Here is a 57,671-nt window from a genome sequence, read left to right as displayed (position 1 = left end):
CCTAGACCCCAACAACCCAAGAATCATATATGCCTCAACTTGGGAAATGAAGCGAAACGGTTATCGCATGGATAGCGGTGGACCCGGTAGCAAAATGTACAAAAGTACGGATGGCGGGGGCACATGGGTCGATATTTCAAAATATCAAGGTTTGCCCAAAGGACCATGGGGCATAGTTGGAATTGCTGTTTCCCCTATGGACTCCAATAGAATCTGGGCACTTATAGAAGCTAAAGATGGAGGGCTTTTCAGGTCAGATGATGCTGGTAAAACCTGGAAAAAAATAAACGAGAATAGAGCCTTGCGACAAAGAGCATGGTACTATACCCGAATTTATGCCGATACCCAGAATGTGGATAAACTTTATGTCATGAACGTGAGCTACGGCGTATCGACCGATGGGGGCAAAACATTTACCTTAAAAAATGCACCACATGGTGACCACCACGACCTTTGGATAGATCCTAACAATAATATGCGAATGGTCATCGCTGATGATGGTGGGGCACAGATATCAAATGATGGCGGGAATAATTGGTCAACCTATTATAATCAACCAACTGCACAATTCTATAGGGTTACCACAGATAACAACTTTCCTTATCGTATATATGGAGCCCAGCAGGATAATAGTACCATTCGTATCTTCAACAGGACTTCTGGAGCCTCAATAAGCGAAAGTGACTGGGAACCAACTGCAGGAGGAGAGAGCGCACACCTGGCGCCTGATCCCAAAAACAACGACATTGTTTATGGGGGAACGTACAAAGGGTATATGATGCGTGAAGATCATTCGGTCAATCAAACGCGCTCCATAAATATTTGGCCCGACAACCCAGCTGGCTCTGGTGCAGAAGTCATGAAATATCGTTTTAATTGGAACTTTCCGGTAAAATTCAGTATTCATGATCAACATAAACTTTATGCGGGATCTAATTTTCTACATGCTACTACCAATGAAGGACAAACTTGGAAGACAATTTCACCTGATCTGACACGTGGACTTCCTGAAACTATCAAATCCTCAGGAGGGCCTATCACACAAGATAATACCGGAGCGGAATTCTATTCGAACCTTTTCGCAATCAATGAGTCTCCATTGGAAGAAGGGGTTATTTGGGTTGGGAGCGATGATGGTCTAATTCATATTACTCAGGACAATGGCACTACTTGGGAAAATATAACTCCCCCTGCCAATATTAGTCCAAAACTAAATATGATCAATTGCATAGAGCCCAGTCCATTCAAAAAAGGAACAGCTTACGTAGCCGCCACATCCTATAAATTTGGGGACTACACTCCATACTTATATAAAACATTGGATTATGGAAAAACATGGAAAGTCATTACCAGGGGCATTAAAAATAAACATTACACCAGGGCAATAAGATCCGATAAGACAAAAGAAGGCCTATTGTACGCTGGCACAGAATGGGGTATGTACGTCTCCTTTGACGATGGGGCTAATTGGTCTCCTTTTCAATTGAACTTACCAATAACATCGATTCGGGACCTACATGTGAGGGATAATGACTTGATTGCCGCAACCCATGGACGCAGTTTTTGGATGATTGATGATTTAACCCCCCTTCATCAACTTTCACCGGAAATGGCAAACAATGAATTTTATCTTTTCAAACCAGATAAGGCCTATAGGATGCAACAATCAGGAGGTTGGAACAAACCCAATACCAAACTAGTCGGAGAAAACCACCCCGATGGAGCCATTATCAATTATTATTTAAAGACTTATAAAGAAACGGATTCCGTAAAGATTGAGATTCTTGAAACGGATGGCACATTGATTCAAAGATTTTCAAACAAGGCCAAAAAGAATAAATTGGATCCAACGGCAAGCAAGTCCCTTAAAATAAAATCTGGAGGAAATAGATTGATCTGGAATATGAGATATCCCGGATATAGCTCCTTTAAGGGCATGGTTTTTTATTCTTCACCGAATGTAGGGCCTAAAGCGGTACCCGGAAATTACAAGGTGAAATTGACCTTTAACGGTAAATCATCAGAACAGGAATTCACAATCGTTAAAGACCCTCGATTGTCCAATTCAAATGACGATTATAACCAACAATTCGGCTTTTTAATAAAGGTGCGAGACCAAGTCAGCAGGGCCAACATGGCAATAAGCGATCTTCGTAAGGTTAAAACGGATTTGGACTATTTGGAGAAAAAAACAAAAGAGAACGAGAAAATACAGAAATTGATCACTGAATTTAGAACAAAGTTGGATGTTATTGAAAACAATATTCATATGACCAAAAATCAAAGTAGACAAGACCCACTGAATTATGGTATTCGCATAAACAATCGCTTGGCATTTTTGATGGCCGATTCCCAACGCGGGGATTACCCCCCAACTGACCAATCGAAGGAATTTTTTACTCAAATTACCCAAGAATTGAATACGGAAATAAATGCATTGAATCAGTTAATGAAATCCTATGTTTCCAAAATAAATGACAGGGTCGCTGAAAACAAAATTGAAATTATCACATGGGAGTGATGGGGCAATTATGCCTTAAAGGAAAAATCCCCATAAAAATACTTGTTTAAATGAGTGTTTTTATGGGGATTACCCTTTACTGACCTCTATCAAACCCTTTAAGGTTTTTCACAAGCCCTACAATCTTCAAGAGTCTCAAAAGGAACAACGCCACCACAACCTCCCCAAATAAATTCTTTGCACTCTTGTTCACTCGCATCATAATAATATCTGGGTATTGCTGCAAGACAATTTCCAGGATCCGGTTCAAGTAAACAGCTAGCTGCAACCTCATCATCATTATCTGTACATGATATTCCCAAGATTATCGATATAAGTAATGAGGCATATTTTTTTCTTGTCATAACCAATTGACTAATCCAATTCCAAAGTACTCATCAGCTCTATCTCATCTTCTAAATATTCGTATTGATAGAGCACATCTTCCCCAACCATTAGTAAGGAATTCTCCAAAGGAATAACGTCGAAAGTGTTTATGTTCTCAAAATGATTCAAAGCCACCAAATCCTCTACATCCGATTTATCGTATACCTTTAAACCTGAATCACCATCACATACAAAGAGTTTTTCATCCTTGACCCCAAGACCATAAGGCCCATCCATCGGATAACTTATTGTCAACTCTGGATTTGAGATATCGGAAATATCAACTATGAACAACCCGCTTTCTGTAGCCCCACATGAATTTCCTCCACGAAGGGTTACATATGCATAGTCCCCATCTACAACTACCGGGTCACAAGCAGTACCATGCTGAAATTCTGAAATAAAAGTTGGGGTTGCAGGGGAGGAAATATCATAAATATACATACCACGCATGCTCCCTAAAAACAAATGTTGTCCTCTATTGAAAATTGTCTCTATATCAAATCCAGCATAAACATCTTCCAAATCCTGTGGATTTTCCATGTCCTGAATATTAAAGATATTTATATTGTGACTATCAACTGCATAAAGAAAGTCTCCTACAATTTTAAAACGGGCCAATGAACCTCCTTGACCAACTGAAGCATCATTCGCAGCTTCTGCCAAAGCGAAAAATTCTCCGTTGCGCATAAATGTTTCTTCAAATTCAGAAATGAGCCTACGTTCGGTCACAGTTTCCCAACCCAATAAGATTTCATTTTCATAATCTATACCGTCGTACTCATAAAAATCTGCATTAGCGGGCCAAACAATATTATCGCGCAAAACATTTTCCATTCGATTTACGATTTCAATATTATTTATATCCGATATATCGAGCACAATCAAATCCATTAAACTATCGGCATATAGGTAATCATCTTTTATAGATATATCTACATTACCCGCAATTTTAATGAATGAAACTTTTATAGGCGCATTAGGGTTACTATTATCAATTACATGAACCCCTCTATATTTATCATTAACAAAAATATAGTCTTGATAAGCGTATATTTTACCTGATTCCTTAACAGGCAACGGAGCAATCACATCAACGCTGTTCTTGAACTCAGCTTTGCTGATGGTCAAGGGCCGGGCAACTAAATAGTCAGCATACTTACTATCGTCAGTTTTTTCACAAGAAACAAAACCCAACGAAGCAACAAACAGAAGTAATAATAAATTCTTTTTCATAATCTTTTTTTAAGTGGGGTTATAGGGTTAAGATGCAATCCCCTCTTTAGCGTTGCGTCAAAAAAATAAACCTGCAAAAAAAATTATACTTCAGAAGAAAACCCAATACTATCTTCATACATATAAAATGATGGGATTTTAACCATCATAGCTGTAAACAGCACTCTAATAAAACAAAGTAAAAAACCATTCAGATTGAAGAAGAGGAAGCAATTTTATGAGATTGATAAAAAGAGCCAAAGAATTTTTATGTGGCTTTTTATATCTGAAAACCGATGCCTTGAAACGTATGATTATAAACAGCTTGAAAAAAACTATAGATATACCAAAACTTAGATTATACTTTTTATTACCTTATACATTGAATTGAATCCCCTTTTTTTAAGTATTTCAAAACGAAATTCTTTAAAGCATAGTTTTTTCTAAGATATAGTTATGATTTTTCCCATTGTCTTTGGTTTAAGCATTCTGTCAATATTCTTGTTCTTCATTATTACCAAAAAAAACAAGGTTCTAAGTGATTATTACCTCATTGCGATTATTCTTTTTTTCTCAGGGATACTTGGTTCACATATCCTAATGGAAAATTCGCCTTCCCTAGAAATCTACCTTATCGTTTTATTTTTCAACACATATTACTTTCCCGTCTTGGTAAGTTACGGATTGATTTTATTAGATGGGAACAAGTTCAATACACGATGGCTGTGGATTTACCTTTATCCTATTGTTTACAATGTTCTAATACTAGTGGATATTTTTGCAAACAGTGATTACAGTTCCTTTTCTGAAATAGAAAATCTTTTTAAAAATCCTTCTAAATTTCAATTTTTCCTCTATTTAACACAATATATTTATGTAATAGTGCTTTTGATATGGCTTTGGAAAAAGCTTAACAGATATACGGTTCAAATCAAAAATTATCATTCTACCATTGAACATATCAATCTAAATTGGTTCCGCTATTTTATTCTTTCCTTTCTTGGGCTAAGTTCTTTTGGGTTTATTGTATTCACGTGCTTTGGAGTTGGAATAATTGAGGATATTAAAATTCCTTTTGGTATTGAATATGTAATCTTTGTTCTACTATTGTTTTATCTAAGCTATAATGGAATAAAGCAGTATTCTATCGCCGAGATCAATAGTCGTACAGGGCAAAATTTTAAGACAAGTTTACATCCTTCGGAAAAGTACCAGTCATCCAATCTTGATAAGGAAAGTATCGATTCTTATTTCAATGAAATCATCCAACTTTTTATCGAAGAAAAGATGTTCCTTGAATCCCAGCTGAAAATCGAGGATGTAGCAAAAAGAATGAATATTACCGTACATAAAGTATCGCAAATCATTAATTCAAAATCCAACAAAAGCTTTTTTGATTTTGTAAATGGTTATCGAGTAATGTATTTCAAAAAAATACTTTCTGATCCTGATAAACGTAAATTCACAATATTGTCATTAGGGATTGAAAGTGGATTCAATTCAAAAGCGTCCATGAACAGGGTCTTCAAAAATTTCGTAGGACAATCTCCAAAAGAGTACCAAAAAAGTAAACTTGGTATCACTTTATAATCTGCTACCTTCTTCAAGGTTATTAATAGGTCTCACTTTCCCGCATAAGGCATTTTAGCGATTAAAACACTTCACATTTGCAGCTGTAACATATGTTCGATATGATATCGGATCAAAGACAAATACCATGCAAATTCAAAAAACAAGCACTACAATCAAATTTGGTTTTCTATTTATGCTCGCACTTTGCAGTATGTCATGCAGTAGTGATGACGATGCGGTTGTAGTACCAGAAGAAAAAAATCTTACCACAACTCTCTCGAAGCATTTGGACGAAAACCAATCGAAGACGAATCCAGGGTTGAGCATTTTAATCAAACACAATGGGGAAGTTATATATCAAGGACAAAAGGGCCTAGCCAGATTGGAGGGCAACCATGAGATTGATCAGCATACTGGATTTAGAATCGGTTCAATAACCAAGTCGGTTACCGCCATTGCCATTATGCAGCTAGTGGAACAAGACCAGATGTCATTAGAGGACAAACTTCTTGATATATTGCCCTTTTTACCAAGCTCATTTGAAAATATTACGATAGCACATCTCTTGTCACATCGTTCAGGCCTATTGGATTATATAGACGACAACAATGATTGGTCAACACTTGACGGAGTAACCACATCTCAAATTCCGTCTATTGTTCCGGGTTCTGGATTGGACAATCTTTTGTTTGAGCCTGGTTCAGAAGGCGAATACTCAAATACAGGGTACGTATTTCTTGCATTGATTATTGAACAAATAAGTGGTATGCGCTATCCTGAATATCTAAAGCAAAACATTTTTGAACCGCTGGGAATGGAAAACTCTTTTGTAATCTATGAGGAGGAGCATTTAGGCGATTTAAACGAAAATTATGCCCTGTCTTTAGGCAATTCCATAAAGGTATTGGGATTCAATTCATTGATATATGGGGGAAATGGAATTGTAAGCTCCACCTATGACCTTAACCTATTTGTAGAAGCACTTTTGAGCAATAGACTGATTACCAAACAAAGTCTAGATCAAATGGTGGAAACACAAGGCGCTATCAAAGGGATAGCTGATTATGGTTATGGTTGGATGACCGGAACTGGAGATTATTGGCATACTGAAGAGCTAACAGACCGTAACGATTTTTGGCATGCCGGTGGTTTTGATGGGTATCGTACAGTTTTATCCATTAATCCCGATTTAGATCTGCAAATCATCATTCTGACTAACAATGGAGATAAGAGTCAGAAGATCCTGTGGGAACTTATACGATTGACGAAAGAATTTATTAAAAACAACCAATAGACTTAATCATGCAACAAAAAACAGCTAAAACCAAAGTCCCTTTTTCAAAACAATTTTACCTGCTTCTTTTCCTTTTTTCTTGTACGCTTTCTCTTGCCCAGGAATCAGTATTGAACGAATCATATTTCGATGGTCCATACGTAGGGTTGACATTAGGCGCGCAGAATATTTTTGGCGGGGCCTTAATTGATGATCTTGACGTACTTGGACAAAAGTCTGCACTTGTAATCGAGCTTTCGGCCGGATATAGAATACAATTTTTAAATGATAGGTTTATAGCGGGAGCAGCTCTTCAATTTGGAATTACAGATGGTGACCTCACTCAAACGGATACCAGAAATCAAATGATGGTAGATTATAAAAACAATAGTCAATTTGGATATGGGATACAAATTGGAGTGGCATTGGGCAAAAAAAAGGCATTTCTTCTCTATGCTTTTGGTAATGTTACCAAACGTAATTTTGATATTACTATAATGGAAACAAGCGGTTTTGATTTTACCCAAAAAGACGGGCAACGGTTTGGACGTTATGGTTTAGGAGTTGAAATTCCAATGCTGAAAAAATTTAATATCACCGCAAATGTGGGAAGGGTAAGCGTTGATTACGGCGATTTGGAAACCAATAAAGATGTTGATGATAAAACCGATTTTAATCTAGGCGTAGTCTATCAATTTTAACAATAGATGAGGGTTCTTCTTATAGCAGTCGGTACTCGAGGGGATATTGAACCCTTTCTGGCGATTGCGGTCAAATTAAAACAAAAAGGGCATGATATTCTATGCTGCTTTCCTGAACAATTTAAAAAAATGACCTGCGCCCTGGAGATTCCTTTTCAAGGCCTCGGGAAGGAATTTTTAGAATTATTGGACACTGAAGATGGGAAAAGTGTAATGGGCAGCAAGCTAACCTTTTTTAGAAAACTCAAAGTGTATTATCATTTATATAGAAAATCGTCTGAGATAAACAAGCGCATGGCCCAAAGACAAAAAGAGATCATTGCAGTTTTCAATCCAGACCGCGTGCTGTTCCATATAAAATCAATCTATCCTTTATTGTGGGCTATAGAGCACCCAAATAAAGTAGTCCTGGTCAGTCCCATTCCTTATTTGGTTCATGTTACAAAGAAGCATGGGCATATTGGATTCAATAAAAATTACGGTCTGTTTATGAATAAGCTCACGTATCGCTTATCGAACTTTGCCCTTATAAAAAATGTTCTATCCATCGCAAAACATATGGACCCTTCCAATAAGGTCTCCCACAGCCTACTTAAAGGAACCTTACTTAACATTAAAATGTTATATACCGTCTCCCCAACCCTGTTTTCCAAACCCTTGAATTGGCCCGATCATGTTCGTGTTTTTGGACATCAAGGGAGTACTACTTCAAAAATTTGGAACATGGATGAATCTTTGGAAAAGTTTCTTGAAAAACATGATAAAGTGTTGTTTGTCACTTTCGGCAGTATGAAAAACGATAACCCCGAAGAAAAAACCAAGGCCATTCTAGATGTTGTTCAAAATTATGGCTTACCAACTATTGTCAATACTTCTTCCGGAGGATTGGTCATTCCAGACAATTATAATGCTGAGTTGGTGTATTTTGTATCCAACATCCCTTATGAGCATATTTTTCCCAATGTGCATGCGGTTATACACCATGGTGGAGCCGGAACAACACATTTAGCCTTAAAACATGGATGCCCTTCATTGATCATTCCACACATTATTGATCAGTATATGTGGGCGAATTTAATCCATAGTCATGGCGCAGGCCCAAGAAGTATTTCCATTGCAAAAATGAATTCGAAGAACTTGAAGCCAAAGATTTTAGATCTTTTTCAGAATAATGTATACAAAATGATGACGAAGCAGTTAAGTCTTGGGTTAAAGGAAGAAAACTATACTAAAGAGCTTCTTCAATTTCTTATCAACAAATAAAATTCGAAAAATGATATTGGTATTAACAAGTATAACGCTAAAATCTCCTTTGAAGTTTTTTTCACTCTCTTACAAAGCGATGCGCATTATCCAACAAATGCAAGATTCGTCCTGCATCGCATTCCAAAAGAGAGGCTTCTGGACCACACATTATACCATGACTCTATGGCGTAACATAGAAGACATGAAAAGGTTCTCAGGTAACGGTGCCCATTTAGCGGCTATAAAAAGCGCAAGTTTGATTGCTACCGAAGTCCGGACACTAACGCTAGAAGCCGATGAGTTGCCAAAATGGAGAGAGGCCGGACTACTATTAAAGGAAAAAGGAAAGACCCTACGGTATGAATAAAAAATATTTCAACGTTGATTGAAACTGTGCGCAAGGTTTTGGTTAAGAGATATTTAAAACGTCCATTCTATGGGGTTAGTTTTTCAACAGATATAATCTATTGTAAAGTGCCCAAACAGGATTACTATTAGCACTCTCGATAATTCCACCTTTATTAAGTTAAAAAATCACCTCAAAATCCTAATGGTTAATTTTAGCTATTCTAGATGTCATTCCCATAAAATCCATACTGCTCTATGCCAGATTCAGGTTTAATTTAAACTCCAAACCCTAAAATAGTACTAAAAAATACTGTCATATTGTCATTAAAGTGTATTAAGCATTATCTTTGCTGACCCCTTTCCCAAGAAAGGATCATTCTATGGAGAAAATCATTGACGAATCAATACAAGGTGAAACCCTTTCCCTTGAAAAAAATGTAAAGAACACCCGAAACCTTTTTATTGAGAGTTATGGGTGCGCTATGAATTTTTCCGACAGTGAAATCGTTGCTTCGATTTTAGCCAATGAAGGGTTCAATACAACCCAAAAACTGGAAGATGCCGATTTGGTTTTAGTGAATACCTGTTCTATTCGTGAAAAGGCAGAATTGACAGTTCGCAAACGTCTTGAAAAATATAATGCCATAAAAAAGAAAAGACCCCATATGAAGGTGGGCGTACTTGGTTGTATGGCAGAACGCCTAAAAAGTAAACTACTTGAAGAGGAAAAGATTGTAGATATGGTTGTGGGGCCAGATGCTTACAAAGACCTGCCCAACCTAATTCAAGAAATTGATGAAGGTCGAGAAGCCGTTAATGTCATACTTTCAAAAGATGAAACGTATGGGGATATCGCTCCAGTGCGCTTGAACACGAATGGAGTCAGTGCGTTGGTTTCAATTACCCGTGGTTGCGATAATATGTGCACTTTTTGTGTTGTACCTTTTACTAGAGGTAGAGAGCGTAGTCGTGATTCACAATCCATTATTGCAGAAGTCAATGATCTTTGGAACAAAGGCTTCAAGGAAATCACACTTCTAGGGCAAAACGTTGACAGTTACCTTTGGTACGGCGGTGGGTTAAAGAAAGATTTTGATAAAGCTTCGGAAATGCAGATAGCCACTGCCGTGGATTTTGCCAATTTATTGGATATGGTAGCGGAAGCCCAGCCCAAAATGTGGATTCGATTTTCAACATCGAATCCTCAAGATATGAGCTTGGATGTAATTAAGACCATGGCCAAACATGACAACATTTGTAATCATATTCATTTACCTGTGCAAAGTGGGAGCAATAGAATTCTTAAGGCAATGAATCGATTACACACAATCGAGGAGTATTTTGAGTTGATTGATAATATCAGGAAAATAATTCCGGAAATTGCATTGTCACATGATATGATTTCAGGTTTCCCCACTGAGACTGAAGAGGACCATCAAGACACTTTGGCGGTATTGGACCGTGTGAAATACGATTACGGCTATATGTATTCTTACTCAGAACGCCCAGGAACCATGGCTGCGAGAAAAATGGATGATGATATTCCTGAAAAAACCAAACAACGAAGGTTATCAGAAATAATAGCCCTACAACGCGAACACTGCCAGTTTAGAACCGAAAAGCATTTAGGATCGGTTCAAGAAATATTGATCGAGGGGACTTCAAAAAAAGATGAGACTATGTGGAAAGGTCGAAATTCCCAAAATGTTGTGGCAGTCTTCCCTAAAGAGAATTACAAATTAGGGGATTTTGTAGATGTAAAAATGAACGACTGTACCTCAGCAACCCTAATCGGTGAAGCAGTTGGTTTAAGCAACAACAATTAAATTATACTTGAAGTTACAAGAATAAAATGGAAGGTGTACAATCTATAAAACAACGTTTCGAAATCATAGGAAACGATACGAAACTCAACCGTGCTTTGGAGAAGGCGGTGCAAGTGGCGCCAACTGATATTTCAGTTTTGGTAACTGGAGAAAGTGGTGTTGGTAAGGAGTCTATTCCTAAAATCATACATTCCCTTTCGCATCGTAAACATGCAAAGTACATTGCCGTGAACTGTGGGGCGATTCCCGAAGGAACTATAGACAGTGAACTTTTTGGTCATGAAAAAGGAGCCTTCACTGGCGCCACTTCAACCCGTAGTGGTTATTTTGAAGTTGCCGATGGTGGTACAATTTTTCTCGATGAAGTTGGCGAATTACCATTAACTACACAGGTGCGTCTTTTACGTGTTCTTGAAAATGGTGAGTTCTTAAAAGTCGGCTCCTCACAAGTTCAAAAGACGGATGTTCGCATTGTTGCCGCGACCAATATGAACATGATAGAGGCCATAAAAAAAGAAAAGTTCAGAGAAGACCTTTATTATAGATTAAGCACAGTAGAAATAAATATTCCTCCACTACGTGAGCGAAAAGAAGACATTCATTTATTGTTTCGAAAGTTTGCATCGGATTTTGGCCAGAAATACAAAATGCCAACAATACGTTTACAAGATGATGCTATACAATTATTGCTCAAATATCGCTGGCCTGGCAATATTCGGCAATTAAGAAATATTGCAGAACAGATTTCGGTTTTGGAGAAAGGTCGAAATATTTCAATGACCACTCTGAACAGTTACCTGCCCAATGCAGGGAATACTAATTTACCGGCCGTGATTGGGCAAACCAAGAACGAAAGTGATTTTAGCAATGAACGTGAAATCCTGTATAAGGTTCTGTTCGATATGAAGGGCGATCTTACTGATCTTAAGAAACTGACTTTGGAGTTATTGAAGAATAATGACACCCAGAAAGTTCAGGAAGAAAACGAAGGTCTTATCCAAAAAATATATGGTGATAATGGAGAAGAATTTGAGGCCGAAACAAATGAGAGCATGGAGGTTTTACAACTTCCCGAGCCACAAATAGAACAACCCATCTATCAATCACAGCAGGAAGACAAGTACCATTTTGCAGAAGAAATAGAAGAGGAAGAAACCCTATCTTTACAAGAAAAGGAAGTAGAATTAATTAAAAAATCTTTGGAAAGAAACCGTGGTAAAAGAAAAGCCGCAGCAGCTGAATTAGGTATTTCCGAACGAACACTTTACCGTAAAATAAAACAGTACGATCTTTAAAAAATATGCTAAGATTCAAAAACGTCGTTTTAGTTATTTCAATATGCATTACTGCTTTCAGTTGTGGCATTTACAACTTTACAGGTGGTGATGTTGGTACGGCTCAAACTTTTCAGGTTAATTATTTTCAAAACTATGCCACCCAAAGTCCAGGCTCAACATTTGAACCCGGAATGGATCGGGATTTTACCCTGGCCCTTCAGGACAGAATTTTGAACCAAACCAGTTTGGATCTGATAAATACCAATAATGCAGATTTACTATATGAAGGCGAAATTGTTGAGTACAGAATATCTCCAATGAGTGCAACTGCACAACAAACAGCTGCGCAAAACAGGTTGTCAATTGGTGTAAAGGTTCGTTTCTATAATAAGACAAAAGAAGATGCTGATTTTGAGCGGCGCTTTTCTTTTTTCTATGATTACCCAGCAAATGCCCAATTATCTTCAGTCAAAGATGAAGCGCACGAAATAATTTTTGAACGAATTACCCAAGACATTTTTAATGCTTCACTGGCCGATTGGTAAATTATTATGAATGTACAGGATTTCACATATCTATTACAAAACCCTGAAAAGGTGGTAACACCTATACAGACCAAACATTTAGAAGATGTATTGGAAGAATACCCCTATTTCCAGGCCGCAAGGGCACTTCAGTTAAAAGGCCTTAGAAATCTCAATAGTTTCAAATACAACAACGCACTCAAAAAGACAGCTGCCTATACGACCGATCGGGATATTCTTTTTGATTTTATCACCTCCAAAGATTTTCTTCAGAACTCCATTGCCAATTCAATTTCCGGTAAAATGGATATAGTCAATGAACCTGAAGCAGAGCAATTGGATGAGACCCCATTGGCAATACCTCTTATTGAAAAATCAAAGGACAAGCCATTGCCACAGGATATTGATGATGCAGACAATATTTTGGACCCTAAGCTTTTCAAGTCAAAAGACCCAGAAGTTGACAAGGTGATTAAGGCCGAAAAAGAAAAAGCTGAAAAAGAGCTTGAAATTGGCAAACCTTTACCTTTCACCAAACAGGAAAAGCATTCATTCAGTGAGTGGTTGCAATTGGCATCTTTGAAAAAAATACAAAGAGATTCAAAGGTGTTACATAGCGATGATACCCCTGAAGAAGATGTAGATTTTCCATTGGAAAAAGAGGTTCTCAAAAAGAAAAAGTTCGACCTTATTGACAGGTTTATTGAAAACAATCCTAAAATTGCGCCTTCACAAAAAAAATCTGCCAAGATTGATATTTCGGATTCAGTAAAATTGGACAAAAAGGAGTTAATGACCGAAACTTTGGCAAAGGTTTATTTAGAGCAAAAAAAGTATAAAAAGGCCATTCAAGCTTACAAAATTTTAAGTTTGAAATATCCGGAAAAAAGTGGTTTCTTTGCAGACCGTATTAAAGCGGCAGAAAAAATACAACAAGAAAATTCATAGTAATAATGAGCACATTTACAATATTCTTGATTCTTATCATCGTAGTTTGCTTTCTATTGGTGTTGGTGATTATGGTTCAAAACCCTAAAGGTGGTGGATTGTCTTCTTCTTTCGGTGGTGGTGGCAGTCAAGTAGTTGGTGGCGTTAAAAAGACCGGAGACTTTTTGGACAAAAGCACCTGGACCTTATCTATCTTATTGGTAGTTTTGATTTTAGCATCGAATATTGCTTTGAAAGGCAATTTTGGTGATGCAGATTCAAAATTACTGCAAGGAGATGATATTGAGGAAACAGTTCCTGAAGCTGTACCGGAAGAAATTCCTGCTCCTGCAACTGATAACAATACAACCGATGGTCAATAGACCATTGGTTTAAATACTATAAAAATGCCGGCTTGGATGACAAGCTGGCATTTTTTGTTTTACAATATGTCAGTTTTTATGTCTTGGCATAATTTCTGTCCTAACAATCGAGTAAAATAAAAATCAATTTAAAACAATAAATATGGCTAAAGTTAACATTAAACCATTGGCAGATAGAGTTCTTATTGAACCTATGGCTGCAGAAACCAAAACTGCCTCTGGTATTTATATTCCAGATACCGCTAAAGAAAAACCACAAAAAGGAAAAGTTGTTGCCGTAGGACCAGGTACCAAAGATGAACAGGTTACTGTCAAAGTAGGCGACACCGTTTTATATGGAAAATACGCTGGAACGGAGTTAAAATTAGAAGGTACAGATTACCTTATGATGAGAGAGAGTGACATACTAGCAATAATCTAAACATCCTGTCATTCCTGCAAAACAGGAATCCAAAAAGAACATTATAAAAACTATTAATCAGACTTCCACTTTGTGGGGAGGACAAATAAAAAATTATGGCAAAAGACATAAAATTTGATATAGAAGCACGTGATGGCTTAAGAAGAGGTGTTGACGCACTGGCCAATGCGGTAAAAGTAACGTTGGGCCCAAAAGGGAGAAACGTAATCATAAGCAAATCATTCGGAGCGCCAGCAGTAACCAAAGATGGGGTTTCTGTTGCAAAAGAGATTGAATTGGAAGATGCACTTGAAAATATGGGTGCCCAAATGGTAAAGGAAGTTGCTTCAAAAACCAATGACCTTGCAGGTGATGGTACAACGACTGCTACAGTTCTTGCTCAATCTATCGTAAAAGAAGGATTAAAGAATGTTGCAGCGGGTGCAAACCCAATGGATTTAAAAAGAGGTATCGATAAGGCTGTGGAGGCCATCGTTGGTGATTTGACAAACCAATCCAAAAAAGTTGGTGACTCTTCTGAAAAAATAAAGCAAGTTGCTTCTATCTCTTCAAATAATGACGAAACAATTGGTGAGTTGATTGCCCAGGCTTTTGGCAAAGTTGGTAAAGAAGGTGTAATTACTGTTGAAGAAGCAAAGGGTACTGATACGTATGTTGATGTTGTTGAAGGAATGCAATTCGATAGAGGATATTTATCTCCTTACTTCGTGACCGATTCAGAAAAGATGACTGCCGATTTAGAGAATCCTTATATTCTTTTGTTCGACAAGAAAATCTCTTCAATGAAAGACTTACTTCCTGTATTAGAGCCAGTGGCACAATCAGGTAAACCTCTTTTGATTATTGCCGAAGATGTTGATGGTGAAGCATTAGCCACTCTAGTGGTAAACAAGCTAAGAGGATCATTGAAAATCGCTGCTGTTAAAGCCCCAGGTTTTGGTGACAGAAGAAAAGCAATGTTGGAAGATATCGCCATCTTGACAAAAGGAACTGTTATTGCTGAGGAAAGAGGTTTCTCTTTGGACAATACAACCATTGACATGTTAGGTACGTGTGAAAAAGTATCAATTGACAAAGACAATACTACGATAGTAAACGGTGGTGGTGTTGCTAAAAACATTAAAACACGGGTCAATCAGATTAAATCTCAAATAGAGACGACAACATCTGACTATGATAAAGAAAAATTGCAAGAGCGTTTGGCTAAATTGGCTGGTGGTGTTGCAGTTCTTTATGTTGGCGCTGCCTCTGAGGTTGAAATGAAAGAAAAGAAAGATAGAGTTGATGATGCTTTACATGCAACAAGAGCTGCAGTAGAAGAAGGTATTGTTGCCGGTGGTGGCGTTGCCTTAGTTCGTGCAAAAAATGCTCTTTCTAAAGTAAAAGCAGATAATGCTGATGAGGAAACTGGTCTACAAATAGTAGCAAGAGCAATTGAATCTCCTTTGAGAACTATTGTTGAAAACGCTGGCGGAGAAGGTTCAGTAGTTGTTGCTAAAGTTCAAGACGGTAAAGGTGACTTTGGTTTCGATGCAAAATCAGAGAAATATGTTCAGATGTTCAAGGCCGGAATCATTGATCCTACTAAAGTAACAAGAGTAGCATTGGAAAATGCAGCTTCTGTTTCGGGAATGATCTTGACCACTGAATGTGCATTGACCGACATTAAAGAAGATACCCCTCCGATGCCTCCAATGGGTGGCGGTGGCGGAATGCCTGGAATGATGTAGGTTTTGAACTATAAACATTTAGTTGAATAAAAAGCCGCTTTAGGATTCCTAATGCGGCTTTTATATTATTGGAATTTTTTTAATTATTTCGAAAGCTATTATTTGTGTTCATCACTATCATCTGAATCATCATCCCGATACTTACAACAAGGATGAACCGAGTCATATGCTTCATCTGTGGCTTTAAGCTCCTTAGTATCATGACCAACGGCAACCATTGCCGCTTTTATTTTCATTGCATCGGTTTTACGCTCATCAATAATCAATGACAATTGGTGCGATGGTATGTCCCATAATGCATATTTCACACCCTTTTCACCAAGCGCTGTCTTTTCAATACGGGCTTTACACATCTCACATTTTCCATCTACTTCAAATGTCATCTTTTTATTCTTCTCTTGAGCAAAAGACAAAGTTGCAACCAAGATAAATGCTATTCCTAATACTATCTTTTTCATCATATATTATTTTATTGTTATAATTTATATCTAAATCCGCCGTAAAACATTCTTCCCATAATTGGTGCATATACGATACTAGTATCAAAGTTTGCGCCAAAAGGGTCATTTGCACTTAATACCGGGTTCTTTTGTGTAAAATTACTCAAATTCTCACCGCCTATGTAAACTTCAAAACTTTCGTTGAAAACCTTTGTAATCTGGGCATTCATTAAACTATACGGATCGGAATATTCTGCCAAACGATATTCTTCCGGGTTAGCCAAAGTGTTTGGGAGACGTTGTTCGCCTAAGGCATGCAATGTATAGTCAAAACGCCATTGCGCACCATTCTCTTTAGGTGTTGTCTCGTAGCCAATATTTGCAAAATATCTATGTTTGGCCTGTAAAGGTTTTTGCAACAGCCCTGTTTGATAGTCGGTCTTTACATCATAATACTTGTATGCTGTTCGCAAATCAAGATTTTTAAAAACTTCGTAGTTTACCTCAAATTGAAAACTGTTTGCCACACTTTTTCCATCTAAATAATAAAATGAGATTTCATTGGGATTCTCCCAATCTACTACAACCTGGTTTTTAAAATCCGTTCTGTAATAGTCCAATGTTACATTTCCTTTTCTCTCGGATAAAAGAAATCCTTGGAGAAAACTGACTCCGTAATTCCAAGCATCCTCGGGATCCAATCCGTAAACTTCTCCTCCATCATCAACCAAGCGTATCTGCCGTGATGAACCAAAGAGTTGTTGGTTCTCAGCAAAAACATTCGCAGCCCTTTTACCCCGTCCAAACGAACCTCGCAAACTCGCTTTATCCCAGGGGGTATATCGCAAATGAAATCTTGGGGTAATGAAAGCACCTAGCCTATTATGCTTATCTACCCTAATGCCTGCAGTTAAACTGAGCTTCTCTAAATTATCATAACTATACTCAAAAAAAGCACCGGCAGAGTTATCAATTCTATCGTAATTATCTGAATTTACGAGTTCACTATATCCATCATATGCAAAAGTAACCCCGGCTTTGAATTTATTCTGCGTGTCACCTATGATTGAATTAAAAATCAAATTGGAATAAATACTTTCATGAGTGATATCATACTGATTAAACCCGAAATAAGAATCCTGCTTATGATTACTGTAGGAAGTCTGAAACCCAAAACTCTGAAAAGGAAGCTCAGGGAAGACATAACCCAATTTTAAAGAAGAATCAAACCTTCGCGTGTTTATCTCACTGCCCCAAGCGTTAGTAGTGAATTTGTCTATGGCCGGATTAAAATCTGTTTGCCCAACTTGTTTTTCATCATTCAGGAAACGCACATTTAAAAAACTAACCCAACCTGTCTGAGGATTTTGATATTGCCATCGATTCATGACATTAATCTGATTTGCCAAAGGAGCATCTAAAAACCCATCATCATTATTGTCTTCTTTTTGGCTTCTTTTATTTGCATGGATATATAACCCTGAACTCAACCTATCAGATAGTTTGTGATTCAAATGCGTATTCAATTCCAACCGTCCGTTTTTATTGGCATAACCGTTAACAAATAATGATTTATCTGTCAAAGGTTTTACTAACTCGGTGTTTATCTGACCAGATATACTCTCATACCCATTTACCACACTACCTGCTCCTTTGGTTATCTGAATACTCTCAACCCAAGTTCCTGGAGTGAAAGTAAGCCCAAATGCTTGCGAGGCACCACGAACCATCGGAATATTCTCCTGCGTAATCAATAGGTAAGGGCTAGTTAGGCCCAACATTTGAATTTGTTTGGTCCCGGTCAAAGCATCTGAAAAATTTACATCTATAGCTGGGTTCGTTTCAAAACTCTCCGATAGATTGCAACATGCTGCCTTTAGCAGTTCCGCACTATTTACAGTGACTACGTTTTGCGCACTGAAATAAGCTTTCTGGGTTGCCTCACGTTTTTGCTCCACCACAACTTCGTCCAATGCATTGGACGGTTTTAACCAATGATGCACTTTTTTGACTTCCTTAATAATCAAAGTGTCAGACTCAAATCCAACATAGCTGATTATCAACTTATCATATTCTTTTGAATAAGGAATAGAAAATGTCCCGTCCTCTTTGGTGATTGTCCCTGTTTGGGAATTCATCCAATAAACACTAGCTCCAGGCAAACCAATATGTTTGTTCTGCTCATTGACTTCCATAACCATGCCTTCAATTTTTTCCTGGGAAAGTACAAGGACTGGAAACATAATTACACTTAATACTATTATTATATTCTTCATTTCTTTTGCTTATACAACATTCATGAACAACATTGACAGGGCCATAATCAGCATTATAGCATTTTCTATAAAGGTAGCTTCGGTCATTGGTAGTTTTAATGCTGTACCCAAGCAGGCACACTGAATACTTTTCTTATCAAGTAACACCTTAGTAACCCCAATTGTTGTCAATCCCAATATTACAATCGTGACGATAAGGGCTATTGTCACTTGAAAACGCATTAAGAACATGAGGCCCAGTACCAGTTCAATAAATGGATAAACCCACCCATATGCAGGAATTAACTTTGCCAAGGGGTCGTACATTTTAAAACTGTCAGGAAAACCTTTGAAATCCAACAACTTGAAAAAACTGAAGACTATGAAGAATAAGCCCATAAAATCCATCATCGCATTCACAGTATTCCAATTCTTGAAATTTAAGAGAATTACGGCCGAAAATAAATAAATAAAGATAAGAAACAACGGCCTTAATTGTCGCCATTTTGACTTTTCACCATTATCAATTAATGACTGTTCAGAAGATTCTCTTTTTGGATATATTTTATACTTTTCAGATATAGCAGATTGTAAAATCCCTAACAGAATATGCCGATCAGACTCAATGTAAACCTCACCATTTTCTAAGCTCACATCTACTTTAAGAACCCCTTCTATCCTGATAAGATCGCTACTGACACTTGCAACACATCCATTGCACGTCATCCCTGTAATGTTGTATGTATGTTTCATTATTATTTGTTTTAAATTCTTTTCCATCACAAGATGGAATACATTTAGATTCCCCAATACCTAATTGAGAAGCCAGTAATTTCGAATTTAAATCAAATTAAAAAAACTTGGTCAAGCAATTGCAGATCTTTGACCAAAATGGGAGGAGGATAATGCTCATGGGGAGTGATCCGAATAGTTGTCCCCGCGAACATTCCAATATAAGATTGAACATATACAACCAAGAATGATTGCTGTTCTAAATCTAGACTATCAAATGTAAGTGTAAGGTCATCCTGACCGCCAACAAATATGACATCTTCGCTACAACAAGAACTTTCTATTTGTGCTGCTGAATCATCTGTCTTCATTAAATCGGTCGACATACCACAATCCTCAACATCTAAAAAGAAAGCCACATCAATTAAATGACCCATACAAAAATGCTTCTCTACTTTCCAAGAAGTAGTAGATGCCAATAACAATAATGCCATTGAAAATGCAACGAATTTTTGTAAAAAAGCTTTCACGGTTACAAAAATACAAATTATTCATTTTTCAGACACTTACATTAAAATGATTAACTAAACTTTAGGCATAAAATCAACCACTAAAAAGTTTTTATAGGTTTTTTCGAATTTAATATCTTAGCCAAAATTTTTGAGAAATGTTGAAGGATCTTTACCCAAAAATCAAATCTATATTGAGCGATAAAAATGCAGATATCGACGGACGATTAGAACAAATTTGCAATTTCCTAAAGGAAAGTGTTCCTTATTACGATTGGGTGGGGTTTTATTTTAAAAATGGAAAAAAAGAAGAACTTAAGCTTGGGCCTTATGCCGGTGCACCAACTGATCATAAGATTATTCCGTTTGGCAAAGGAATCTGCGGACAAGTTGCCCAAAGCAACAAGAATTTTGTTGTTCCAGATGTTGAAGCCCAAGACAATTATATTGCTTGCAGTATTAACGTAAAATCTGAAATTGTAATTCCACTATTTCTTAATGGCGAAAACATAGGTCAGATAGACATCGATTCCAATACACCTGATCCTTTTACAACTGATGATGAAAAGTTTTTGGAATTCGTAAACCAGGAAGTGGCAAAAATTCTTTAAAACTTTAGGCGTTTTGTTGATAACATGACCAATTTCCTACTATCAAAAAAATTACTTTTGTGTGCTTAGAACGTTAAACTCACTTCATAAAAAAATGAGCACCAAAAAAGCCACCTCTGCCTTAATATCTGTCTTTCACAAAGATGGTCTTGAACCCATAGTGAAGAAATTCAATGAACTCGGAATAACCATCTATTCTACCGGTGGTACCGAAAAGTTCATCAAAGACCTTGGAATAGATGTTGTTCCGGTTGAAGATGTGACAAGCTACCCCTCGATCCTAGGAGGAAGGGTTAAAACTCTACACCCGAAAGTTTTTGGAGGAATTTTAAATAGACAGGATCATGATGGTGATGTTGCACAACTAGAAGAATTTGAAATTCCGCAATTAGACATTGTCATTGTAGACCTTTATCCTTTTGAAAAAACGATGGCCAGTGGCGCATCTGAACAAGATATAATCGAAAAAATAGATATTGGTGGGATTTCATTGATACGTGCTGCAGCAAAAAATTTCAAAGATGTTCTATGCGTTTCTTCTATGGAGGATTATGCTGAGGTTTTGGAATTGATTACCAATGGAAATGGCTCAACCACAATTGAAGACCGAAAACGATTCGCGACAAAATCCTTCAACGTTTCTTCACATTACGATTCTGCTATTTTCAATTATTTCAATGCCAATCATGAAGAGGCTGCACTTAAAATAAGTGAAACAAAAGGAAAAGTTCTTCGCTATGGCGAAAACCCACACCAAAAAGGATTTTTCTTTGGAGATTTTGACGCAATGTTCAATAAACTTCATGGTAAGGAGCTTTCTTATAACAACCTATTGGATGTTGATGCAGCAGTGAACCTCATGAACGAGTTTAAAAATGACGACCCTACCTTCGCCATTCTAAAACATAACAACGCCTGTGGTCTAGCTATGCGAGATACCTTACATCAAGCCTATGTTGATGCTTTGGCCGGAGACCCAGTTTCTGCCTTTGGCGGAGTGCTTATCAGTAACAAAGAAATTGATAAGGCCACAGCTGAAGAAATACATAAACTTTTCTGTGAAGTTGTCATTGCTCCAAGCTATGCTGATGATGCTCTTGAAATATTGAAAGGCAAAAAGAACCGAATCATTTTGATTCAAAATGATGTTGAGCTACCTCACAATCAAGTTCGCACTTGTTTAAACGGAGTCTTACTACAAGACAAAGACCACAAGACAGACTCTCTTGAGGATTTAAATACCGCTACGAATAACAGCCCGTCACAAAGAGAGGTTGAGGATCTTATTTTTGCCTCTAAATTGTGTAAGCACACAAAAAGCAACACTATAGTACTGGCAAAAAACAAGCAACTTTGTGCTAGCGGAACAGGTCAAACATCACGTGTTGACGCACTGAACCAAGCTATTCATAAAGCTAAATCGTTCAATTTTGATTTGCAAGATGCGGTCATGGCCAGCGACGCATTTTTTCCCTTCCCAGATTGTGTTGAAATTGCGCATAAAAGCGGTATAACTTCCGTTATACAGCCAGGTGGTTCTATCAAGGATCAGTTAAGCATTGATTATTGTAATGAAAATAATATTGCGATGGTAATGACAGGCACACGTCATTTTAAGCATTAATTTTACTACTTTTGTCGATGAAATGCACCTTTTAACCGAAACCAAATACTTATAAATGGGATTTTTTGATTTCTTGACCGAGGAAATTGCTATTGACTTAGGTACGGCAAACACCCTCATCATTCACGCTGACAAAGTAGTCGTTGACAGTCCATCTATTGTTGCCAGAGACCGCATCACAGGTAAAATTATCGCTGTTGGTAAAGAAGCCAACATGATGCAAGGTAAAACACATGAAAACATAAAGACCATTAGGCCATTGAAAGATGGGGTTATTGCCGATTTTGATGCTTCTGAAAAGATGATCAATATGTTCATTAAGAACATTCCGGCCTTAAAGAAAAAATGGTTTCCACCTGCATTGCGAATGGTCATTTGTATTCCTTCAGGAATTACTGAGGTTGAAATGCGTGCAGTAAAAGAGTCTGCAGAACGTGTTAATGGAAAAGAGGTATACCTTATTCACGAACCAATGGCCGCAGCAATCGGTATTGGTCTTGATATCATGCAACCCAAAGGAAACATGATTGTTGATATAGGTGGTGGTACAACAGAAATTGCTGTTATCGCATTAGGTGGTATCGTTTGTGATAAATCAGTTAAAATTGCAGGTGATGTTTTCACCAATGATATTATATACTATATGCGAACTCAGCATAACCTTTATGTGGGAGAAACTACGGCAGAGGCAATTAAAATTGAAATAGGTTCTGCTACCGAAGACTTACAGACCCCACCTGATGAAAAATCGGTACAGGGTCGTGATCTTCTAACAGGTAAACCAAAACAAGTACAGATCTCTTATAGAGAAATTGCCAAAGCATTAGATAAATCTATTTTAAGGGTTGAAGATGCGGTTATGGAAACATTGTCGCAGACTCCTCCAGAATTAGCAGCTGATATTTATAATACTGGTATTTATCTTGCCGGTGGTGGCTCAATGTTAAGAGGATTGGATAGAAGGCTTTCTCAAAAAACCGATTTACCCGTCTATATTGCTGAAGACCCTTTGAGGGCAGTTGTAAGAGGTACAGGGATTGCTTTGAAAAACTTGGAACGGTATAAGAGCATTTTGATTAAATAAATGGCTCGATAAGAGATGTTTCAAATAGGTTCGGTTATTCAATAGCCGGCTTCACAAAACGAACAGTGAATGCAGCAGATAATCAACTTTATAATTCGATATAAAAACTTTTTGCTTTATATCTTTCTGTTGATTATTTCATTAGGATTTACAATTCAATCACATTCGTATCATCAATCCAAATTTTTTAATTCTTCAAATTGGATAGCTGGTAATATCTATGGCTTTTCCCATGGCATAACTACTTATTTTTCTTTGGACGAAGAAAATGAAAAATTACTTCAAGAAAATAAAAGGCTGAGAGATCAGTTGTTCAACAAAGAGTTAGTTTCCCCTGTAAGAATAGACTCCTCGAATATAAAATACACTATTGTTTCGGGCCAGGTAATAAAGAACAGTTATGCAGATCATCGAAACTATATTACAATTAACAGAGGTGAAAAAGACAGTATTAAACAAGATATGGGGGTTATTACCGCCTTAGGAGTTCTAGGCATTGTGGAGAATACTTCGAATAAGTTTGCAACGGTTCAGAGTATTCTCAATGAAAATTCGAATATCAATGCCAAGATTAAAAACACGACCCATTTTGGGTCATTGATTTGGGATGCTCAAACCTATAATGTGGTACAGTTGGTAGACATTCCTAGATTAGTCCCCTTAACCATAGGTGACACTATTGTCACGGGAGCCATGAGCAGTATTTTTCCAGAGAACATTCCTATAGGAACAATAAAGAAGTTTGATCTAGACGTTTCAAAGAGCTTTTATCAAATAGATGTTACTCTTTTCAACGATATGACCAATATTAAAAACATTTACATTATCAACAACGTAAACCGAAAGGAAATTTTAGAATTGGAAGGGGAAACCAGCAATGAATAGTAGTTATTTTATAAATATAATTCGTTTTGTTCTACTTGTTTTGGTGCAGGTACTGGTTTTCAATAGACTTAATTTTTTCGGATTTATAAATCCCATGGTCTATATTTTGTTTTTATACTGGTATCCAATTAAAGAAAATAGGGCAGCTTTTATTGGATTAAGTTTTTTATTGGGTATCTCTATCGACTTTTTTTCAGATACCATGGCACTAAATGCCGCTTCAACGATTACCATTGCGTATTTAAGACCGGCTATAATGAGGTTTGTGTTCGGAATAAACTATGAGATCCAAAGTTTTAAGTTAAGCAATACCACCAGGGCACAACAATTTACATTTTTAGCGTTATTAATATTAGTACACCATTTGGTTTACTTTTCATTAGAAATTTTCAGTATTGCCAATATATTATTAATTGTTAAAAAAGTATTGTCAATTGGCCTTGCCTCACTTATTTTATGCCTATTGTTTGGCTCATTATTTAGTGTGAACAAAGAATAACAGATGTTTATTCAACCGTTTGTTTAATTTTGAAGATTTGGAAAGAATAAGCGAAAACCGTTCTTTAACTAATTGTTCAACATAAGGGATGTAGTTCCTAAAATTTAATATCATCTTCGATGAAGAAGATTCTTTTATCATCTATTATTCTGATTATAGGAATAACGTTTATTGGTAGGTTGTCTTATCTACAAATATTCAGTTTTTCTACCGATCAGCTTTTAGAGGATCCTGCCATAAAACGAATTCATAATTACCCTGAAAGAGGATATATTTATGATCGCAATGGGAAACTATTGGTAGGTAATGATCCTGCCTATGATGTAATGGTTATTCCTAGAGAAGTTAAACCATTAGATACTTTGGAGTTTTGCAGCCTTATTGGCTTGGATAAGAAGAGTTTTATTCAAAAACTGAAAAGAGCCAGAGTTTATTCCCCGCGGTTACCATCGGTATTGGTGCCACAATTATCAAAAGAGGATTATGCCAAACTTCAAGAAAAAATGAGGCATTTTGCGGGCTTCTATATTCAAAAGCGCTCTCTTAGATATTATGATACCAAAAGCGCGGCAAATGTATTAGGCTATATTAGCGAGGTAAATGAACGCGATTTAGCTCAAAACCCATATTACGTTCAGGGAGAACTAAAAGGTAGAACCGGTGTTGAGCAAACGTATGAAGATACTTTAAGAGGAAGAAAAGGAGTTCAATTTATTCAAAAAGATAGATTCAATAGAGATATTGGACCTTACAAAGATGGTGTAATGGATACCCTTCCGGAGCAAGGAAAGGAAATTAGTATCACAATAGACAAAGTACTTCAAGAATATGGTGAGCGATTAATGCATGGAAAGCGAGGTGGAATAGTTGCAATTGAACCATCATCAGGTGAGATACTATCCATGATTTCAGGTCCAACTTACGATCCATCATTACTAGTTGGGAGAAAGCGTTCAAAAAATTATACCAAGCTCTATTATGATTCTATAGCCAAGCCCACCTGGGACCGCTCTCTTTTAGCAGAACCCTCCCCCGGATCTCCTTTTAAAACACTGAATGCCCTTATCGCTCTTCAAGAAGGCGTTATGACCACAGATACCAAAGTAAGGTGTTACAATGGTTTTTATGTGGGCAAAGTAAAAAAAGGATGTCATTGTGGAGGAGGTATTAGAGACATGAATAGTGGCATCTACAAATCATGTAATGCCTATTTTGCGCATACATTCAGAAGCATCTACGATAAATTTGAAACTACAGATGAAGGTATGGATGTTTGGGAAAAACACATGCGTAGTTTTGGACTTGGTGATTATCTAGGCTCTGATCTACATACAGGAAGACGTGGAAGAATTCCGTCGAAAGAATATTACGACCGATGGTATGGTGATAATAGGTGGACATCTTCATTTATAATTTCAAACTCTATTGGACAAGGAGAGGTTGCCGCAACGCCAATTCAATTAGCGAACATGACAGCTGCCATTGCCAATCGAGGTCACTATTTTACACCCCATATTATTAAAAAAGTTAACGGAAAAGAAATTACTTTTCCTGAATTCACTGAATTAAAACAAACAACAATAGACCGTAAACATTTTGAACCTATAATTCGTGGAATGGCCAATGTTTATGAAAAAGGAACGGCGAAATGGATCAAAATCCCTGGTATAGAGATTGCCGGAAAAACAGGTACGGTTGAAAACTTTACAATCATAGACAGCGTGAAAACACAACTTACCGATCATTCTGTTTTTGTTGCATTCGCTCCAGTAAATAACCCAAAAATCGCAATTGCCGTTTATATTGAAAACGGCTATTATGGTGGTAGATATGCGGGGCATATTGCTTCCTTGATGATCGAAAAATATATTAAAGGAGAAATTACTCGAAAGGACTTGGAGAAACGTATGCTAGAGAAAACTTTGGAACATGAATATGCCAAACCCTATAGTGGGGAGGAATTCAAGATAAACGAATATGTCTGGTAAGAGTCTCGTAAAACGTATTGATTGGCTTACCATTTTAATCTACCTCGGTTTAGTGGCAATAGGATGGGTAAATATATATTCAAGTACATTCACTGATGCTGACCCATCTATCTTTAATTTTGGAACGCTGCATGGCAAACAACTCTTCTTTTTTGGAGTAAGTGTTATTGCAATAATTGTAATTATGGCTCTTGAGGCCAGTTTCTATGAGCGATTTTCCAGTTTAATGTACGTGACGTCAATTGTTCTTCTGTTGGGTTTATTTGTATTCGGGAAAACTATTGCAGGAGCAACTTCATGGTATAATCTTGGCTTTTTTAATTTACAACCTTCAGAGTTTGCGAAAGTGGCCACAGCATTGGCCCTGGCAAAATATTTAAATGATATTCAAACTGATATTAAAAGGCGAAAAGACCAGCTTTATGCTATTGGCATAATCTTATTACCCGCAATTTTAATAATACCCCAACCCGACCCTGGAAGTGCTTTGGTATTCTTTGCACTTGTATTCGTTATATTTAGGGAAGGTTTACCTCTGTATTATTTAGTTATAGGTTTACTCACAATATTGGTTTTTGTGGCTACGTTAATGTTTGGCACAATCTGGATAGGAATAGTATTGGGTTTGATAATCGTATTGTTTTTCCTCCTCAAAAAAAAGAAATTCAAAGTGCCCTTTGTACCCCTTGTTTCCGTCGTTGTTTTGACAATTCTTTTTTCTCTTTCAGTAAACTTTGTATTCAACAATGTTTTTGAACAAAGGCATCGTGATCGTTTTAGCCTTTGGTTACGTTTGGAAAAAGACCCAAATAAGTTGGAAGAAATACGAAAATCGATTGGTTACAATACCTATCAATCGGAAAAAGCTATAGAATCTGGTGGATTTTGGGGAAAAGGCTTTTTAGAAGGAACAAGGACAAAAGGCGATTTTGTTCCTGAGCAGCATACAGATTATATTTTCAGTACGGTTGGTGAGGAGTGGGGTTTTCTCGGCACTGCTTCTGTAATATTACTCTTTAGTTTACTGTTCTTAAGACTTGTATACTTGGCTGAGAGGCAAAAAACTGCCTTTCCGAGAATGTATGGTTATGGCGTTATTTCTATTCTATTAATCCACTATTTCATCAATATTGGAATGGTAATTGGTATTTTGCCTACCATTGGCATTCCGCTACCATTTTTCAGCTATGGCGGGTCAGGATTATTGTTTTTCACCATACTACTTTTCATTTTTTTAAAGCTAGATTCAAACCGGCTGAAAGAGGGAATTTAAAATTTCCATCCAGAAATACTGGATCCGCTCTCTATTTCAGATTCTTTGTCATCAGAAAGATTTTGGAAAAAATCCAAACCGGTAACCTTTTCAATCTTGTTTATGGGAACAATAAAGTTTTGCAATGATTCAGAACTTTCGCGATTAGGCATTAAAAAACCAAGAACTTTTAAATTGTCTTTATCCCCTTTGGCAATAATTTTATAGTAGTACTTCGGAACATCAACATCTTCCTCTCCTATCTCTTCTAGACCATCTTCAAGAACACCTCCAGTTACAATAAACAAATCGCCATACTTTTTTGCCCATCGTCGCACTTGCATTTCCAATCTATTCCATACTCCAGCATTAAAATCACGATCTTGCGGACTAATATTACTTGTATAGAAAGTTTCATTATAAGCATATTCAGAGAAGCGACGATCACCAGCGGGGCATAAATGGCCTCGATCATATCCTGATCCCTTATAATTTCGCCAATCAGCGGATTTAGATTTCACCTTTGGGTCTTCAATAAAATAAGGACGTTTACGGTCATCGTAAGTCAAATGACTTTTCTTTAACATATAGGCAACCCATTCAGCCTGCTCGTATGGCTCATTGTAAGACAGCGAAAAATGGTCATGGATTACGATATTTCCTGTCGAAGAACCAGGAAGAAAATAGGAAGGAATATTTGTCTCAAGTCCATTATCTTCTTGAGTGGAATAAGTAGCTGGAGTATAAAAATTCTCAAACAACCAAAAACCTACAATACATGCCAAGAATAAAACGGTATATATAGTTCTGTTTTTCTTAGTTTGGCTCATAGGCCAAATTTAGTTTAAATTAGTCGTAGTATTGCTAATTGGTTTTGTAAGGTTTGTGATGTTTTTCAGACTAAAGGAAGGACTTCACAAATTACTGAACGAAAAGAGTAGTTTGATTAAAAAGCAATTCAATAAATTTTTTAAAAAAGAAAGGAAACACACCATGCTTACATGGAAAGAGGTTATCAATTTTGCTGTAAAAGGCAATCCAAAACCCGATAGAAGGGTTGAGAAAACAAATGAGGAATGGCAAGAAATTCTCAGCCCTGAACAATTTAGGGTTACCCGTAACAAAGGTACTGAAGCTCCTCATTCAGGTACACTTTGCAGCATTCATGAATCTGGTAAATACAATTGTGTTTGCTGCGACAATCCTCTTTTTGATTCAACGATTAAATTTGAATCTGGAACTGGATGGCCAAGCTTTACGCAACCCGTAAAACAAAATGCAATTAAATATGAAAAAGATACGGCTTTTGGCATGGTTCGGGTAGAGGTCATGTGCAACACCTGCGATGCACATTTGGGTCATGTTTTTCCCGATGGCCCCGAACCAAGTGGTTTACGCTATTGTATTAATTCAGAGTCAATGAAATTAGAACCTGCTGCGGCAGACAAGAAAGAAAGGATTTAAAATGAGTAATAAGAATTTAAAAACGGCAACCTTAGGTGGTGGATGTTTTTGGTGTATTGAGGCTATTTTCAACGAAATAAGAGGTGTAGAAAAGATTGTCTCTGGATACACGGGAGGCACAGCTCCCGGAAAGCCGACTTATAAAGAGGTATGCTCCGGACTAACCGGTCATGCAGAAGTGGTTCAAATAACATTTGACCAAAGCTTTGTTTCATACGAAGATTTGTTGATTATTTTTATGACAAGTCACGATCCAACAACTTTGAACCGCCAAGGAGGTGATTCAGGAACCCAATACCGTTCCGTAATCTATTATCATAATGATAATCAGAAAGAGATTGCAAATGCAGTTTCAAAGGAAATAGCCCCTTATTATGAAAATGTTATTGTTACTGAAATAAGTCCGTTAGGTGTTTTTTACGAAGCAGAAGATTATCATCAAGATTATTATAAAAACAACTCCTCTCAAGGATATTGTAGTGCGGTAATAACACCAAAATTGGCAAAACTTCGCAAAATGCACGCGGATAAGCTGAAGGAAATTTCAGCATAAACATCAAATACATAAATAATTTATATTCAGGGAGTTGATTTCTCCCTGAGTATTGTTATTCACTAATTTTAACTAAGAAATAATTATGAAAAACGACATAAAATATGGAATAGACGGATTTAAAGCACATGAATTCGGGGTGAACCAATGGATAGATGAAGAAGGTAAAATCACTTCCCCAATAAAACTATCTGATTTCGAAGGAAAATTCAAAGTCATTTATTGCTTTCAAAGTTGGTGCCCAGGTTGTCACAGTAGAGGGTTCCCTGCATTACAGGAAATGTCGAAGGCATTAAAGAGCAACAAAAATGTAACGTTTCTTGCTGTGCAAACTGTTTTTGAAGGTCATGACGAGAATACATATGATAAAATAACCGAAATTCAACGAAAATATGAGATTGAAATACCATTTGGCCATGACCCAGGGGATGAAGGCTCGGGAAACATTTCTAAAATAATGAGGCATTATAGAACCGGAGGAACACCTTGGTTCATTTTTATTGATCAAAGGAACAATGTTGTATTCAATGATTTTCATCTGAATGTTGAAAAGGCGATTGCATTTTTAAAAACGATTCACTAAATGAAGAACGTTCCCGAAATAAAATTATATGGTGCTTCCGGCTGTCATAAAACGAAATATTATCAAATGTTCTTGAATGGGACTAAGTTATCCTACAAATTCTTGGATGTTGAGATAAACGAGAATTATGCCAAGGAATTACGTAGTTTATATCAGAATGGCAAACTTAATTTTCCAACAATTACAATTGGAAAAAAGAAATTGCGAAACCCTAATGTTAATGATCTTGAAAAATGGCTGAACAAATTAATTCCTAATAGATCATAATTAATTCACGATATTAAGAACCTAGATCATACTCGCTTATGAAACTGAATATTAAAGACACTTTCAATACTGAGTTACCAGCGGATCCAATTTTGGAAAATAGCCGTAGGCAGGTCAGAGGCGCTTGTTTTTCTTTAGTTACTCCACGAAGAACATCAAATCCAAAATTGCTTCATGTTTCAAATGATATGTTGCAAAAGATTGGGCTCACCGAAAAAGACGTGAAAAACAATTCATTCTTGAAGGTTTTTACCGGAAATGAGGTTTTACCAAATACCAAACCATATGCAATGTGCTATGGTGGCCACCAGTTTGGAAATTGGGCTGGACAGTTAGGCGATGGTCGGGCCATAAATTTATGTGAGGTTGAACACAACAGCGAACATTGGGCATTACAATTAAAAGGTGCAGGTGAGACACCCTATTCCCGTACGGCGGATGGATTGGCCGTTTTGCGATCATCAATTCGTGAATATTTGTGTAGTGAGGCCATGTTTCATTTGGGTGTCCCCACAACAAGGGCACTCTCACTGGCCCTTACAGGAGACCAAGTGCTACGTGACGTCATGTATGATGGTAATCCTGCCTATGAAAAAGGGGCGGTTGTTTGTAGAACTTCACCATCCTTTATACGGTTTGGTAATTTTGAGATTTTAGCAGCAAGAAACGAGATTTCCACACTTAAAAAATTAACTGACTATACGATTGAACATTTCTTTACTCATTTAGGCAAACCATCAAAAGAAGTTTATTTACAGTTTTTCAAAGAGGTAGCAGACAGCAGTTTAAAAATGGTTATTGAATGGCAACGTGTTGGTTTTGTTCATGGCGTCATGAATACCGATAATATGTCTATTCTGGGATTGACAATTGATTATGGACCATATGGCTGGTTAGAAGGTTATGACCCAGATTGGACCCCTAACACCACCGATCGTCAATTTAAACGTTACAGGTTTGACAATCAACCAGATATTGTTCTTTGGAATTTATATCAACTAGCCAATGCGCTTTATCCCTTAATTGAAGAAACAGAAACCTTAGACCTTATACTTACAGATTATAGGTCATCATTCACTAAGGATTACCAGAATATGATGCGTTCTAAATTAGGCCTTTTTAAATCAAAGAATGATGATTCAATTCTAATAAAGGAATTAGAGGACATCTTACAGCTATCCGAAACCGATATGACCATATTCTTTAGGAATCTTGGCAATTACGAAGTTGGAAAACCCGATGAAGGGATAAAAGTTATTTCAGATGCATTTTATAAACTTTCTGATGTTAATGAATCAATTAGAAAAAAATGGGATGATTGGTTCTTAAGATATGATAATCGCCTCAAGTTAGGGGTAGAAGTCACACAAATTGAACGCAAAGAAAAAATGGATAGCATAAACCCCAAATATGTACTGCGCAATTACATGGCTCAAATGGCCATTGATAACGCTGATAAGGGAAATTATTCATTAATAGAGGAAATATATACTTTGCTCAAAAAACCCTATTCTGAGCAGCCTAAATATAAAAAGTGGTTTGCAAAACGCCCTGAATGGGCCAGACACAAAGTTGGTTGTTCAATGCTCTCTTGTAGTTCTTAATAAGTTTGCCAAACCAATGAACTAAAAAATAAAAGCAAGTTATGCAACATATTATCCTCAATTATTTTCCAAAGTTCATTTAGTCATCAAATTCTTCATATTTTATGAGAATCAACGCAGATAAATACCGAACAAAAAGCTATATTTGAGATGGTTTAAATTTAAACTGAACGACATTTGTTCAAAATAAAAATTGAGGATTTTAAAACGACCTTGTTTAAAACAGGTCGATTTTTTTTTGCTTTATCTAAATTTCAACCAAAATTTGAATACCAACCTTAAACCAAAACAATTATGGGTAAAATGAAGACAACGAAAATCAACATCTATTTTATAACTATTGTTATTACTCTAGGTGGATTATTGTTCGGATATGATACTGGAGTAATCAATGGAACCCAGTTTTATTTCTCAAAGTATTTTGAATTGACTGGAGCAATAAAAGGCTTTATCGTCAGTAGTGCACTTTTGGGTGCATTGGTGGGTGCTGCATCGGCAGGGGTTATCAGCAAGTCCATTGGGAGAAAAAATTCATTGATTATCTCGGCCATACTTTTCTTTATTTCCGCTTGGGGATCAGGTTTACCAAGTATGCTGCCAGAATCGACCACATTGTTGGTGATTTTTAGGCTTATAGGTGGTATCGCTATAGGAATGGCTTCTATGAACGCACCAATGTATATAGCAGAGATTGCCCCTGCCAAGAATAGAGGTGTTTTGGTTACTTTCTATCAGCTGGCAGTTGTTATTGGCTTTTTTGTTGTTTTTCTAGTCACGTATTTTATTGGTGCCGAATTAAGTGAGAGTGAAAATATCGCGTTTGGATGGAGAAATATGTTTTGGTCCGAATTGGTACCAGCTGGATTATTTTTAATCTTGTTGTTCTTTGTTCCAAAAAGTCCGCGATGGCTAATGATAAAAGGTAAAGAGGAAGAAGCTGAAAATATATTGACACGAATTCACGGTGAGGAAGTAGCTAGTAAGGAAATCAAGGAGATTAGAGAAAATATCAAAGCTGAAAGCACCAAAGTAAAAGCCTCAATTCTCAGTAAAACAATGTTACCTATTGTAATTATTGGAACAGTTCTCTCAGTATTACAACAATTTACAGGAATCAACGCGGTTCTATATTATGGTGCCGACATCTTTGAACAGGCCCTAGGGTTTGGACAGGACGATGTACTATTGCAACAAATTCTATTGGCTACTGTCAACCTACTATTTACATTTATTGCAATGTTCACCGTTGATAAATTAGGTAGAAAACCTTTATTGATTATCGGTGGTTTCGGAATGTTGATAGGGTTTTTGATGATGGGCTTCACGCTATATTTCAGTGATTACTCACAAATCAATTCTGCAGGAATGCCAACTATTTCTTCAGCAGAGGGCATAATTAGTTTAATAGGCGTTTTGATTTTCATTGGCTCATTCGCCATGTCAATGGGCCCAATTGTTTGGGTTTTATTGGCTGAGATATTTCCTAATAAAATTAGAAGTGCCGCTATGGCAGTTGCGGTTGCCGGACAATGGTTGGCCAACTATTTTGTTTCCCAATCATTCCCAATGATCGTTGAAAGTGATGCAAATAGATTGATTATGGATGGAGGAACATGGAACAATGCCCTACCCTATTTTATATTTTCAGCCTTCATTGTGGTTATTATCGTTTTCGTCTACAAATATATCCCTGAAACGAAAGGTAAAACTCTAGAAGAAATGGAAGCCCTATTCGAAAAAAAATAGGCGTTCACTGAAAATGATAATACTGGTTATTTTTCTAATAACCGTATAATGCCCGGCTTTAATAAAGTCGGGCATTTATTTAATCCGTTTGGGAAATGAATTGGGCAAGCTCAAAACAAAACCCTAGGATATTAAAAACAAAGAACCCTGACCTTAAGGTCAGGGTTCTTAATAAATTCTTTCTTTATAAGCTTTTAACCTTTTACACTGGCCAATTTAGCATGTTTAATATTGTTAATTTTAAGGTCTTGCAAAACATTCACCGCCTCTTCAATATAAACATCTTTGGCAAGGTCCTGGTGCCAACGATTTCTTTTCTCTCTTAAATCTGCATCTTTGGTAAATAACTCTTCCTCATATTTTAAAGATTCAAAAGTTAATTTTGAATCATATTCCGAAAGCGATTTAAAATAATCAGACTTGGCCTTATCCTTCTTTTCTTCTTCCTTATAGATATCATAGTTCAAAGAAATTAGGTTATCGTCCTGCTCAGATTTTATCCATTTGGCATTTTCTTCAATTAATTTTATCTGGTCGTTAGCCTCCATTCTTTTATTACTATTGGCTATGGTTTGTTCATAATCTATATACCCATCCCATAAATCGTACTCCGCTGGAGTGATTTTATCCCACTTTAGAGGGTTGGACTGGTCTCTTTCCCCTAAATCAATATAGCTGTATTTGTCTGGCACCACGACATCACTCTTAACACCTTCTAACTGTGTTGAACCTCCATTTATTCTATAAAACTTTTGAGTAGTCAATTTAATAGCACCTAAATCACCATGCTCATTACTGCGTACAATATTATCTAACGGAATTACATTCTGCACAGTTCCTTTACCGAAGGTTTGTTTACTTCCGATTACTATTGCCCTTTTATAGTCCTGCATTGCAGCAGCCAAAATTTCAGAAGCCGAAGCTGACAACTCATTCACCAAAATAACCAAGGGTCCATCCCATTGAATTCGTTCATCTTTATCGTCATAAACATCTTTGTTCTTACCACCAGAACGCACTTGTACAATAGGCCCGTCTTTAATAAACAAACCGGCCATTTCAACAACAGTTTTTAAAGATCCACCACCGTTATCTCGAAGGTCAAGAATCAATCCTTCAGCACCTTCTTGTTTTAATCGTTCTACTTCTTTGGCAACATCGGTCGCGGCATTCCTCTCAGAGTAATCATTAAAGTCAACATAAAACTTTGGAAGATTTATAAGTCCAAAATGTTGATTATCCTTGATGATATTAGCTGATTTCGCATACGATTCTTCCAACTCAACAATGTCTCTAGTCAACGAAATAACTTCGACAGAACCATCTACTTTTCTAACGGTAAGATCTACAACGGTACCTTCCGGGCCCTTAATCAATTTAATTGCATCATCCAATCGCATTCCAACAATATCAATCGGGTCTTTGCCATCTTGACCAACCCTAATGATTTCATCACCTACTTCTAATCTTTTATCTCTCCAAACTGGACCTCCTGATATTACCTCTACGATTTTAGCGCCTTCTGGCTTTTTTTGCAAGCGAGCTCCAATTCCTTCAAATTTACCAGACATGCTCACATCGAACTTTTCTTTATCCTCTGGTGCAAAATAGAAAGTATGTGGATCAAACTCATCAACTATGGTATTGATATACTGAACAAACCAATCTTTTCGTTCAAGATCATCAACAAAGTCAAAAAACTCATCCAAGGTTTTTTGTGTAGACTTCCTTGATTCTATTTCAGCCTCTTCTGGAGTCCTTGATTCTTCCAATTTGGTGTTGGCAAACTTTTCTTCCGTAGAAAGTTCATTGATTACATTACCATCTACAACAACCGTTTTGGTGTCACTAGTCTTTTTTACCTTTCTCAACTTCGAATCATATGTACCCAAAGTAGCATACTTCAATTGTTTTCTCCATCTTTCCTTCAAATCAGATCTAGAGGCAGAAAAAAGTTCTTTTTCATAATCTATACTTATACTTTCTTCAACACCGTAATCAAACGGATCAGCCAAAACTTCTTTATAAATAACCTTGGCATCCTGCATTCTTGTCATCAACCGATCATAGACCAAATTGAAGAAAGTAATATCGGTATTCTTGATTTGATCATCAATCTGAAACTTGTATTGTTCAAAATCCATTATATCAGCTTCTAAGAAATACCTTTTTGTTGGATCAAGAACATCAATAAAGTCTTCAAACACATTAACAGAAAAATCGTCATTGATGTCTTTGGGTTCATAATGCCCTCTTTCCAAGACATAAGTGATTAAATCCAACAACAACTTATCCTTGTCATCGTTCTCAAAAGATTTATTAGTAAAACCACATGAAGCTACAGCAACAAGCATGGCAATTAGAGCGTAGGCTAGATTCCTTTTCATAAAATGTTCGTTGTTATTGATTAATAACTTTTACTTTTTTCAAGTCTTAAACTCGCTTGTTACATTTCTAGAACATAACTAATTCCCTAATATACTGAAAAAACCATGCCATTGCTTGGGTGGCAGGCATTAAATTTTTGTTAAACAGCCTTTGGGAACATATCTTTTTTTAAACGTATTTTTACCTAATAAAGTATATTAAATGGATAAACCGCTTATTCTGGTAACAAATGATGATGGGATTACCGCTCCTGGACTAAGGTCTTTGGTGCGTTTTATGGCGGAAATAGGGGATGTTGTCGTTGTAGCTCCTGATAGTCCACAATCAGGTATGGGTCATGCTATTACCTTGGATAGTACTTTATATTCCTCCAAAATTGAAATAGACTCTAATGATGGCGTCATTGCCGAATATAGTTGCAGTGGAACTCCCGCAGATTGTGTCAAATTGGGTTTACAGGAGTTATTGGACCGCAAACCCGATATTTGTATCAGCGGTATCAATCATGGGTCAAATTCATCCATAAATGTGATTTATTCTGGAACTATGAGTGCGGCCATTGAAGCTGGTATAGAAGGTGTGCCCGCCATAGGCTTCTCCTTATGTGATTACAGTTGGAACGCCGATTTCGAAGCTACCGGCGAGGCGGTAAAGAGTATTGTTCTGGAAGCATTGAAAAATGGTATGCCCAAGGGTGTTGTTCTTAATGTAAACATTCCCAAATTGCCAAAAGAAGAATTGAAGGGAATAAAAATCTGTAGACAGGCTAGAGCCAATTGGAAAGAAAAATTTGATAAAAGAAAAAATCCAATGGGGAAAGATTACTACTGGTTAACAGGTGAATTTGAATTGTTGGACAAAGGTGAAGATACCGATGAATGGGCTCTGGCAAATGGATATGTTTCCGTAGTACCCACGCAATTTGACCTTACCGCCCACCATGCCATTCAACATATAAATAATTGGAATTTAAATGAATACTAAAAAAGAGCTTATTATAGGGTTTATAGTTGGCATCATTGCGAATACGATTGGTACTTTAATCTATATCCTTCTATTTTCTGATTTTGGAATAATTGAAACTTTCCAAGCTGCTGTGCAACAGGGCCATATAGGAAGTTTACTTGCCCTTGGGGCAATACTTAATCTCGTTGCCTTTTTCGGGTTTTTGAAATTGCGAAGAGACCAGAGGGCCAAAGGAGTTTTAATTGCCACCATTCTTACTGCGTTGGCAATTCTTTATTATAAAGTATTTTAAAATGAAATACTACATTATCGCAGGCGAAGCATCGGGCGATCTTCACGGATCTAACTTAATCAAGGCCTTGAAAAAGAAGGATTCAAGTGCCGATATCAGGTGTTGGGGTGGTGATTTGATGCAAAACTCGGGCGGTAAACTAGTAAAGCATTATAAGGAAATGGCATTTATGGGGTTTTTGGAAGTTATTCTGAACCTCAATAAAATCTTTAAAAACATTAAGTTTTGCAAATCGGATATTGGGGAGTTTAATCCTGATGTGATTGTTTTTATTGATTATTCCGGATTCAATCTTAGAATAGCCGAATGGGCCAAACAAAACAATTTTAAAACAAATTATTATATATCTCCACAGATTTGGGCATCGCGGGAAGGACGTATTGCCAAAATAAAAAGAGATATCGATGCTATCTATGTCATCCTTCCGTTTGAAAAAGAGTTTTACGAGAAAAAACATGGTTTTCCTGTTCATTTTGTAGGCCATCCGCTAATCGATGCTATTTCAGAACGAAAGACCATCGATGAAAAACAATTTAGAGAAGAGAATAGTCTTGACACCAACAAACCAATTATTGCCTTACTCCCTGGGAGCAGAAAACAAGAAGTGCAAAAAATGCTTCTTACAATGCTTTCGGTAATCAATGATTATCCTCAACATCAATTTGTAATTGCTGGCGCTCCCAGTCTAGAACGGGATTTTTATAACACTTTCTTAGAGGATTTCAACGTTGGCTTTGTAAATGACAAAACATATGACCTTTTGAATATATCCCATGCGGCTTTGGTAACCAGTGGCACAGCAACCTTGGAAACTGCACTTTTTAAAGTTCCACAAGTAGTCTGTTACAAGGCAAATTGGATTTCTTATCAAATCGCCAAACGCATAATCACATTGGATTTTATTTCCTTAGTGAATTTAATCATGAAAAAAGAGGTGGTGAAGGAGCTGATTCAAGGTGAACTGAGTTCAAAAAACCTTAAAAAAGAATTGGATTTAATCCTTGCCGGACCAACACGTGATAAACAATTGGAGTCCTACGATTCATTGACCAAGAAACTTGGTGGAAAGGGCGCAAGTGAAAAGGCTGCCAAGCTAATTGTAGAAAATGCTTAATTTTGATATCCAAGGACATGTAACTCGCTTTGGATGAATCGAATACTTCCATTATTCTTACTCTTTATTTTTTTAGGTGGCTGTATTGCCAAAAAAAGGACGACCTATAGCAAAGAACGAAAGGTTACCGTTGAGGCCTCAGATACGCCCTCGACTATTGCTGAAGATTCAACATTAGTTAATATTCAACCAAAAGAAAACATTAAAACAAATTCGAAAGCCAATGACATTATCAATACGGCATTGACCTTTTCTGGAGTACGATATAAATACGGTGGCACCACAAAAAAGGGAATGGATTGTTCTGGTTTATTGTATGTGTCATTTAAAGAACACGATGTTTCTATTCCTAGAGTTTCACACGAAATGGCCAACAAAGGCAAACGTATTCGCGTTAACCAAGTTGAAAAAGGAGACCTTCTTTTTTTCAAAACCACAAGAAGAGGAAAAAAAATAAATCATGTAGGCATGGTAGTAACCGTCGAAAACAACGAAATAAAATTTATTCATGCCTCTTCATCTAGAGGTGTAATTGTGTCTTCTTTAAGAGAAGGTTATTGGAATTATGCCTTCGTGAAAGCTACAAGAATCCTATAAGATGAATTTGTTGAAATTCGTTCCCATTAAACTAACCATATTATTGGTTTTTGGTATTCTAATAGGTTACAATTTCAACTTAAATTTCAAATTTGCTTTTCTGGCATTACTAATCAGCACCCTTTCTTTAGGTTTAGTATTCTTGAAAACAAAAGACAATAGCCGCTACCTATTTGGAAGCTTAGCTGTCCTTACGACCATACTTTTGGGGATTACTATTTCAGCACAAGCCAAACCAGGAAGTTATTCCCATCATTACTCAAACTATGCTATAGATAACCAAGTAAGTTTAGTTCTTAAAATCCAAGAGAAACTGAAACCTACAGACTTTTCTTTACGATATATTGCAAAAGTCCAACACTATGAGGGCAAAAAAGCCGTAGGAAAATTGCTGTTGAACTGCACAGTTGATCCTAAATACAGTTCACTTGAAGTAGATGATGAATTGATGGTTTTGTCCGAAATTGTTGAGATTAATTCCCCGCTGAATCCACACCAATTCAACTACAAAAAATATCTCGAACAAAAGGGTATAGCACATCAATTGAACCTAAGCCAAAACAATCATTTTTTCCTTAAATCCAATACAAGAACAATAAAAGGATTGGCATCGGAGATACGAAATAAAATAATTTTAAAACTTAATTCTGCAGGGTTTGATCAAGATGAATTAAGTATTATCCAAGCCTTGTTCCTTGGCCATCGGGATGATATTTCACAAACCACCTATTCTAATTACAAAGATGCGGGCGCTGTTCACATATTGGCTGTATCTGGACTTCACATTGGTATTTTACTATTGTTTCTTCAATTTCTATTACAGCCATTGGAAAGATTACCAAAAGGAAAGTCTATTAAACTAATGCTGATTGTGATATTTCTTTGGGGATTTGCCTTTTTGGCAGGCTTGTCGGCCTCTGTTGTGCGAGCTGTTACCATGTTCTCCTTTGTCGCATATGCTATGTATTTAAACCGTCCTCAAAACACTTTTAACATTTTGGCCCTATCAATGTTTTTCATTCTATTGGTATTTAATCCCCTCTTGGTCTTCGATGTTGGGTTTCAAATGAGTTATGCTGCTGTATTTGCCATAGTTTGGATTTATCCCTTATTGCAAAGGTTCTGGTATCCCAAAAACTGGTTGTTGAACAAAGGTTGGCAATTACTCTCAGTAAGTATTGCCGCACAAATTGGTGTTGTACCTATAAGTCTCTATTATTTTCACCAATTTCCTGGGCTGTTTTTTATTTCCAACTTAGTAATTGTTCCATTTCTTGGACTAATCCTAGGATTAGGTATTATGGTCATTGCCCTAATACTACTGGATTTTGCTCCAAATTCTCTAATCGAGCTTTATAATTTATTGATTGGAGTGATGAATTCGGTTATAGCATGGGTATCGCAACAAGAAACCTTTATTTTAAAAAATATTTCCTTCGATTTTGTTCAACTGCTACTTACCTATGCCCTAATTTTTTCTTTAATAATTGCTTTGACAAAACCAACTTTTAGAAAAATGGCAGCTTTTCTTACTTGTATTGTCCTTTTACAAGGATGGTCAATTTATACATTAAATAAAACATCTAATAAAGAAGCTTTGATTATTGGACATCAAACTAAAAACTCTATTCTTAGTCATCAAAAAGGTAATGAATTGGATGTGTTTTCGTCGGACAGTATTGCGGCAATGAGGATTGTAAACAATTATCAAATCACTGAGAGAATTGACCAAATCAAACATCAAGGTATTGAGAATTCCTTTTCTTATAAAAACAAAAAAATTTTAGTGATAGATTCTACCGGAGTATTTGCAAATGGCATCAAAACTGTTGATTATTTGCTTCTTACCAAATCACCAAAAATAAACCTTGACCGAATTTTAGATTCGCTCCAACCTAAAATGCTTATAGCAGACGGAAGCAACTACAAAACCTATATTGAACGGTGGAAAAGGACTTGTATAAATAAAAAACTCCCTTTTCACTATACTGGCGAAAAGGGAGCATATTTTCTTGATTAACATATTCTAATTATGCCAAATCCTCACTTGTCATTTTTCGTTCATTATCCTCAGCACCATGCGTTAAAGCCTTTAATTTTTTGATAAATAGCCATATTAGCAAACCAAATAAAATACAGAAAACAGCAATACCCGTGAAAACAGTGTATTCTCCAAATTCTGACGCTGATTCTCCCAATAGACCAGCAACTTTGTTTCCAAGACCTGTTGTTGCAAAATAAAGACCCATCATTAAAGATGCATATTTAGCTGGAGCTAATTTAGTTACGAACGATAGAGATACTGGCGAAAGACTCAACTCCCCTACAGTATGGAACAAGTATGCTAAAACCAACCAATACATAGCCGATGAACCTGAACCTTGGTATTCAGCTGTTGCAGCTGTCATAAACAAGAAGCCCATACCCATTATTATAAGACCCATTATCATCTTGAAGAGTGAAGAAGCTTCCTTTCCTTTCAGTTTGCGATTTGCCCAATAGGCCGCCACCGCAGTACCCAAGGTTATGATAAAAAATGCATTTAATGATTGAAACCAAGAAGCAGGAACTTCCCATCCCATTAACATTCTATTTGTATAATCCTTAGCGTAGATATTCATTAGACCGCCTGCCTGCTCAAAAGCTCCAAAAAACACAATCACCATAAGGAAGGAAAGAATCAATACAATTACCCTATCTTTCTCTATTTTGGTGAGCGGTCTTTTAAGCGCTTCTCTATCTTCCTCATTTTCTGATTTGCCTAGGTAGCCACCTACTCCCTTGAGATACTTTTGACCATAAACGAATTGTATAAGACCAAAAAGCATACAAATACCAGCAAGACCAAATCCATAATGCCATCCATAAACTTCACCAACATAGCCAACAATTAAACTGGACAAGAAAGCACCAACGTTAATACCTATATAGAAAATGGTAAACCCTTTATCCCTCCTAATATCTCCTTTCTTATAAAGTCCGCCAACCATTGTAGAAATGTTTGGCTTAAGCATTCCAACCCCGGCAATAATAAAACCGAGACCAGTATAAAATGCCCACATTTGCTCTATGGCCAATACACTGTGCCCAATAACCAAGAGTATTGCCCCAACTATTACGGCCTTTTTTTGACCAAGTATCCTATCTGCAATAATACCTCCTGGAATTGAGGCCACATAAACCAACATAGTATACCAACCGTAAAGAACGAGTGCTTCTTTGTTGGTCCAACCTAATCCCGGATTAGAGTCTGTGGTTTTCGTTACCAAATATAGAACGAGGATAGCTCTCATTCCGTAATAAGAGAAACGCTCCCACATCTCAGTAAAGAATAGTACATAAAGCCCTACTGGATGCCCAAAAAGCTCTTTCTGTTCTGCTGGTTTATCAATTGCTGTCATAAGTTATTTTGTTTGGTTATAGATTATCTTTTACAAATTTGGTCATTTTGTTGTACAACTGTATTCTGGTGTTACCGCCGTAAATACCATGATTACGGTCTGGGTAAATTGCCCAGTCGAATTGTTTATTCGCCTGAATCAATGCCTCAATCATTCGCATGCTGTTTTGTACATGTACATTGTCATCTCCAGATCCATGAATCAACAAATATTTACCTTTTAGCAATTCAGGGTAATTGAAAGGTGAATTATCATCATACCCAGAGGCATTTTCTTGAGGGGTCTGCATATAACGCTCTGTGTAAATGGTATCATAAAAACGCCATGAGGTCACTGGAGCTACTGCAATGGCCATTTCAAATACATCATTCCCCTTTAAAAGACAGTTCGTAGACATAAAGCCTCCATAACTCCAACCCCAAATTCCTGTTCTCTCTTCATCTATATAGGATAACTCACTTAATTTCTTGGCAGCAGATATTTGATCTTCGACCTCGAATTTTCCTAATTCTTTTTGAGTTACTTTTTTAAAATCCCTTCCTTTTAAGCCAGTACCACGTCCATCAACACAAACAACTATGTACCCTTCTGAAACCAGCATTTGATGCCAATAATCATTGGCTCCCATCCAACGGTTGGTCACATTCTGTGAACCGGGACCACTATACTGGTACATGAACAATGGATATTTTTTTGCTGCGTCAAAATCAGTAGGCTTGAGCATATACATGTTCAAGTCATTCCCGTTGATTGAAATAGTAGAAAATTCCCTTGAAGCAACATCATACCCTTTTAGCCTATTAAGCAAGTCATTGTTGTTTTTAATTTCCTTTATCTTTTTACCAGTTTGGGTGTTGTTCAAAGTATATCTATAAGGAGTACTATTGCTAGAGAAAGTGTTTATAAAATAGGTGAAATCTGAACTAAAATCAGCAGAATTTGTCCCTGCCGCAACGGCAAGTTCTTTTTTCTTTTTACCTGAGCTTGATATGCTGTAGACTCCTCGGTTAATTGAGCCATTTTCGGTGGACTGATAATATATTTTGTCCTTTTTTGGGTCATAGCCATAATAATTGGTCACCTCCCATGCTCCCTTAGTTACCTGATTCATCAACGGCCCTTCTTTGCTATACCTGTATATGTGGTTCCAACCGTCTTGTTCACTGGTCCAGATAAAGCTGTCATCAGGTAAAAATGTTAAATTATCAGTGATATCAACATAGCTTTTATCCCTTTCTTCCATTAATAAACGGACTGAATTTTCCTTCGCATTTACTTCAATCAACTTTAAATGATTTTGATGCCGATTAAGAGTTGTTACGCTTAGAGAATTGGCATTATTCATCCATTTAATACGAGGTATATAATAAGGATTTCCCAAATCTATTTTAGCGGAACTAGCAGTAGCCGTATCGTACATATGAAGAGTAATCAATGCATTTTCTTCTCCTGCTTTTGGGTATTTGAATACGTTTTGTTTTTGATATAATTCTGCTCCATAAACATCCATTGAGAACTCGGGAACATTGGTTTCGTCAAAACGCAAAAAGGCAATTTTTGTACCATTTGAATTCCATTCAAAAGCCCTAACAAAAGCAAACTCCTCTTCATAAACCCAATCGGTCACACCATTTATGATTTTATTTTTTACACCATCGGTCGTAATCTGTTTGGTTTGCTTAGAATCAATATCAAAAACATAAAGATTATTGTTCTTGACAAAAGCCACTTGCTTTCCATTAGGTGAAAGTAATGGCTCTTGAATTTTATCCTCTGAGATTCTGGTTACCGAACCGTCAACTATGTTATAAACATAAAAGACACCCAAGGTTGAGTGTCTAAAAATCGGTTCAATATCTGTAGCAAGAAGTATATTGTTCTCATCCTTACTGAAAGAATACGAACTAAAGGCCGGTATTTCGTCGTTATTCGCAGAACTTAAAATCGTCTCTACCTTTTCCAAGGTTTTGTAATCATATTTGTCAATACTTGTAGATTTATCTGCTTGGTTGCGACTTAAAACCGTATATTGTTTACCATTCTTCATAGATCGCAATACTTCCAACCCGCTAGTTCTAAACGTTCCCTGATAAATTTCCTCTACAGTAATTTTTTTTTGTTGTGCAATAACGGTGGTAACCAAACCAACAAAAAAAAGCAAAAGAATGTGTCGTTTAATCATATTATTCCCAAAAATGTTATAATCTTTCAAGTTTAGTGAATATTTTACAATTAATTAAACTTTACCGTTAAAAAGCCTCCTATTTGTAAGGCTTTTGACGAATGCCTATTTACCAGTTGATTGACTATCTTTGAAACACCAAACTAACAAGGTATGAAAACTCCCATTTCGGGTTTCTCCAGACTATCCAAAGAAGAAAAAATTGAATGGATCGCCGAGAATTACACTCACAATTCTATTGAGACCAAAAACATTTTAAAACGTTATTGGAACCGTGAAAAAGAGGTGCAAAAATTACACGATGAATTCATAGAAAATACCATTTCAAATTATTATTTACCATTGGGCATCGCTCCTAATTTTTTAATCGATGGACAACTAATGGCCATACCAATGGCAATAGAAGAAAGCTCTGTTGTTGCAGGCGCGAGCAAAGCCGCAAAATTTTGGTTAGACCATGGAGGTTTTAGTACGAAGGTCCTTGGTACTGAAAAAATAGGACAGGTCCACTTTATTTTTAAAGGAAATCCCAAAAAACTGGAGCTATTCTTCAACCATATACTTCCTATATTACTTGAAGAAGCTAAACCTTTGACCAAAAACATGGAAAAAAGAGGGGGAGGAATCACTAAAATTGAGTTGCGAGATAAAACTGCCGAGTTAGAGAATTATTATCAACTTCATTGCACTTTTGAGACACTTGATGCCATGGGTGCAAACTTCATCAATTCGTGTCTTGAGCAATTTGCTTTGACCTTCAAAACAAAAGCATTGGTTTTTGATCAGTTTGAAGAACATGAAAAGAAGATTGAGATTGTCATGAGTATTCTTTCAAACTATGTTCCCAATTGCTTAGTGAGGGCAAGTGTAAGCTGTCCTGTAGATGAATTAAAAGTAAACTCAACGATTGAGTCTCAAGATTTTGCGGAGAAATTTGTAAGGGCCATTCAAATTGCAAATGTAGAACCCCATAGGGCGGTTACACACAACAAAGGCATCATGAACGGTATTGATGCAGTAGTACTTGCCACTGGTAACGACTTTAGAGCAGTTGAGGCAGGTGTTCATGCTTATGCTGCTAAAAATAGCTCTTATAAGAGCCTCACTCATGCCTCTATTATAGATGGAATATTTAGCTTCTGGATTGAAATACCCCTTGCACTAGGTACCGTTGGCGGGTTGACAAATTTGCATCCCTTGGTAAAATTAGCACTTGAAATTCTTCAGAGACCTTCTGCAAAGGAATTGATGCGTATAGTAGCTGTCGCAGGTCTGGCACAAAACTTCGCTGCGGTCAGTTCTCTGGTTACAACAGGTATTCAAGAAGGTCATATGAAAATGCATTTGATGAATATCTTGAACCAATTACATGCGACAGATAAAGAAAAAGAAACGATAATCGATTATTTTAAAAATCACCCGGTGACCCATAGTGCAGTTGTCGAAATCTTTGAAAAGTTAAGGAGCTAATTGATGAAACAAAATTTCTACAGTAATGGGAAGCTTTTAATCACTGGGGAATATGCTGTTCTTGATGGGGCGAAGGCTTTCGCAATGCCAACTAAATACGGACAATCCTTGTCTGTATTGGAAAATAAATCCAAACAAATCAGATGGATTAGTCTTGACGAAAAAAACGAAGTCTGGTTTGAATCTATTTATGATTTGGAATCTATGGTCCAGATTTCATCAAACAACTCTGAAATTTCGAAAACATTACTAGGAATATTTGTTGAAGCACAAAAATTGAACCCTAACTTCCTGAAGAATGGATCAGGATTTGAGGTTGAAACTAAATTGACATTCCCAAAAGAATGGGGACTTGGAACTTCCTCTACACTAATCTATAATATTGCCCAATGGGCAAATGTTAGCCCCTATAAACTATTGGATAGTACTTTTGGTGGCAGCGGTTATGACATTGCCTGTGCCATGAATAATTTTCCCATTTTATATGAAATTGAAAATGGAAAGCCGATTGTTGAACAAATACATTTTGAAGCTACCTTTAAAGACCAATTATATTTTATATATCTAAATAAGAAACAGAACAGTAGGGAAGCCATTAAAAAATACTACGGTGAAGAATTTGATAGAAAGGAGTTATCAAAAACGATAAGTCAAATCACAAATAGTATGATCACTTCTACTTCAATAAATGATTTCGAGCTCTTAATGTCTAGGCATGAAAATGAGATTTCGAAGGCATTGAAAATACCACCTATCAAAACTAGACTCTTTTCGAATTACCCTAGAGCTATTAAAAGCCTAGGAGCATGGGGTGGCGACTTTATTTTAGCAGCCGGAGATGAGTCTTCAATTGAATTTTTTTATGAAAAAGGCTATAAAACCATTATTTCATTCTCTGATATGATTTTATAAAAAAAGCCCTAACAAATCGTTAGGGCCTCCTAATACTTTTAGACTTTACCTACTAGTAAAACGTTGCTCTATTATCCTCAATTTCTGAAGCTTCTTTCAACGCATTATAAACGGCTGTGTTTACTCTAGCCGCATTTGAAGTTTTAAGTGTATTTGCGAAAGTGCTGTAATTATCCAGTTTTGGCGCTTCCTCTTTCTTCGTAACAGAAATCATGAAAACCCCACTCTCACCTTCGATAAGTTCAGAAGTGTCATTTACGTTCATTGCAAATGCCGTTCCCACAACTGCTGGCTCACGACCGGCGCCTGGAACAGTTGGTGCTTTCACAGTTAAAGCTGAAGCGTTAGAAACGGATACACTATTATCCTTTGCGATATCCTCAATAGACTTGCCTTTATTCGCGGCTATCAATTCTGCCGCCTTTCTTTCCTTTCTTAATATAGGAAGTACCGTGGTTGAAGCATCTTCAACTGTTTTTAAGCCTTCCTGATAAGCGGCCGTCATTTGAACAATAGCATAACCATTGTTTAAATTAAATCTTTTTATGTCACCAACCTTAGTGTCACCTTTGAACGCCCATTGAACTATGTTACGCTGGGTGGTAAGTCCAGGTAGGTTTTCATCCATTGCTTTGATTTTATTCACAGGACGCACAACATACTCGCTTTCCTTTGCCAAATCTGTAAAAGCCTTTTCGCCCGAAATAGATTCCATTTCAAATTTTGTTGCATTGGTAAATAAGGTATTGATTGTGTTTTCAGAAGGCTCAATTTCTCTAGCCAATGTAGCTATTTGATAAATATCTTCTTTGTCATCAATCTTAACAATGTGGTACCCTAATGCAGTTTCAACCAAATCAATTGTTCCAACCTTGTTATTGAACACAAAATCATTGAATTCGGCAACCATTCTACCTTCTTGAAAATAACCCAAATCACCTCCATTGGGAGCCGATGGCCCTTCAGAGTTATCACGTGCCAATTCCACGAAAACAGCGTCTTTTTTCTTTGTCTCCGCCAAAATACCCTTCGCCATTTCTTCAGCTTCTTCTTTGCTTCGTGTTACTGTTGCTTCAGCTCTTTCAGCACCTTTCCATTTAATCAAAATATGGCTCGCCTTTGCAGAACCATTTGTTTTCTTGTTCACCATTTTGGAAACCTTGAAGAAATCTCCATCTCTATATGGCCCATAAGTTTCTCCCATTTTAAGCGTAACCAAGGTATCGGCAAAAACAGTAGATAAATCTCTTTTTGCCTTGTAAATGGTATCAAACTTAATATCGGATTTTCTGTCTAGAAAATCAGCAATGTCAGAAGTGGTTCTAAACCCGGTTATAGTATCCATTTTATCAGTCTGTTCTCTGTACTCAACTGTATCCTCCAGTAATTTAATGGTTTCATCCTTCACTGCGTTTTCGTCTTCAGCGGATGCTTTTTCCTCAAAATACACATATTGAATATCCCTTGCCTCCTCTTGTTTGAAATCTTCTTTATGACTATTGATGTAAGATTGAATTTCGCTCTTGGTTATGTTAAGAGTACTATCAGGAACAGATATGTAAGGTATTCTCACGTATTTAATATCAACTTTATCGTTGGCCAATTTATAATCCAATTCTCCTTCTTTCAAAGTTGCGCCAACACCAGCTTTTACTAAATTGAAATACGCCTGCTGCTTTGCATTTTGAATGATTGATTGTTCATCCTGCAACCACAGGTTATACTGTGAAGGACTATTGACTTTAAGGTCAGCGATAAAATTCCTGAATTTATTTTCGTCAAAAATCCCGTTCTCATCCTGGAATTGAGGGCTTTGACTATAGGAAGGCATATTTTTGATGAAATTCATTATTTGATCACGTTCAATATCAATTCCCAAATCTTCAAATTGTTGGCTTAATATCGAATTTCTAACCTCTTGGTCCCAAACTTGATTAACAACTTGCATCGTTGAGGCAGCTGGCCCAAATCTATTAGAAGCAGTTTCCACTTTTCTCTTAAAATCATCTATAGAGATTTCATTTCCATTGATCTCTGCCACCGAAGAACCTATTTTACCCCCTCCAAAATCATTATTGGTAAATACACCAGATATTACAAATGCAAAAAGTGCCATACCTATTATCAATATCAGTACGGTGGTTCTCTTTCTTATATTCTCTAAAATCGCCATTATGTGGAATGTTTAAAATCAGTTTGCGAAATTACCATTTTCTTTTGAAATAATAAAAAGTAAAATGGGCTTAAAACGAGGTTCTTAAAGGCCTAGTCATTATTGGTTACCTGAAGCTGTACCAAATCTATTTTTGTGTTGGACACCTCTAAAACGGTAAATACAAAGTTGTCGATTTTTATTTCGGAACCCTGCTCAGGTATCTCACTAGTATCGTTTACTATAAGACCCCCCAATGTTTCATATTCATCGTTCTCAGGTAGTTCCAATTTGTAGTTTTCATTCACGTAATCTACCTCAAGCCGGGCAGAAAATTTATATGTACCAGCGTCCAATTGCTCTTCATATAAATCGGTGGAATCATGTTCATCTTCAATTTCCCCAAAAAGTTCCTCGACGATATCCTCTACGGTCATAATACCCGAAGTACCTCCATATTCATCCAATACCACGGCAATACTTTTGCGCTTCTTCGTCAGAACGTTCATGATATCGTGAATTAGCATCGTTTCTGGCACAAATTCAACAGGTCTTAGAATACTTTTTATGGTTTTAGGTTTTTTAAAAAGCTCATAAGAATGTACGTACCCAATAATGTTGTCTATGGTATCCTTATAAATAAGTATTTTAGAATACCCTGTTTCGGTGAACAACTTGGCTAGATTTTTTGGGTTTTCATGCAATTCAACAGCCGTGATTTCAGTTCTGGGAACCATTACCTCCCTAGCCTTAACAGCAGAAAATTCAAGGGCGTTTTGAAAAATTTGAATTTCCGCGTCAACCTCGTCTTCTTCTTCAACTGTTTCCATTTGTTCGGTTATATAATCGCCTAGCTCAATTTTGCTAAACACCAGTTGAGTCTCATCCCCATCGGTTTTAAAAAAGGTCTTCAGGATAAAATCTGATACTTTTATTACAAATTCCGATATAACCGAAAACAATATATAGAAGAAATATGCAGGTACAGCAAGCACTTTCAAAAGGCTATTTGCATAAATCTGAAACAAGACCTTGGGTAAAAACTCGGCAGTAATCAATATAATAAAGGTTGAGATTATTGTTTGGGTAAGTAAACTAAAATCAGTCAACATCAAAGAAACAAAACCATTTTCTGCCGGAAGCATTCCAATAAACCAAATCATTAATAATTCCCCCATAAAAAGCCCATAAATCACTAATGCAATATTGTTTCCAATGAGCATTGTAGCAATGAATTTTGATGGTCTTTTTGTTAAACGAGAAAGGACTTTAGCCAAAAAGTCGTCCTGCTTTTTTTCAATCTCTATATGAATTTTATTCGCGGACACAAAGGCTATTTCCATTCCTGAAAAGAAAGCAGAAAAGAGTAAGGAAAGAATTATAATTATGAGGGGTGTATCCACTTCTATTGCTCGTTATCCTTTTTTCTTTGTTCGAATTTTTTTCTATAATTTCTTCGAAAGGCAAACATACCTACGGAAACAACAGCAAAAAACATGAACAAATAAGTGCTTTGTCTATCTATATTCCAATCTGTATATATTCTATAGAGTGAGAAAAATGCCACTGCCAAATACAAATATTCTGTATATCTTAAAATCTTAATCATTTATTTCTTCTTTTATGGTCATAAGACCATAGGTTTTATGTGCATTTAAAAAACTAAAATCTTTATTAAAGTCCATTCCTTCTCCATCCATTATCGTTCCTTCTTCGGGATTGGTGTATTTAAACTTGTTTTGTGTGAATACCCATTCGTTGGATTGGTCATAGAATAATTGCGGTGCCTCCAATTTTTTGCCATCATGTGTTTCAATTACAACATTCCCCCTTAAATCTATTAGGCTAGTGCTAGAGTACCTAATACCATAATCTGCCTTGATTACATTCTTATTGTTTTGTTCATCGTAAATATCAACTGTCAATCCTTCGGGGAAGGTACGATACGGAAATTCAAGATTTTCAAAATTCTTAGTGACCGGCCCGGACAAAACGGAAATCACCCTTGTTGTATCAACTGCCTCATTTTCCAAAGACTTTGCACTTTCAGTATATGTCATTGAAAAATATTGGGCAACACCTTGTGGAAAAACTACTGGCAATGCTTCATCACCCACTCTTTTATAATTATCAGCACATGAAAAAAAAAGCATTGCCCCAGTTAAAACCAGGGCAATGCTTTTTAAATCATATCTAAAAGTTTGTGTCATCCTATAAGTTCGGAACTTTTACGCTACCACCAACCCAGCATTTAAATGATACTGTTTTACCTGCCATACCAGAATTAAAAATATCTGTCTTAGAAGGCGCTTTTGCCGAATAACTAGCCGCAGATTGATTTGCTCTTCCACTTAATGATGGATCCACTCTTCCTGCTTTTCTTGCCATTTCAGCTGCTCTCCAGTAAATAGCCCTTTTTTCAAAAGGAGTTGTACCACATTGGTTTGCACTTGAAGCATATAAACTAGCAATTAACAAATATGCTTTTCCGTTAGACGGGTTTGCATTAATGGCCTTCTGCGCATAGCTTCTTGCCGTTGATTTACTACCTCTTCTATAAATCGTTGCTACTTTATAAGCAATGTTAGATCTTTTTCTAGCATCGGTTTCCAATTCCAAAGCTTTGTTGAAATCAGCAACCGCACCTTTGGTATCACCTTTCTTATTTTTAAGAGTCCCTAAATAAACATATACATCAGCTGAAGGATCAAGTTCTGCCTGAACCTCTACCATTTTACTAAATAAAGGGTCATCGGTACATTCTTTGGCAAACATTCTTCCTACCGCTCTTTTAACCCAAGTAAGGTCTCCTTTTTTAGCATCAAAACTTTTTTGGTATAATGGAATTAAGTTTCCACAATCAGCCAAATCACCTAGTTTAGTATCTATACTACCCGCAATTTTACCAAAAGATTTAGAATTAGTAGTGGCAGCCTTAAGCCGTTTCTTTTCCTTAGAGGTTAATGTGCCAGCCTCTTCCTTTGGAAGTAGCTGAGAAATCCTGTCTGTAAGTTTAATATTCTCATCTTCGATTTTTTCTGTTACATCATCGTATACATCAAAAACTTCCTGTAATTCTTTGCTTCCCGCTTTGTGTAAATCAACTAAACTTGAAAAATAAAGGTATAAAGCTCTTGGGTTTTTAAAGTTCTCAAGGTCTTCTTTGAATGCTCTACTTAACAAATCATAGATTTCAGGATTTTCAATCATCTTTTCATTATACTTCAACAATACCTGATCAATCAGCACATCTGCCAAGGGAGCCTTCTTAGGGAAATATTTTCCACTATTCTCATATAATGACAGAAGGTCCTGAATGTTGGCATCTTTATCGGCTCCTGAAGAGTTCTTTACCCTATCCTTTAAAATACGTTCCCCATAAGCGAAGTTTGCCCAGTTGATGTCAGGACAGTTATCATATACCATTTTCCAAGGCGTATATGCCGCTTCATAATTTTTAACTTTTGCATGCTCTACGTAGATAGAAAGATTGGTCATGCACTCCTGATTTTGAGCCTGTGCATTACTTACTCCAATGAACCCTAAAAGCATTATAGCTGTGAAGTAAAGTTTCGTTTTCATATTATTAAGTTTAAAGTGGTTAATGTACTAATTTTTCTTAATTAATTCTACGCTTTCTGAACCAAATGTCGTTCAAGGATAGACCTACGTTGACTTTAATGTAGTTTTCCTCGATTAAATTAGCCTTAGTTGTTCCTCTTTTCCCAAGTTCAAAACCAAGGTTGAGATTTGAAAAACTTCCGCGCATTGGTAACCCAAATCCAAAAGTTATGCCAAAGTTATTGATCTCCTCATTATTTATTATCATACCCGTCTTATCCAAGCGAAATCCCGCCCTGTAGGTTATCTGCTTAAAATAGCCTGAAAAGGCTGAATTATCTGGTATAAAGAAACCACCGACAGCGATAGAACTGGCGTCCACGTACTCCAAATTATCAACGCCTATAAAATCGTTCGAAAATGAGCTTAAACCCTGAAAACTATACTCGGCACCAAGAAACCACTTTCTTTCTTCCCCGTAACCTAACCCAATTGTAGTGATCGTAGGTATTTTGAGTTCAGTATTCCTAAGGTTCAAGGCATCTAAATCCACATCAACAACTTCGATATTTTGAAGTGTCGTTGTTGAGAAAGAGCCAATTTTCTTATTATTCTTGGAGGTAAGGTTAGCCTGTGTATTAACCCTCACAGATGCAAACAGGTTATATTTATCATTAAAAGTAGGTGTATAATTAAGGGCGTAGTTAAAATCCATTCCGTTTACTTTGGAGCTTCTTTTATCTATAGTGCCAAACTGAACATTTTCCACACTTTGCACTCTTTCATTTTTCAAAGTTCCAAAATTAAAATTGGCGGTAACACCAAGACTTAAATCCTTTATTAATTCATACCCCGCGGAAAAATACACTTTATTCAACCCTCCTTCACCTGCTAATTGATTAGTTACCGTAGCATCATTGTCATTAACACTTTGCGATACCAAATTATACCCGACAGATGTGTAAGGCAATAAGCCAAAACCAATACCAAAGCCTTTTTTAACTGACATGGCCACAGATAGGTATTCAAGGTTAGTAGTAGAATTACTCTGACTCTCAGTACTATTTTCAAGACTTAAGCTCTTATATGATAGACCAGCAGAATAAGCTGTGATACCAAAATCCTCCCCATACTTTACTCCCAATTTACTTAAAGCTGCTGGGTTTTTCAGGTTAATATGAATGCTGTCGGCGAACATTCCAATACCACCCATCATTTGGTTCTCCATGGTCCCTTTAGACTGTATTTCACCTATACCAAAATAAGAATATGGTGACACCGAACCATTTTGTGCATTCATGCCAAAGAAGGCCATGAACACTAATGTGATAACAATTTTCTTGATCATTTAACGCTTATTGTAGTCTAGCAAATAATTTAATCCTTCTAGTAGAAATTTGGAATGGGCAAATATGGTATTTTTTAACCGTTTAGACAAAAATTGGGCGTCACCTCCTGTTAAAATAACTGTTAAATCTTCGAATCTAGATGAATATTGCTCAATTATTCCATCAATTTCTGCGCAAACGCCATTAATAATACCGCTGTGGATACTTGTTTCGGTAGTAGTGCCAATCAAATCAATTGGAGGTTCCTTTCCCAATAAAGGGAGTTTTGAAGTTTGATTGTTTAAAGCTTTATACCTCATCATTATTCCTGGAGAAATAGCTCCTCCCAAATAATCTCCTTGGCCAGTTACCATATCATAAGTTATACATGTGCCAGCATCAATGACCAGGGTGTTTTTATCTTGATTATGAAAATATCCCGCTGCAGCCAAGGCAATGCGATCCACCCCTAAGGTTGTTGGAGAGGCATATTGGCTTTTGAAAGGTGTTTTAGATGAATGGTCAAGTACATGAAGGTTACAAAAAGTGGTCAATGCCTTAATATCATCAATGTCCAAACTAACAACTGAAGAAATTATGGCCCAGTCTATTTTAGTGTACTTCTTAAAAATCTTTTTTACTTCTTCCGCCAGATTTTTCGTGTCACCAACTTCATCGAATAAAAGATTGTCTTTTTCAAAAACAGCTAGCTTTACATAGGTATTTCCGACATCTATAATTAGATTCATGTTACAAAGATCTACAAATGAAAAAAAACAATCACCTTTTTTTTCGTTTTTGTTTGTATATCCTAAATTTGAAATTATATTTGCACCCGCCTAAAAGGCATGGTGCCTTAGCTCAGTTGGTAGAGCAATGGACTGAAAATCCATGTGTCCCTGGTTCGATTCCTGGAGGCACCACAAAAAAATCCTTATCGTATGATAAGGATTTTTTGTTTTCCAGTAACTGCGGTTACAAATCTTCATTTTCTAAAATAGTATCTTTACACCCAATCTTAATTTTACATGAGAATACTCTTCACATTAAATATTGTGCTCTTTTTGTGCTTTTCAACTGTCGCCCAAAAAAAACTGGACAGGACTTTACGAACATTGAACAATGAGACAGTACCTTACCTCGAGAATTCCAAAGCTGTGAATGAAAATGGTATTACATTTCTTGATACAAGGGAAATAAATGAGTTTGAAACAAGCCATATCAAAAATGCTATTTGGGTGGGTTATGATTCTTTTGACTCTCAAATTATCAATGATTCGGTACCAGATAAAACCACGCCTATTGTAGTTTACTGCTCAATCGGAGTACGCTCTGAAGATATTGGCGAGAAGCTTCAAGAAATGGGATATTCAAACGTGAGGAATCTTTACGGCGGCATCTTTAAATGGAAGAATGATGGTTATCCTGTTTTCGACCAAGAAAACAAAGAGACCGAAAAAGTACATGCCTATGATAAGCTTTGGGGGAAATTGTTGACAAAAGGTGAAAAGGTCTACGAATAAGTTTTTCCAAATCAATGAGCATTACACAAAGTAATTCCCCAAAAAAGGACGAGAATGTCATTCATTACCAAAGGGTCAATTCAAAAGATCTTTTATTAATATTTACCAGAAATCCTATACTAGGCGCTTGTAAGACCAGATTAGCAGCAAAAGTTGGTGATCAAGTGGCCCTCAACATTTACAAGTTTCTTTTAAAACATACTTCTCAAATTACGAACAACCTAAACGTGCACAAACGGGTGTATTACTCAGAAGAGGTTTGGGATGACGACGTTTGGTCAAACGAGACTTTCGAAAAATGTCTTCAAAATGGCGAAGATTTAGGACAACGAATGTCAATTGCCTTTCGAAAAGGATTTGAATCCGGATTTGAAAACATCATTGTCATTGGAAGCGATATGTATGACCTCAGTAAAAAAGACTTGACCGAGGCCTTTACTCAACTCAAGACATCTAACTTTGTAGTTGGCCCTGCAGAAGATGGGGGATATTATTTGTTGGGAATGAACATTTATAATGAAACGGTGTTCAAAAACAAAAAATGGGGAACCAATAGTGTTTTCAATGAAACAATGACTGATCTTAAAATCGAAAAAACACATCTTTTAAAAACAAAGAACGACATTGATGTTTTTGATGACATTAAGGATATAAAGGCTTTTCAGCCATTTTTACAAAAACTATGAGATTATCAGAAAAACAATTAAAAGAATCTACGGATTACCTTAAAACCAAGGGGTTCGAACAGCCTGAAATAGGAATTGTACTGGGAACTGGTCTCGGGCAACTAGTTGAAGCTATAGAAAATCCTATTACCGCGCATTACAATAACATTCCATTTTTCCCATTGGCAACAGTGGAATTTCATTCTGGAAAGTTGATTTATGGGAACATTGAAGGCAAAAAAGTTGTGGTCATGCAAGGTCGTTTTCACTTATACGAAGGCTACGATTTTACAGACGTGACCTACCCAATTCGAGTAATGCATAGATTGGGAATTAAAAAATTATTCGTCTCAAACGCCGCAGGTGCCATTAACCTTGATTTTAAAAAAGGGGACATAATGCTTATTGAAGATCATATAAATTTACAAGGAAGTTCTCCTCTGGCATTTGGAAATGTTGCCAATTTTGGAGATCGTTTTGTTGATATGAGCGAACCTTATGATCTTCAAATGAGACAGAAGATTGAAGCAATTGCTTCCAAGGAGGAGATTAAACTTAAAAAAGGTGTTTATGCCTCAGTAGTAGGGCCACAGTTGGAAACCAAAGCAGAATACCGAATGTTAAAGATTATTGGTGCAGATGCCGTGGGAATGAGCACTGTACCAGAAGTAATTGTCGCCAATCATTTACGACTA

52 protein-coding genes and 1 tRNA gene (2 of these 53 cut by a window edge) are annotated in these 57,671 nt (G+C 36.7%); 36 read left to right on the top strand and 17 right to left on the bottom strand.

Going from position 1 to position 57,671, the window contains the following annotated elements:
* Positions 1-2,521 carry the 3' portion of a WD40/YVTN/BNR-like repeat-containing protein gene (locus FB2170_RS09760; RefSeq protein WP_013306389.1) on the top strand. The gene continues 626 nt to the left of window position 1, outside the view, so 2,521 of the gene's 3,147 nt are visible here — the last part of the coding sequence; its start codon lies beyond the left edge, outside the window; it ends in the stop codon at positions 2,519-2,521.
* Positions 2,522-2,619: 98 nt separating this feature from the next.
* Here the strand turns inward: FB2170_RS09760 and FB2170_RS09755 are convergent, their stop codons facing one another.
* Positions 2,620-2,865 carry a BPTI/Kunitz domain-containing protein gene (locus tag FB2170_RS09755; protein WP_013306388.1) on the bottom strand — a complete coding sequence of 82 codons (246 nt, stop codon included), beginning with the start codon at positions 2,863-2,865 and terminating at the stop codon, positions 2,620-2,622.
* A gap of 10 nt (positions 2,866-2,875) precedes the next feature.
* A complete protein-coding gene (locus tag FB2170_RS09750; protein WP_013306387.1) occupies positions 2,876-4,123 on the bottom strand; it encodes an LVIVD repeat-containing protein in 1,248 nt (415 codons plus the stop codon).
* Positions 4,124-4,558: 435 nt separating this feature from the next.
* Here FB2170_RS09750 and FB2170_RS09745 point away from each other — a divergent pair, with 435 nt between their 5' ends.
* The 12 genes from FB2170_RS09745 (at position 4,559) to groL (ending at position 16,329) form a co-directional block, all read left to right on the top strand.
* Positions 4,559-5,692: a helix-turn-helix domain-containing protein gene (locus tag FB2170_RS09745; protein ID WP_013306385.1), complete on the top strand. Its 1,134-nt coding sequence runs from the start codon at positions 4,559-4,561 to the stop codon at positions 5,690-5,692.
* Between the two features lie 127 nt (positions 5,693-5,819).
* Positions 5,820-6,968: a serine hydrolase domain-containing protein gene (locus tag FB2170_RS09740; RefSeq protein WP_013306384.1), complete on the top strand. Its 1,149-nt coding sequence runs from the start codon at positions 5,820-5,822 to the stop codon at positions 6,966-6,968.
* Positions 6,969-6,976: 8 nt separating this feature from the next.
* A complete protein-coding gene (locus FB2170_RS09735) occupies positions 6,977-7,648 on the top strand; it encodes a porin family protein (protein WP_013306383.1) in 672 nt (223 codons plus the stop codon).
* A 6-nt stretch (positions 7,649-7,654) separates the two neighbouring features.
* Complete coding sequence (locus FB2170_RS09730) at positions 7,655-8,911, top strand: glycosyltransferase (RefSeq protein WP_013306382.1); 1,257 nt, start codon at positions 7,655-7,657, stop codon at positions 8,909-8,911.
* Positions 8,912-8,921: 10 nt separating this feature from the next.
* Positions 8,922-9,260, top strand: a complete 339-nt coding sequence (locus FB2170_RS09725) for a hypothetical protein (RefSeq protein WP_013306381.1) — start codon at positions 8,922-8,924, stop codon at positions 9,258-9,260.
* Between the two features lie 361 nt (positions 9,261-9,621).
* Positions 9,622-11,067, top strand: coding sequence for a tRNA (N6-isopentenyl adenosine(37)-C2)-methylthiotransferase MiaB (gene miaB / locus FB2170_RS09720; protein ID WP_013306380.1), 1,446 nt, complete (start codon positions 9,622-9,624; stop codon positions 11,065-11,067).
* A gap of 26 nt (positions 11,068-11,093) precedes the next feature.
* Entirely contained in the window at positions 11,094-12,362 is a 1,269-nt protein-coding gene (locus FB2170_RS09715) for a sigma-54 interaction domain-containing protein (RefSeq protein ID WP_013306379.1), read from the top strand.
* Positions 12,363-12,367: 5 nt separating this feature from the next.
* Complete coding sequence (locus FB2170_RS09710) at positions 12,368-12,889, top strand: LptE family protein (protein ID WP_013306378.1); 522 nt, start codon at positions 12,368-12,370, stop codon at positions 12,887-12,889.
* 6 nt (positions 12,890-12,895) lie between these two features.
* Positions 12,896-13,816, top strand: coding sequence for a hypothetical protein (locus tag FB2170_RS09705; protein WP_013306377.1), 921 nt, complete (start codon positions 12,896-12,898; stop codon positions 13,814-13,816).
* 5 nt (positions 13,817-13,821) lie between these two features.
* Positions 13,822-14,178, top strand: coding sequence for a preprotein translocase subunit SecG (gene secG / locus FB2170_RS09700; RefSeq protein WP_041632785.1), 357 nt, complete (start codon positions 13,822-13,824; stop codon positions 14,176-14,178).
* 142 nt (positions 14,179-14,320) lie between these two features.
* Entirely contained in the window at positions 14,321-14,599 is a 279-nt protein-coding gene (gene groES, locus FB2170_RS09695; RefSeq protein ID WP_013306375.1) for a co-chaperone GroES, read from the top strand.
* Positions 14,600-14,694: 95 nt separating this feature from the next.
* A complete protein-coding gene (gene groL, locus FB2170_RS09690; protein ID WP_013306374.1) occupies positions 14,695-16,329 on the top strand; it encodes a chaperonin GroEL in 1,635 nt (544 codons plus the stop codon).
* A gap of 98 nt (positions 16,330-16,427) precedes the next feature.
* On the opposite strand, the gene FB2170_RS09685 is transcribed toward groL, so the two are convergent.
* The 4 genes from FB2170_RS09685 to FB2170_RS09670 all read right to left on the bottom strand — a co-directional run bounded on the left by FB2170_RS09685 (position 16,428) and on the right by FB2170_RS09670 (position 20,286).
* Complete coding sequence (locus FB2170_RS09685; RefSeq protein WP_041633153.1) at positions 16,428-16,787, bottom strand: heavy-metal-associated domain-containing protein; 360 nt, start codon at positions 16,785-16,787, stop codon at positions 16,428-16,430.
* 17 nt (positions 16,788-16,804) lie between these two features.
* Positions 16,805-19,045 carry a TonB-dependent receptor gene (locus FB2170_RS09680; protein ID WP_041632784.1) on the bottom strand — a complete coding sequence of 747 codons (2,241 nt, stop codon included), beginning with the start codon at positions 19,043-19,045 and terminating at the stop codon, positions 16,805-16,807.
* Between the two features lie 9 nt (positions 19,046-19,054).
* On the bottom strand, positions 19,055-19,777 hold the full coding sequence (locus tag FB2170_RS09675; RefSeq protein WP_041633152.1) for a heavy-metal-associated domain-containing protein: 723 nt from the start codon (positions 19,775-19,777) through the stop codon (positions 19,055-19,057).
* Positions 19,778-19,869: 92 nt separating this feature from the next.
* Positions 19,870-20,286, bottom strand: coding sequence for an HYC_CC_PP family protein (locus FB2170_RS09670; protein ID WP_013306370.1), 417 nt, complete (start codon positions 20,284-20,286; stop codon positions 19,870-19,872).
* Positions 20,287-20,423: 137 nt separating this feature from the next.
* Here FB2170_RS09670 and FB2170_RS09665 point away from each other — a divergent pair, with 137 nt between their 5' ends.
* The 6 genes from FB2170_RS09665 (at position 20,424) to rodA (ending at position 28,229) form a co-directional block, all read left to right on the top strand.
* Positions 20,424-20,876 carry a GAF domain-containing protein gene (locus tag FB2170_RS09665; RefSeq protein WP_013306369.1) on the top strand — a complete coding sequence of 151 codons (453 nt, stop codon included), beginning with the start codon at positions 20,424-20,426 and terminating at the stop codon, positions 20,874-20,876.
* A gap of 94 nt (positions 20,877-20,970) precedes the next feature.
* The gene (gene purH, locus FB2170_RS09660) at positions 20,971-22,500 is read left to right on the top strand and encodes a bifunctional phosphoribosylaminoimidazolecarboxamide formyltransferase/IMP cyclohydrolase (RefSeq protein ID WP_013306368.1); all 1,530 of its coding nucleotides are present in this window, start codon (positions 20,971-20,973) and stop codon (positions 22,498-22,500) included.
* Between the two features lie 55 nt (positions 22,501-22,555).
* A complete protein-coding gene (locus tag FB2170_RS09655) occupies positions 22,556-23,584 on the top strand; it encodes a rod shape-determining protein (protein WP_013306367.1) in 1,029 nt (342 codons plus the stop codon).
* 69 nt (positions 23,585-23,653) lie between these two features.
* On the top strand, positions 23,654-24,469 hold the full coding sequence (gene mreC / locus FB2170_RS09650) for a rod shape-determining protein MreC (RefSeq protein WP_013306366.1): 816 nt from the start codon (positions 23,654-23,656) through the stop codon (positions 24,467-24,469).
* A gap of 618 nt (positions 24,470-25,087) precedes the next feature.
* Positions 25,088-26,956, top strand: a complete 1,869-nt coding sequence (locus tag FB2170_RS09640) for a peptidoglycan D,D-transpeptidase FtsI family protein (RefSeq protein ID WP_013306364.1) — start codon at positions 25,088-25,090, stop codon at positions 26,954-26,956.
* The gene (gene rodA / locus FB2170_RS09635; protein WP_013306363.1) at positions 26,946-28,229 is read left to right on the top strand and encodes a rod shape-determining protein RodA; all 1,284 of its coding nucleotides are present in this window, start codon (positions 26,946-26,948) and stop codon (positions 28,227-28,229) included. Before FB2170_RS09640 ends, rodA begins: the two co-directional genes overlap by 11 nt.
* Here rodA and FB2170_RS09630 read toward each other — a convergent pair.
* Entirely contained in the window at positions 28,226-29,038 is an 813-nt protein-coding gene (locus tag FB2170_RS09630; RefSeq protein ID WP_013306362.1) for a DNA/RNA non-specific endonuclease, read from the bottom strand. The two genes, rodA and FB2170_RS09630, sit on opposite strands and share 4 nt — an antisense overlap.
* Positions 29,039-29,201: 163 nt before the next feature.
* Here FB2170_RS09630 and msrB point away from each other — a divergent pair, with 163 nt between their 5' ends.
* The 6 genes from msrB (at position 29,202) to FB2170_RS09600 (ending at position 34,425) form a co-directional block, all read left to right on the top strand.
* On the top strand, positions 29,202-29,672 hold the full coding sequence (msrB, locus tag FB2170_RS09625) for a peptide-methionine (R)-S-oxide reductase MsrB (RefSeq protein ID WP_041633151.1): 471 nt from the start codon (positions 29,202-29,204) through the stop codon (positions 29,670-29,672).
* A 1-nt stretch (position 29,673) separates the two neighbouring features.
* Positions 29,674-30,225, top strand: coding sequence for a peptide-methionine (S)-S-oxide reductase MsrA (gene msrA, locus FB2170_RS09620; RefSeq protein WP_013306360.1), 552 nt, complete (start codon positions 29,674-29,676; stop codon positions 30,223-30,225).
* A gap of 85 nt (positions 30,226-30,310) precedes the next feature.
* Complete coding sequence (locus FB2170_RS09615) at positions 30,311-30,808, top strand: peroxiredoxin family protein (protein ID WP_013306359.1); 498 nt, start codon at positions 30,311-30,313, stop codon at positions 30,806-30,808.
* On the top strand, positions 30,809-31,075 hold the full coding sequence (locus tag FB2170_RS09610) for a glutaredoxin domain-containing protein (RefSeq protein WP_013306358.1): 267 nt from the start codon (positions 30,809-30,811) through the stop codon (positions 31,073-31,075).
* Positions 31,076-31,113: 38 nt separating this feature from the next.
* Positions 31,114-32,679, top strand: a complete 1,566-nt coding sequence (locus FB2170_RS09605; protein ID WP_013306357.1) for a protein adenylyltransferase SelO — start codon at positions 31,114-31,116, stop codon at positions 32,677-32,679.
* 294 nt (positions 32,680-32,973) lie between these two features.
* Complete coding sequence (locus tag FB2170_RS09600; protein ID WP_013306356.1) at positions 32,974-34,425, top strand: sugar porter family MFS transporter; 1,452 nt, start codon at positions 32,974-32,976, stop codon at positions 34,423-34,425.
* Between the two features lie 194 nt (positions 34,426-34,619).
* On the opposite strand, the gene FB2170_RS09595 is transcribed toward FB2170_RS09600, so the two are convergent.
* Positions 34,620-36,812: a carboxy terminal-processing peptidase gene (locus FB2170_RS09595; RefSeq protein WP_013306355.1), complete on the bottom strand. Its 2,193-nt coding sequence runs from the start codon at positions 36,810-36,812 to the stop codon at positions 34,620-34,622.
* Between the two features lie 202 nt (positions 36,813-37,014).
* Between FB2170_RS09595 and surE the strand changes: the two genes are divergently transcribed.
* From surE to FB2170_RS09570, 5 genes are read left to right on the top strand one after another with little or no spacing between them, the layout of a single operon-like run.
* On the top strand, positions 37,015-37,797 hold the full coding sequence (surE, locus tag FB2170_RS09590) for a 5'/3'-nucleotidase SurE (protein WP_013306354.1): 783 nt from the start codon (positions 37,015-37,017) through the stop codon (positions 37,795-37,797).
* The gene (locus tag FB2170_RS09585; RefSeq protein ID WP_013306353.1) at positions 37,787-38,071 is read left to right on the top strand and encodes a hypothetical protein; all 285 of its coding nucleotides are present in this window, start codon (positions 37,787-37,789) and stop codon (positions 38,069-38,071) included. Before surE ends, FB2170_RS09585 begins: the two co-directional genes overlap by 11 nt.
* Before the next feature lies 1 nt (position 38,072).
* Complete coding sequence (gene lpxB, locus FB2170_RS09580) at positions 38,073-39,185, top strand: lipid-A-disaccharide synthase (RefSeq protein ID WP_013306352.1); 1,113 nt, start codon at positions 38,073-38,075, stop codon at positions 39,183-39,185.
* A gap of 33 nt (positions 39,186-39,218) precedes the next feature.
* Positions 39,219-39,782, top strand: coding sequence for a C40 family peptidase (locus FB2170_RS09575; RefSeq protein ID WP_013306351.1), 564 nt, complete (start codon positions 39,219-39,221; stop codon positions 39,780-39,782).
* Between the two features lies 1 nt (position 39,783).
* Positions 39,784-41,802 carry a ComEC/Rec2 family competence protein gene (locus FB2170_RS09570; protein ID WP_013306350.1) on the top strand — a complete coding sequence of 673 codons (2,019 nt, stop codon included), beginning with the start codon at positions 39,784-39,786 and terminating at the stop codon, positions 41,800-41,802.
* Between the two features lie 10 nt (positions 41,803-41,812).
* Here the strand turns inward: FB2170_RS09570 and FB2170_RS09565 are convergent, their stop codons facing one another.
* Both FB2170_RS09565 and FB2170_RS09560 read right to left on the bottom strand, forming a co-directional pair.
* Positions 41,813-43,183 (bottom strand): peptide MFS transporter, encoded by a 1,371-nt coding sequence (locus tag FB2170_RS09565; protein WP_013306349.1) that lies wholly within the window; start codon positions 43,181-43,183, stop codon positions 41,813-41,815.
* A 16-nt stretch (positions 43,184-43,199) separates the two neighbouring features.
* Positions 43,200-45,365, bottom strand: coding sequence for a S9 family peptidase (locus FB2170_RS09560; RefSeq protein ID WP_013306348.1), 2,166 nt, complete (start codon positions 45,363-45,365; stop codon positions 43,200-43,202).
* Positions 45,366-45,518: 153 nt separating this feature from the next.
* Here FB2170_RS09560 and FB2170_RS09555 point away from each other — a divergent pair, with 153 nt between their 5' ends.
* Positions 45,519-46,835: a hydroxymethylglutaryl-CoA reductase, degradative gene (locus FB2170_RS09555; protein WP_013306347.1), complete on the top strand. Its 1,317-nt coding sequence runs from the start codon at positions 45,519-45,521 to the stop codon at positions 46,833-46,835.
* 3 nt (positions 46,836-46,838) lie between these two features.
* Positions 46,839-47,747, top strand: a complete 909-nt coding sequence (locus FB2170_RS09550) for a GYDIA family GHMP kinase (RefSeq protein WP_013306346.1) — start codon at positions 46,839-46,841, stop codon at positions 47,745-47,747.
* A gap of 52 nt (positions 47,748-47,799) precedes the next feature.
* Here the strand turns inward: FB2170_RS09550 and FB2170_RS09545 are convergent, their stop codons facing one another.
* From FB2170_RS09545 to FB2170_RS09515, 7 genes are all read right to left on the bottom strand, one after another.
* Positions 47,800-49,920 (bottom strand): peptidylprolyl isomerase, encoded by a 2,121-nt coding sequence (locus tag FB2170_RS09545; RefSeq protein ID WP_013306345.1) that lies wholly within the window; start codon positions 49,918-49,920, stop codon positions 47,800-47,802.
* A gap of 92 nt (positions 49,921-50,012) precedes the next feature.
* A complete protein-coding gene (locus FB2170_RS09540) occupies positions 50,013-51,242 on the bottom strand; it encodes a hemolysin family protein (protein ID WP_013306344.1) in 1,230 nt (409 codons plus the stop codon).
* Between the two features lie 62 nt (positions 51,243-51,304).
* Complete coding sequence (locus FB2170_RS09535; protein WP_013306343.1) at positions 51,305-51,508, bottom strand: hypothetical protein; 204 nt, start codon at positions 51,506-51,508, stop codon at positions 51,305-51,307.
* Positions 51,501-52,109, bottom strand: coding sequence for an LPS export ABC transporter periplasmic protein LptC (lptC, locus tag FB2170_RS09530; RefSeq protein ID WP_013306342.1), 609 nt, complete (start codon positions 52,107-52,109; stop codon positions 51,501-51,503). Before lptC ends, FB2170_RS09535 begins: the two co-directional genes overlap by 8 nt.
* A gap of 1 nt (position 52,110) precedes the next feature.
* On the bottom strand, positions 52,111-53,481 hold the full coding sequence (locus tag FB2170_RS09525) for a tetratricopeptide repeat protein (RefSeq protein ID WP_041632782.1): 1,371 nt from the start codon (positions 53,479-53,481) through the stop codon (positions 52,111-52,113).
* A gap of 37 nt (positions 53,482-53,518) precedes the next feature.
* Positions 53,519-54,808 carry a hypothetical protein gene (locus FB2170_RS09520; protein WP_013306340.1) on the bottom strand — a complete coding sequence of 430 codons (1,290 nt, stop codon included), beginning with the start codon at positions 54,806-54,808 and terminating at the stop codon, positions 53,519-53,521.
* Positions 54,809-55,537 carry a type III pantothenate kinase gene (locus tag FB2170_RS09515; protein ID WP_013306339.1) on the bottom strand — a complete coding sequence of 243 codons (729 nt, stop codon included), beginning with the start codon at positions 55,535-55,537 and terminating at the stop codon, positions 54,809-54,811. It lies immediately after the preceding gene.
* A gap of 101 nt (positions 55,538-55,638) precedes the next feature.
* Here FB2170_RS09515 and FB2170_RS09510 point away from each other — a divergent pair.
* From FB2170_RS09510 to FB2170_RS09495, 4 genes are all read left to right on the top strand, one after another.
* Positions 55,639-55,711: transfer RNA gene (locus FB2170_RS09510), tRNA-Phe, on the top strand.
* A gap of 105 nt (positions 55,712-55,816) precedes the next feature.
* Positions 55,817-56,311, top strand: coding sequence for a rhodanese-like domain-containing protein (locus FB2170_RS09505; RefSeq protein ID WP_041632781.1), 495 nt, complete (start codon positions 55,817-55,819; stop codon positions 56,309-56,311).
* 14 nt (positions 56,312-56,325) lie between these two features.
* Complete coding sequence (locus FB2170_RS09500; protein ID WP_013306337.1) at positions 56,326-56,997, top strand: TIGR04282 family arsenosugar biosynthesis glycosyltransferase; 672 nt, start codon at positions 56,326-56,328, stop codon at positions 56,995-56,997.
* Positions 56,994-57,671 carry the 5' portion of a purine-nucleoside phosphorylase gene (locus tag FB2170_RS09495; RefSeq protein WP_013306336.1) on the top strand. Its footprint extends 144 nt past the window's final position, so only the first 678 of its 822 coding nucleotides appear in the window; its start codon is at positions 56,994-56,996; its stop codon lies off the right edge, out of view. Before FB2170_RS09500 ends, FB2170_RS09495 begins: the two co-directional genes overlap by 4 nt.

This window comes from Maribacter sp. HTCC2170, from assembly GCF_000153165.2.
Taxonomy (GTDB): domain Bacteria; phylum Bacteroidota; class Bacteroidia; order Flavobacteriales; family Flavobacteriaceae; genus Maribacter_A.
Note: the sequence above shows the minus strand (reverse complement) of the source record. Positions and strands in the feature narration are given on the sequence as shown.

Bases quoted from the DNA above. Each gene is read 5' to 3' on its own strand.
- FB2170_RS09565 (WP_013306349.1), bottom strand. From the start codon at position 43,183: ATGACAGCAATTGATAAACCAGCAGAACAGAAAGAGCTTTTTGGGCAT.
- mreC (WP_013306366.1), top strand. From the start codon at position 23,654: ATGCAGCAGATAATCAACTTTATAATTCGATATAAAAACTTTTTGCTT.
- FB2170_RS09540 (WP_013306344.1), bottom strand. From the start codon at position 51,242: ATGGAAATAGCCTTTGTGTCCGCGAATAAAATTCATATAGAGATTGAA.
- FB2170_RS09640 (WP_013306364.1), top strand. From the start codon at position 25,088: ATGAAGAAGATTCTTTTATCATCTATTATTCTGATTATAGGAATAACG.
- FB2170_RS09685 (WP_041633153.1), bottom strand. From the start codon at position 16,787: ATGAAAAAGATAGTATTAGGAATAGCATTTATCTTGGTTGCAACTTTG.
- FB2170_RS09585 (WP_013306353.1), top strand. From the start codon at position 37,787: ATGAATACTAAAAAAGAGCTTATTATAGGGTTTATAGTTGGCATCATT.
- FB2170_RS09680 (WP_041632784.1), bottom strand. From the start codon at position 19,045: ATGAAGAATATAATAATAGTATTAAGTGTAATTATGTTTCCAGTCCTT.
- FB2170_RS09560 (WP_013306348.1), bottom strand. From the start codon at position 45,365: ATGATTAAACGACACATTCTTTTGCTTTTTTTTGTTGGTTTGGTTACC.
- FB2170_RS09555 (WP_013306347.1), top strand. From the start codon at position 45,519: ATGAAAACTCCCATTTCGGGTTTCTCCAGACTATCCAAAGAAGAAAAA.
- purH (WP_013306368.1), top strand. From the start codon at position 20,971: ATGAGCACCAAAAAAGCCACCTCTGCCTTAATATCTGTCTTTCACAAA.
- FB2170_RS09515 (WP_013306339.1), bottom strand. From the start codon at position 55,537: ATGAATCTAATTATAGATGTCGGAAATACCTATGTAAAGCTAGCTGTT.
- FB2170_RS09710 (WP_013306378.1), top strand. From the start codon at position 12,368: ATGCTAAGATTCAAAAACGTCGTTTTAGTTATTTCAATATGCATTACT.
- lptC (WP_013306342.1), bottom strand. From the start codon at position 52,109: ATGACACAAACTTTTAGATATGATTTAAAAAGCATTGCCCTGGTTTTA.
- FB2170_RS09655 (WP_013306367.1), top strand. From the start codon at position 22,556: ATGGGATTTTTTGATTTCTTGACCGAGGAAATTGCTATTGACTTAGGT.
- FB2170_RS09705 (WP_013306377.1), top strand. From the start codon at position 12,896: ATGAATGTACAGGATTTCACATATCTATTACAAAACCCTGAAAAGGTG.
- FB2170_RS09755 (WP_013306388.1), bottom strand. From the start codon at position 2,865: ATGACAAGAAAAAAATATGCCTCATTACTTATATCGATAATCTTGGGA.
- lpxB (WP_013306352.1), top strand. From the start codon at position 38,073: ATGAAATACTACATTATCGCAGGCGAAGCATCGGGCGATCTTCACGGA.
- FB2170_RS09520 (WP_013306340.1), bottom strand. From the start codon at position 54,808: ATGATCAAGAAAATTGTTATCACATTAGTGTTCATGGCCTTCTTTGGC.
- msrA (WP_013306360.1), top strand. From the start codon at position 29,674: ATGAGTAATAAGAATTTAAAAACGGCAACCTTAGGTGGTGGATGTTTT.
- FB2170_RS09615 (WP_013306359.1), top strand. From the start codon at position 30,311: ATGAAAAACGACATAAAATATGGAATAGACGGATTTAAAGCACATGAA.
- FB2170_RS09505 (WP_041632781.1), top strand. From the start codon at position 55,817: ATGAGAATACTCTTCACATTAAATATTGTGCTCTTTTTGTGCTTTTCA.
- FB2170_RS09610 (WP_013306358.1), top strand. From the start codon at position 30,809: ATGAAGAACGTTCCCGAAATAAAATTATATGGTGCTTCCGGCTGTCAT.
- FB2170_RS09735 (WP_013306383.1), top strand. From the start codon at position 6,977: ATGCAACAAAAAACAGCTAAAACCAAAGTCCCTTTTTCAAAACAATTT.
- miaB (WP_013306380.1), top strand. From the start codon at position 9,622: ATGGAGAAAATCATTGACGAATCAATACAAGGTGAAACCCTTTCCCTT.
- groL (WP_013306374.1), top strand. From the start codon at position 14,695: ATGGCAAAAGACATAAAATTTGATATAGAAGCACGTGATGGCTTAAGA.
- FB2170_RS09750 (WP_013306387.1), bottom strand. From the start codon at position 4,123: ATGAAAAAGAATTTATTATTACTTCTGTTTGTTGCTTCGTTGGGTTTT.
- FB2170_RS09665 (WP_013306369.1), top strand. From the start codon at position 20,424: ATGTTGAAGGATCTTTACCCAAAAATCAAATCTATATTGAGCGATAAA.
- FB2170_RS09570 (WP_013306350.1), top strand. From the start codon at position 39,784: ATGAATTTGTTGAAATTCGTTCCCATTAAACTAACCATATTATTGGTT.
- FB2170_RS09715 (WP_013306379.1), top strand. From the start codon at position 11,094: ATGGAAGGTGTACAATCTATAAAACAACGTTTCGAAATCATAGGAAAC.
- FB2170_RS09595 (WP_013306355.1), bottom strand. From the start codon at position 36,812: ATGAAAAGGAATCTAGCCTACGCTCTAATTGCCATGCTTGTTGCTGTA.
- FB2170_RS09730 (WP_013306382.1), top strand. From the start codon at position 7,655: ATGAGGGTTCTTCTTATAGCAGTCGGTACTCGAGGGGATATTGAACCC.
- FB2170_RS09525 (WP_041632782.1), bottom strand. From the start codon at position 53,481: ATGAAAACGAAACTTTACTTCACAGCTATAATGCTTTTAGGGTTCATT.
- FB2170_RS09745 (WP_013306385.1), top strand. From the start codon at position 4,559: ATGATTTTTCCCATTGTCTTTGGTTTAAGCATTCTGTCAATATTCTTG.
- msrB (WP_041633151.1), top strand. From the start codon at position 29,202: ATGCTTACATGGAAAGAGGTTATCAATTTTGCTGTAAAAGGCAATCCA.
- FB2170_RS09545 (WP_013306345.1), bottom strand. From the start codon at position 49,920: ATGGCGATTTTAGAGAATATAAGAAAGAGAACCACCGTACTGATATTG.
- FB2170_RS09550 (WP_013306346.1), top strand. From the start codon at position 46,839: ATGAAACAAAATTTCTACAGTAATGGGAAGCTTTTAATCACTGGGGAA.
- FB2170_RS09630 (WP_013306362.1), bottom strand. From the start codon at position 29,038: ATGAGCCAAACTAAGAAAAACAGAACTATATATACCGTTTTATTCTTG.
- FB2170_RS09600 (WP_013306356.1), top strand. From the start codon at position 32,974: ATGGGTAAAATGAAGACAACGAAAATCAACATCTATTTTATAACTATT.
- FB2170_RS09535 (WP_013306343.1), bottom strand. From the start codon at position 51,508: ATGATTAAGATTTTAAGATATACAGAATATTTGTATTTGGCAGTGGCA.
- secG (WP_041632785.1), top strand. From the start codon at position 13,822: ATGAGCACATTTACAATATTCTTGATTCTTATCATCGTAGTTTGCTTT.
- rodA (WP_013306363.1), top strand. From the start codon at position 26,946: ATGTCTGGTAAGAGTCTCGTAAAACGTATTGATTGGCTTACCATTTTA.
- groES (WP_013306375.1), top strand. From the start codon at position 14,321: ATGGCTAAAGTTAACATTAAACCATTGGCAGATAGAGTTCTTATTGAA.
- FB2170_RS09740 (WP_013306384.1), top strand. From the start codon at position 5,820: ATGCAAATTCAAAAAACAAGCACTACAATCAAATTTGGTTTTCTATTT.
- FB2170_RS09725 (WP_013306381.1), top strand. From the start codon at position 8,922: ATGATATTGGTATTAACAAGTATAACGCTAAAATCTCCTTTGAAGTTT.
- FB2170_RS09575 (WP_013306351.1), top strand. From the start codon at position 39,219: ATGAATCGAATACTTCCATTATTCTTACTCTTTATTTTTTTAGGTGGC.
- FB2170_RS09500 (WP_013306337.1), top strand. From the start codon at position 56,326: ATGAGCATTACACAAAGTAATTCCCCAAAAAAGGACGAGAATGTCATT.
- surE (WP_013306354.1), top strand. From the start codon at position 37,015: ATGGATAAACCGCTTATTCTGGTAACAAATGATGATGGGATTACCGCT.
- FB2170_RS09605 (WP_013306357.1), top strand. From the start codon at position 31,114: ATGAAACTGAATATTAAAGACACTTTCAATACTGAGTTACCAGCGGAT.
- FB2170_RS09675 (WP_041633152.1), bottom strand. From the start codon at position 19,777: ATGAAACATACATACAACATTACAGGGATGACGTGCAATGGATGTGTT.